Annotated in this window: 60 protein-coding genes (2 of these 60 only partly in view); 25 read left to right on the forward strand and 35 right to left on the reverse strand. The window is 64.0% G+C overall.

All coding sequences use genetic code 11. The features are described 5' to 3' along the window. From Hhyl2_RS08290 to Hhyl2_RS08320, 7 genes are all read left to right on the forward strand, one after another. Positions 1 to 809, forward strand: partial view of an ABC transporter substrate-binding protein gene (locus Hhyl2_RS08290; protein WP_483550271.1) — the 3' portion only. It extends 163 nt beyond the left edge of the window; only the last 809 of its 972 coding nucleotides appear in the window; its start codon lies off the left edge, out of view; it ends in the stop codon at positions 807 to 809. Beyond that, positions 806 to 1,654 carry an ABC transporter permease gene (locus Hhyl2_RS08295; RefSeq protein WP_483550272.1) on the forward strand — a complete coding sequence of 283 codons (849 nt, stop codon included), beginning with the start codon at positions 806 to 808 and terminating at the stop codon, positions 1,652 to 1,654. Before Hhyl2_RS08290 ends, Hhyl2_RS08295 begins: the two co-directional genes overlap by 4 nt. Beyond that, entirely contained in the window at positions 1,645 to 2,433 is a 789-nt protein-coding gene (locus Hhyl2_RS08300) for an ABC transporter ATP-binding protein (RefSeq protein WP_483550273.1), read from the forward strand. Before Hhyl2_RS08295 ends, Hhyl2_RS08300 begins: the two co-directional genes overlap by 10 nt. A 116-nt stretch (positions 2,434 to 2,549) precedes the next feature. Beyond that, positions 2,550 to 3,230, forward strand: a complete 681-nt coding sequence (locus tag Hhyl2_RS08305) for an energy-coupling factor ABC transporter permease (protein WP_483550274.1) — start codon at positions 2,550 to 2,552, stop codon at positions 3,228 to 3,230. Next, positions 3,230 to 3,553 (forward strand): cobalamin transport operon protein, encoded by a 324-nt coding sequence (locus Hhyl2_RS08310; RefSeq protein WP_483550275.1) that lies wholly within the window; start codon positions 3,230 to 3,232, stop codon positions 3,551 to 3,553. The genes Hhyl2_RS08305 and Hhyl2_RS08310 overlap by 1 nt, the downstream gene beginning before the upstream one ends. Positions 3,554 to 3,555: 2 nt before the next feature. Then, complete coding sequence (locus Hhyl2_RS08315) at positions 3,556 to 4,368, forward strand: energy-coupling factor transporter transmembrane component T family protein (protein WP_483550276.1); 813 nt, start codon at positions 3,556 to 3,558, stop codon at positions 4,366 to 4,368. A 68-nt stretch (positions 4,369 to 4,436) separates the two neighbouring features. Continuing rightward, positions 4,437 to 5,240, forward strand: coding sequence for an energy-coupling factor ABC transporter ATP-binding protein (locus Hhyl2_RS08320; RefSeq protein WP_483550565.1), 804 nt, complete (start codon positions 4,437 to 4,439; stop codon positions 5,238 to 5,240). 597 nt (positions 5,241 to 5,837) lie between these two features. On the opposite strand, the gene Hhyl2_RS08325 is transcribed toward Hhyl2_RS08320, so the two are convergent. The 6 genes from Hhyl2_RS08325 to Hhyl2_RS08350 form a co-directional block, all read right to left on the reverse strand. After that, complete coding sequence (locus Hhyl2_RS08325; RefSeq protein WP_483550566.1) at positions 5,838 to 6,536, reverse strand: ABC transporter ATP-binding protein; 699 nt, start codon at positions 6,534 to 6,536, stop codon at positions 5,838 to 5,840. A gap of 8 nt (positions 6,537 to 6,544) precedes the next feature. Further along, the gene (locus tag Hhyl2_RS08330; protein ID WP_483550277.1) at positions 6,545 to 7,339 is read right to left on the reverse strand and encodes an ABC transporter ATP-binding protein; all 795 of its coding nucleotides are present in this window, start codon (positions 7,337 to 7,339) and stop codon (positions 6,545 to 6,547) included. Beyond that, on the reverse strand, positions 7,339 to 8,457 hold the full coding sequence (locus Hhyl2_RS08335) for an ABC transporter permease subunit (protein ID WP_483550278.1): 1,119 nt from the start codon (positions 8,455 to 8,457) through the stop codon (positions 7,339 to 7,341). The genes Hhyl2_RS08330 and Hhyl2_RS08335 overlap by 1 nt, the downstream gene beginning before the upstream one ends. Beyond that, positions 8,458 to 9,396 (reverse strand): urea ABC transporter, permease protein UrtB, encoded by a 939-nt coding sequence (gene urtB / locus Hhyl2_RS08340; RefSeq protein WP_483550279.1) that lies wholly within the window; start codon positions 9,394 to 9,396, stop codon positions 8,458 to 8,460. Between the two features lie 2 nt (positions 9,397 to 9,398). Next, on the reverse strand, positions 9,399 to 10,676 hold the full coding sequence (locus Hhyl2_RS08345) for an urea ABC transporter substrate-binding protein (protein ID WP_483550280.1): 1,278 nt from the start codon (positions 10,674 to 10,676) through the stop codon (positions 9,399 to 9,401). A 326-nt stretch (positions 10,677 to 11,002) separates the two neighbouring features. Then, complete coding sequence (locus Hhyl2_RS08350) at positions 11,003 to 11,722, reverse strand: HoxN/HupN/NixA family nickel/cobalt transporter (RefSeq protein WP_483550281.1); 720 nt, start codon at positions 11,720 to 11,722, stop codon at positions 11,003 to 11,005. A 226-nt stretch (positions 11,723 to 11,948) separates the two neighbouring features. On the opposite strand from Hhyl2_RS08350, the gene Hhyl2_RS08355 reads away from it, so the two are divergent. The 8 genes from Hhyl2_RS08355 to Hhyl2_RS08390 all read left to right on the forward strand — a co-directional run bounded on the left by Hhyl2_RS08355 (position 11,949) and on the right by Hhyl2_RS08390 (position 17,823). Continuing rightward, a complete protein-coding gene (locus Hhyl2_RS08355) occupies positions 11,949 to 12,353 on the forward strand; it encodes an urease subunit beta (RefSeq protein ID WP_483550282.1) in 405 nt (134 codons plus the stop codon). Beyond that, positions 12,350 to 14,056 (forward strand): urease subunit alpha, encoded by a 1,707-nt coding sequence (ureC, locus tag Hhyl2_RS08360; protein ID WP_483550283.1) that lies wholly within the window; start codon positions 12,350 to 12,352, stop codon positions 14,054 to 14,056. Before Hhyl2_RS08355 ends, ureC begins: the two co-directional genes overlap by 4 nt. Then, complete coding sequence (locus Hhyl2_RS08365; RefSeq protein WP_483550284.1) at positions 14,053 to 14,424, forward strand: urease subunit gamma; 372 nt, start codon at positions 14,053 to 14,055, stop codon at positions 14,422 to 14,424. The genes ureC and Hhyl2_RS08365 overlap by 4 nt, the downstream gene beginning before the upstream one ends. Next, entirely contained in the window at positions 14,421 to 15,044 is a 624-nt protein-coding gene (gene ureG, locus Hhyl2_RS08370) for an urease accessory protein UreG (RefSeq protein ID WP_483550285.1), read from the forward strand. Before Hhyl2_RS08365 ends, ureG begins: the two co-directional genes overlap by 4 nt. After that, entirely contained in the window at positions 15,044 to 15,976 is a 933-nt protein-coding gene (gene ureD, locus Hhyl2_RS08375) for an urease accessory protein UreD (protein ID WP_483550286.1), read from the forward strand. Before ureG ends, ureD begins: the two co-directional genes overlap by 1 nt. Next, positions 15,976 to 16,578, forward strand: coding sequence for an urease accessory protein UreE (locus tag Hhyl2_RS08380; protein WP_483550287.1), 603 nt, complete (start codon positions 15,976 to 15,978; stop codon positions 16,576 to 16,578). The genes ureD and Hhyl2_RS08380 overlap by 1 nt, the downstream gene beginning before the upstream one ends. After that, positions 16,575 to 17,264 (forward strand): urease accessory protein UreF, encoded by a 690-nt coding sequence (locus Hhyl2_RS08385; RefSeq protein WP_483550288.1) that lies wholly within the window; start codon positions 16,575 to 16,577, stop codon positions 17,262 to 17,264. Before Hhyl2_RS08380 ends, Hhyl2_RS08385 begins: the two co-directional genes overlap by 4 nt. Positions 17,265 to 17,364: 100 nt before the next feature. After that, positions 17,365 to 17,823, forward strand: a complete 459-nt coding sequence (locus Hhyl2_RS08390) for a histidine kinase (protein WP_483550289.1) — start codon at positions 17,365 to 17,367, stop codon at positions 17,821 to 17,823. Positions 17,824 to 17,842: 19 nt separating this feature from the next. Here Hhyl2_RS08390 and Hhyl2_RS08395 read toward each other — a convergent pair whose 3' ends face one another. Then, positions 17,843 to 18,445, reverse strand: a complete 603-nt coding sequence (locus Hhyl2_RS08395; RefSeq protein WP_483550290.1) for a class I SAM-dependent methyltransferase — start codon at positions 18,443 to 18,445, stop codon at positions 17,843 to 17,845. Positions 18,446 to 18,695: 250 nt separating this feature from the next. Here Hhyl2_RS08395 and Hhyl2_RS08400 point away from each other — a divergent pair, with 250 nt between their 5' ends. Next, complete coding sequence (locus Hhyl2_RS08400; protein WP_483550291.1) at positions 18,696 to 18,890, forward strand: cold-shock protein; 195 nt, start codon at positions 18,696 to 18,698, stop codon at positions 18,888 to 18,890. A gap of 69 nt (positions 18,891 to 18,959) precedes the next feature. Beyond that, positions 18,960 to 19,280: a HalOD1 output domain-containing protein gene (locus Hhyl2_RS08405; RefSeq protein WP_483550292.1), complete on the forward strand. Its 321-nt coding sequence runs from the start codon at positions 18,960 to 18,962 to the stop codon at positions 19,278 to 19,280. A gap of 173 nt (positions 19,281 to 19,453) precedes the next feature. On the opposite strand, the gene Hhyl2_RS08410 is transcribed toward Hhyl2_RS08405, so the two are convergent. From Hhyl2_RS08410 to Hhyl2_RS08455, 10 genes are all read right to left on the reverse strand, one after another. Continuing rightward, a complete protein-coding gene (locus Hhyl2_RS08410) occupies positions 19,454 to 20,176 on the reverse strand; it encodes a profilin-fold protein (protein WP_483550293.1) in 723 nt (240 codons plus the stop codon). A gap of 81 nt (positions 20,177 to 20,257) precedes the next feature. Continuing rightward, entirely contained in the window at positions 20,258 to 20,713 is a 456-nt protein-coding gene (locus tag Hhyl2_RS08415) for a helical membrane plugin domain-containing protein (RefSeq protein ID WP_483550294.1), read from the reverse strand. Positions 20,714 to 20,722: 9 nt separating this feature from the next. Beyond that, entirely contained in the window at positions 20,723 to 21,862 is a 1,140-nt protein-coding gene (locus tag Hhyl2_RS08420; RefSeq protein ID WP_483550295.1) for an NAD(P)/FAD-dependent oxidoreductase, read from the reverse strand. Positions 21,863 to 21,868: 6 nt separating this feature from the next. Next, complete coding sequence (locus Hhyl2_RS08425) at positions 21,869 to 22,111, reverse strand: sulfurtransferase TusA family protein (protein ID WP_483550296.1); 243 nt, start codon at positions 22,109 to 22,111, stop codon at positions 21,869 to 21,871. Between the two features lie 10 nt (positions 22,112 to 22,121). After that, a complete protein-coding gene (locus tag Hhyl2_RS08430; protein WP_483550297.1) occupies positions 22,122 to 22,520 on the reverse strand; it encodes a DsrE/DsrF/DrsH-like family protein in 399 nt (132 codons plus the stop codon). Between the two features lie 458 nt (positions 22,521 to 22,978). Then, positions 22,979 to 24,226, reverse strand: coding sequence for a Glu/Leu/Phe/Val family dehydrogenase (locus Hhyl2_RS08435; protein ID WP_483550298.1), 1,248 nt, complete (start codon positions 24,224 to 24,226; stop codon positions 22,979 to 22,981). A gap of 122 nt (positions 24,227 to 24,348) precedes the next feature. After that, complete coding sequence (locus Hhyl2_RS08440) at positions 24,349 to 24,627, reverse strand: hypothetical protein (RefSeq protein WP_483550299.1); 279 nt, start codon at positions 24,625 to 24,627, stop codon at positions 24,349 to 24,351. 139 nt (positions 24,628 to 24,766) lie between these two features. After that, positions 24,767 to 24,910 (reverse strand): rubrerythrin-like domain-containing protein, encoded by a 144-nt coding sequence (locus Hhyl2_RS08445; protein WP_483550300.1) that lies wholly within the window; start codon positions 24,908 to 24,910, stop codon positions 24,767 to 24,769. A gap of 112 nt (positions 24,911 to 25,022) precedes the next feature. Next, positions 25,023 to 27,905: a bacterio-opsin activator domain-containing protein gene (locus Hhyl2_RS08450; protein ID WP_483550301.1), complete on the reverse strand. Its 2,883-nt coding sequence runs from the start codon at positions 27,903 to 27,905 to the stop codon at positions 25,023 to 25,025. Between the two features lie 459 nt (positions 27,906 to 28,364). Continuing rightward, on the reverse strand, positions 28,365 to 28,853 hold the full coding sequence (locus Hhyl2_RS08455) for a hypothetical protein (RefSeq protein WP_483550302.1): 489 nt from the start codon (positions 28,851 to 28,853) through the stop codon (positions 28,365 to 28,367). Between the two features lie 171 nt (positions 28,854 to 29,024). Between Hhyl2_RS08455 and Hhyl2_RS08460 the strand changes: the two genes are divergently transcribed. Beyond that, complete coding sequence (locus tag Hhyl2_RS08460; protein ID WP_483550303.1) at positions 29,025 to 29,354, forward strand: hypothetical protein; 330 nt, start codon at positions 29,025 to 29,027, stop codon at positions 29,352 to 29,354. A gap of 9 nt (positions 29,355 to 29,363) precedes the next feature. Here the strand turns inward: Hhyl2_RS08460 and Hhyl2_RS08465 are convergent, their stop codons facing one another. After that, complete coding sequence (locus Hhyl2_RS08465; RefSeq protein ID WP_483550304.1) at positions 29,364 to 30,284, reverse strand: hypothetical protein; 921 nt, start codon at positions 30,282 to 30,284, stop codon at positions 29,364 to 29,366. 196 nt (positions 30,285 to 30,480) lie between these two features. Beyond that, complete coding sequence (locus tag Hhyl2_RS08470; protein ID WP_483550305.1) at positions 30,481 to 31,410, reverse strand: CPBP family intramembrane glutamic endopeptidase; 930 nt, start codon at positions 31,408 to 31,410, stop codon at positions 30,481 to 30,483. 140 nt (positions 31,411 to 31,550) lie between these two features. Between Hhyl2_RS08470 and Hhyl2_RS08475 the strand changes: the two genes are divergently transcribed. Together Hhyl2_RS08475 and Hhyl2_RS08480 are read left to right on the forward strand one after the other, a co-directional pair. Next, complete coding sequence (locus Hhyl2_RS08475) at positions 31,551 to 32,204, forward strand: hypothetical protein (RefSeq protein WP_483550306.1); 654 nt, start codon at positions 31,551 to 31,553, stop codon at positions 32,202 to 32,204. A gap of 81 nt (positions 32,205 to 32,285) precedes the next feature. Further along, entirely contained in the window at positions 32,286 to 33,077 is a 792-nt protein-coding gene (locus Hhyl2_RS08480; RefSeq protein WP_483550307.1) for a 2-oxo acid dehydrogenase subunit E2, read from the forward strand. A 98-nt stretch (positions 33,078 to 33,175) separates the two neighbouring features. Here Hhyl2_RS08480 and Hhyl2_RS08485 read toward each other — a convergent pair whose 3' ends face one another. The 4 genes from Hhyl2_RS08485 to Hhyl2_RS08500 are packed head-to-tail and all read right to left on the reverse strand — an operon-like array spanning position 33,176 to position 37,108. Beyond that, complete coding sequence (locus Hhyl2_RS08485) at positions 33,176 to 34,042, reverse strand: DUF8173 domain-containing protein (RefSeq protein WP_483550308.1); 867 nt, start codon at positions 34,040 to 34,042, stop codon at positions 33,176 to 33,178. Further along, positions 34,039 to 35,340 (reverse strand): MFS transporter, encoded by a 1,302-nt coding sequence (locus tag Hhyl2_RS08490; RefSeq protein ID WP_483550309.1) that lies wholly within the window; start codon positions 35,338 to 35,340, stop codon positions 34,039 to 34,041. Before Hhyl2_RS08490 ends, Hhyl2_RS08485 begins: the two co-directional genes overlap by 4 nt. A 53-nt stretch (positions 35,341 to 35,393) precedes the next feature. Further along, complete coding sequence (locus tag Hhyl2_RS08495) at positions 35,394 to 36,038, reverse strand: hypothetical protein (RefSeq protein WP_483550310.1); 645 nt, start codon at positions 36,036 to 36,038, stop codon at positions 35,394 to 35,396. A gap of 47 nt (positions 36,039 to 36,085) precedes the next feature. Continuing rightward, a complete protein-coding gene (locus tag Hhyl2_RS08500; protein ID WP_483550311.1) occupies positions 36,086 to 37,108 on the reverse strand; it encodes a DUF7544 domain-containing protein in 1,023 nt (340 codons plus the stop codon). Positions 37,109 to 37,306: 198 nt separating this feature from the next. On the opposite strand from Hhyl2_RS08500, the gene Hhyl2_RS08505 reads away from it, so the two are divergent. Then, entirely contained in the window at positions 37,307 to 37,666 is a 360-nt protein-coding gene (locus Hhyl2_RS08505; protein ID WP_483550312.1) for an Ig-like domain-containing protein, read from the forward strand. Positions 37,667 to 37,729: 63 nt separating this feature from the next. On the opposite strand, the gene Hhyl2_RS08510 is transcribed toward Hhyl2_RS08505, so the two are convergent. From Hhyl2_RS08510 to Hhyl2_RS08545, 8 genes are all read right to left on the reverse strand, one after another. Continuing rightward, entirely contained in the window at positions 37,730 to 38,416 is a 687-nt protein-coding gene (locus Hhyl2_RS08510) for a helix-turn-helix domain-containing protein (RefSeq protein WP_483550313.1), read from the reverse strand. 265 nt (positions 38,417 to 38,681) lie between these two features. Continuing rightward, positions 38,682 to 38,990: a hypothetical protein gene (locus Hhyl2_RS08515; protein WP_483550314.1), complete on the reverse strand. Its 309-nt coding sequence runs from the start codon at positions 38,988 to 38,990 to the stop codon at positions 38,682 to 38,684. A gap of 113 nt (positions 38,991 to 39,103) precedes the next feature. Continuing rightward, entirely contained in the window at positions 39,104 to 39,625 is a 522-nt protein-coding gene (locus tag Hhyl2_RS08520) for a DUF6653 family protein (RefSeq protein WP_483550315.1), read from the reverse strand. A gap of 149 nt (positions 39,626 to 39,774) precedes the next feature. After that, positions 39,775 to 39,966 (reverse strand): helix-turn-helix transcriptional regulator, encoded by a 192-nt coding sequence (locus Hhyl2_RS08525; protein WP_483550316.1) that lies wholly within the window; start codon positions 39,964 to 39,966, stop codon positions 39,775 to 39,777. Next, positions 39,963 to 40,361, reverse strand: a complete 399-nt coding sequence (locus Hhyl2_RS08530; protein WP_483550317.1) for a DUF2178 domain-containing protein — start codon at positions 40,359 to 40,361, stop codon at positions 39,963 to 39,965. Before Hhyl2_RS08530 ends, Hhyl2_RS08525 begins: the two co-directional genes overlap by 4 nt. 186 nt (positions 40,362 to 40,547) lie before the next feature. Further along, positions 40,548 to 40,748 (reverse strand): hypothetical protein, encoded by a 201-nt coding sequence (locus Hhyl2_RS08535; RefSeq protein ID WP_483550318.1) that lies wholly within the window; start codon positions 40,746 to 40,748, stop codon positions 40,548 to 40,550. 720 nt (positions 40,749 to 41,468) lie between these two features. After that, entirely contained in the window at positions 41,469 to 42,284 is an 816-nt protein-coding gene (locus tag Hhyl2_RS08540) for an IclR family transcriptional regulator (RefSeq protein ID WP_483550319.1), read from the reverse strand. 275 nt (positions 42,285 to 42,559) lie between these two features. Next, positions 42,560 to 43,807, reverse strand: coding sequence for an allantoate amidohydrolase (locus Hhyl2_RS08545; protein WP_483550320.1), 1,248 nt, complete (start codon positions 43,805 to 43,807; stop codon positions 42,560 to 42,562). Positions 43,808 to 43,935: 128 nt separating this feature from the next. Here Hhyl2_RS08545 and Hhyl2_RS08550 point away from each other — a divergent pair, with 128 nt between their 5' ends. Genes Hhyl2_RS08550 through Hhyl2_RS08565 form a run of 4 tightly spaced genes read left to right on the forward strand, consistent with a single transcriptional unit; the run spans position 43,936 to position 49,609 of the window. Continuing rightward, positions 43,936 to 45,615 carry an ABC transporter substrate-binding protein gene (locus Hhyl2_RS08550; protein ID WP_483550321.1) on the forward strand — a complete coding sequence of 560 codons (1,680 nt, stop codon included), beginning with the start codon at positions 43,936 to 43,938 and terminating at the stop codon, positions 45,613 to 45,615. A 15-nt stretch (positions 45,616 to 45,630) separates the two neighbouring features. Continuing rightward, positions 45,631 to 46,584 carry an ABC transporter permease gene (locus Hhyl2_RS08555; protein WP_483550322.1) on the forward strand — a complete coding sequence of 318 codons (954 nt, stop codon included), beginning with the start codon at positions 45,631 to 45,633 and terminating at the stop codon, positions 46,582 to 46,584. Next, positions 46,584 to 47,492: an ABC transporter permease gene (locus Hhyl2_RS08560; RefSeq protein ID WP_483550323.1), complete on the forward strand. Its 909-nt coding sequence runs from the start codon at positions 46,584 to 46,586 to the stop codon at positions 47,490 to 47,492. Before Hhyl2_RS08555 ends, Hhyl2_RS08560 begins: the two co-directional genes overlap by 1 nt. Then, a complete protein-coding gene (locus tag Hhyl2_RS08565; RefSeq protein WP_483550324.1) occupies positions 47,489 to 49,609 on the forward strand; it encodes an ABC transporter ATP-binding protein in 2,121 nt (706 codons plus the stop codon). The genes Hhyl2_RS08560 and Hhyl2_RS08565 overlap by 4 nt, the downstream gene beginning before the upstream one ends. Before the next feature lie 38 nt (positions 49,610 to 49,647). On the opposite strand, the gene Hhyl2_RS08570 is transcribed toward Hhyl2_RS08565, so the two are convergent. From Hhyl2_RS08570 to Hhyl2_RS08585, 4 genes are all read right to left on the reverse strand, one after another. Next, positions 49,648 to 50,337 (reverse strand): DUF1028 domain-containing protein, encoded by a 690-nt coding sequence (locus Hhyl2_RS08570; RefSeq protein ID WP_483550325.1) that lies wholly within the window; start codon positions 50,335 to 50,337, stop codon positions 49,648 to 49,650. Between the two features lie 98 nt (positions 50,338 to 50,435). Next, on the reverse strand, positions 50,436 to 51,749 hold the full coding sequence (locus Hhyl2_RS08575) for an RNA-guided endonuclease InsQ/TnpB family protein (RefSeq protein ID WP_483550567.1): 1,314 nt from the start codon (positions 51,747 to 51,749) through the stop codon (positions 50,436 to 50,438). Positions 51,750 to 52,135: 386 nt separating this feature from the next. Continuing rightward, a complete protein-coding gene (locus Hhyl2_RS08580; RefSeq protein WP_483550326.1) occupies positions 52,136 to 52,813 on the reverse strand; it encodes a DUF7344 domain-containing protein in 678 nt (225 codons plus the stop codon). Between the two features lie 109 nt (positions 52,814 to 52,922). Next, positions 52,923 to 55,037, reverse strand: the 3' portion of a protein-coding gene (locus Hhyl2_RS08585; protein ID WP_483550327.1) for a PAS domain S-box protein. The gene runs 288 nt beyond the window's last position; only the last 2,115 of its 2,403 coding nucleotides appear in the window; its start codon lies off the right edge, out of view; its stop codon occupies positions 52,923 to 52,925.

The following is a 55,037-nucleotide window of genomic DNA, read 5'->3' on the forward strand; positions in this document are numbered from 1 at the left end:
GCCCCAGCATCGTTACGGCGTTTGCCAGCGGAGACATCGACATTGCACTCTTCGGGATCACTCCTGCGATGGTTCTCGTTGAGAAGGGTACCGACGCCGGTATCCTCGCCGCGAGTTCGAGAAACGGCTTCAAGATCGTGGGAACGACAGAACTCGTCGATCGCTACGAACAGGAAGGGCCAACCGTATTCGAGCGTTTCGAACAGGAGCATGGTCGCAAGGTACGGTTCGGTGCCCCACCGGACGGAAGCGTCCCCGACATCGTCCTCCGATACTGGATTCAGGAGGACCTCGACATCGGTGAGATAGAGTCCGTCATCGACAAGTCGAAAGTTCCACCAGCGAAGGCAGTTCGGACGATCCAGTCGGGCGACATCGACGCGACGATCGTCCAGGAGCCGTTCGCGACGATCATCGGCCAGGACGAGGGTTTCGGCGAACTCGCCTGGTCCGGAAATATTCTAGAGAACCACCCGGTCACGGTGCTGTTCGCGAACCAGCAAGTGCTCGACGACAGCGGAGTCGCGCAATCGCTGGTCGAACAGCACGTGGCAGCGACCGAGTTCACGGCAGACTCACCGGATGCAGCCGCCGCCCACGCCGCCTCGGTCATCGGCTCCGGCGTGAGCGAGGACCTCGCGACGGCGGCCATGGACTCTCAGGCCTCAGAGTTCTTCTCGAACCCGCACGCGATCACCGACCAGGCCGCGACGATGGGCGAGTTCGTCGCCAACGCTGGGAACATTGAAGACCCGGTCGCGACTGAACAGCTGTTCGCGTTCGAACCCTACGACGCAATCCAGTCATGAACCATCGACATCGAACCGATACCAGTTCCGACACGGTGGTCGCCGGTCGCTTCGAAGGGGACTCACGGCGGTACCTGCGCGGCCTGGGCGGTCTCCTCGCGTTCCTCCTGGTCTGGTGGGTCGGCGCGACAGTGACCCAGCCGTCGTATCTGGTTCCGGCTCCCCTCGAATCGGCGCGTGCGTTCATCGACCTGTTCGCGACCTCGACTACGATCGTGGTCCCAGTCCTGGGATCGAGTCTGGTACTACCAACCGGGCTCGCACACCTCGCACAGACGCTGTTCCACTACGTGCCTGGCCTCCTCGTCGGTGCGAGCTGTGGTATCAGTCTCGGACTGGCGATGGGCTGGAACGGTGCGCTCGACGACTGGCTGCGACCGCTCGTCCGGGTGCTCCGCCCGATTCCGCCACTGGCGTGGGTCGTCTTCGCTATCGTCTGGTTCGGCATCCACCACACCGGCGCCGCGTTCATCGTCTTCGTCGGTGCGTTCTGGATCAACTTTTACAGCGCGTACGGTGGCGCCGAGGGCGTTTCGACCGAGCTCACCGATGCCGCGTCGACGCTCGGTGTAGAGCGCGACCGCTCGATGCTGAAACTCGTCGCGCTCCCGAGCGCTGCTCCCCAGGTGTTGACCGGGTTCCGGACGAGCATCGGTCGCTGCTGGATGATCGTCGTCGGCGCCGAGTTGTTCGGCGCGCCCGGTGTCGGTTACGAGATCATCACTGCCTCGAACAACCTCGCAATGGCGACCAGCGTCGCCTACATGTTCCTGATCAGTCTGGCGTTCCTCTGTATGGACGTCGGGTTCCGAGTGCTCGAACGGAGGGTCCTCGCATGGCGCTGAGCCCGGACTCACCCACTGATCAGGAGTCCAGCGAGAAGATCACGATCCAGAACGTCAGCCGGTCCTACGAGTCGACGGAGGCACTCGTGGACGTCTCGTTCTCGGTCGCGGAGGGTGAGTTCTGCTGTGTCGTCGGCCCATCGGGATGTGGGAAGACCACACTGTTGCGAGCAATCGCCGGGCTCGACAGTCCCGATAGTGGGTCGATACTGGTCGGTGGAGACCCGGTCACCGATCCCGGCCAGGATAGGGGGATGGTCTTTCAGGGATACGCACTGTTCCCCTGGCGAACCGTCCACGGGAACATCCGGTTCGGCCTCGACCGGCCTGCATGTGACTGTTCCGACTGGGAGGCACGGGTGCGTAGGTTGATCGATCTGGTGGGACTCGACGGGTTCGAGGACGCCTACCCGAAGGAGCTATCCGGCGGCATGAGACAGCGCGTTGGGATCGCTCGCGCGCTCGCCCCCGATCCGGAGATCCTTCTGATGGACGAGCCCTTCGGTAGTGTCGACGCTCGGACGCGCGACCGCTTGCACGCCGAATTGCTCGACATCTGGACCCAAACCGAACAGACCGTCGTGTTCGTCACGCACGACATCGACGAGGCCGTGACACTGGCCGATCGCGTGGTCGTCATGGACGCCGACCCTGGAACTGTACACTCGATAGTCACTGTCGATATCGAGCGCCCGCGCCAGCGGACAGCGCACGAGTTCGTCGAACATGTGGCTCGAATCAGGAACGAACTCGGCGACCCGTACGATGCCTGTCGTTGATTGTCGCTGGGCAACCGTTGGTGCTAAATCAACACTTTCTTGAGATATTTATTATTACTTTAGACGATTCAGTAAGGCAAAGTTATTATAACTGGTGCCAGATTTGTTAAACACGCATGGCGCACATTCACCTCGGCGAAGGGTCGTTCCCGCTGTGGGCACTGATCCTCTGGACCTTGCTCGGCACAGTACTGATTAGCGCGGTCGTCCGACGGGTTCGGAAGGGCGGAATCGAGACCCACCAGATCGCGCTGGCAGGCATCGGTGCGGCCGCGAGTTTCGCGATCTTCCAGTTGAACATCCCCGTCTGGGGTGGCATCCACATGAACCTCACTGGCCTCGTGGGGATCCTTGCTGGGCCGCTGCTCGGAGCGCTCATCGCACTGGTCGTCAATATCTTCTCGGCAGCGCTCGGCCACGGTGCAGTCGGCCTCCTCGGGGCGAATACGCTCGTCAACGCGAGCGAAGCTATCGTCGCCTACTACGCGTTCAAGACCCTGCTGGGGATGGACTGGGACGTCTTCCCCGCCAGCGCGAGTGCCGCGACGCTCGGCCTTTCCGCAGGCGCGTTCCTGATGGGAGCGATCATCGTCATCAGCGGCGTGAACGGGAGCGCGCTGCCGCGTGGTGACCTGACGATCGCGGTCGCTGGTCTCGTTGGGCTCAACCTCGGTGTCGCAGTCATCGAGGGTATCCTGACGGGATTCATCGTCCAGTTCCTCGCCTCCGTCCGCCCCGACCTCGTCGGCCTCGCCGACCGTGACACCCAGGAGGAGCCGACTGGGGTGACCGCCTGATGCAGCGCTGGAAGCAGTACGGTGGCCTCCTCGGACTGTTCGCCGCCTTCCTCGCCGCTGGGTACTGGGGCTTCACCGCGACCGGCGGTGCCCTGCCGTGGGCCAAACGCTCAGCGAAAGCCCTCCAGCGTGGTGTGCAGGAGGGCGGCGGTTCGCTTGTCGACTTCGGCCGCGGCATCGTCGTCGCTGGCCCCATCCGCAAAGGGGGACTGATGCTCGAATTCGGCGCGCTCGTCCTTCTCATGGTCGTTCTCGGTGTCGGTATGTACGTCTACGTCGACCGCTACGGCGGCTTCGAGGACGGAGAACGCCCGGCTCGCTAATCGTGACGACACTCTCGAACCACGTTCCCGACCCGCGGCTCATCACGGCGTTCGCCGAACGGCGAGACGGACCGTTACACCGCGTCAATCCCTGGACGAAGGTCGGCGTCGTCGGCGTACTCGTCCTCGCCGTCACGGTGTTCGACCGCCTTGCGCTCTTGGCCGGACTATACGGAGCCGTACTGGTGGTCTATGGACTCGCGGGACTGCCATACCGGCGGCTCGCTGGCTGGTACACGCTCCCGATGCTGTTCATCGTCTCGGTTGCCGGGCCGCTGGCGTTTCTCGAACCGGGGACGCCGATCGGTGGCGCGCTCTCGACACCGCTCGGTGAACTGTCTGTCACGTGGGCAGGGCTCGTGCTCTTCGGGGAGCTCAGCTGTCGATCACTCACGGTCGCCACGTTCGCCCTGACCGGGTCGATGACGACCAGATACACGGACGTCGCGTACATGCTCGGACGACTACTCCCACGGCCGATCGATCAGATCGCGCTGCTCACCTATCGGTTCACGTTCGTCATGATCGAGACGCTCGAGGATCTCGTAAAAGCCGCGCTCTCTCGGGGTGCGAACTTCTCGGAGTTCTGGTCGAACAAACGGCTGTACGCGAGAATCCTCGGCATGACGATGCTGTCGGCGATCGAGCAGTCAGAACGACTCGTCAAGTCGATGGAAGCCCGCGGCTACAACGGCGACATCACGCTGTACGGTGACGTCTCGCGGCCACCGATCCACGAACTGTTCGTCGTGGTGGGTTCGTATGTTGCCGTCGTCGGCTACGCTGCGGTCGCGGTCTACGGGGTGAGACTGTGAGTCGAGACGATTCACCGCTCGTCGATCTGCAGTGTGAGGCCCACACCTACCCCGACGGGACGGTCGGCATGCACGACGTCGACTTCTCGGTGTACCCCGACGAGGTCGTCGCACTCGTCGGCGGCAACGGTGCCGGCAAGTCGACGCTCCTCGAACACCTGAACGCCACGCTCGTTCCCGACGACGGCGAACTCGTCGTCGACGGTACGCCGATCACCAAAGACAACAGGGCACACGCACGGAGGGAAGTCGGCTTCGTCTTCCAGGACGCCGATACCCAACTCGTCGCGCCCACGGTCCTCGATGACGTGATGTTCGGCCTCCAGAACTACGGCGTTCCCGGTGACGAAGCGAGAGCGCGCGCTCGTGAGGCGCTCGCAACGGTCGACGCGAGTCACCTCGAAGACCGAATCCCACACTACCTGAGCGGTGGCGAGAAACGCCTCGTCGGCCTCGCTGGCGTGCTCGTCCTCGAACCGAGCGTGGTCGTGCTGGACGAACCACTCGCGGGGCTGGACCCCGAGCGGTCCCAACTGGTCGCCGACCGGATCGAGGAGATTCACGAAGATGGAATCAGCGTCGTCCTCTCGACCCACGACCTCGAATTTGCCGCTGAAGTCGCAGACAGAGTCTGTGTGATGGTCGACGGCAACGTCGCTGGAAGCGGAACGCCCCGAGCGGTGTTCTACGACGACGCGCTGTTGGCGGACGCGAACCTCTACCCACCGAGTGCGGTTCGTGTAGCCCGCGAGGCCGGACTCGACGCGACGGCACAGCCAGTGACCGAAGCGGATCTCGTGTCCCACCTCGCCGAGGCTGGCGAGTCGACCACTGTCGGGACCCCGTCTGTCGACAGTGGTGGCCAGGACTGATGGTGTTCGGGGCACCCCGTCAGGCGGTTCGATATAGCGACACGGAGTGTATCGCGCCGGACCGGCATGGTCGACCGGCCGGCGTTTGAAACGGGTGGGATGGCCCGCAGCGCCATCCAGGAGGGCCGACGCGGCGAGGGCAAGAGAGCAGTCGGCGTGGCCCGTACGGAAAACGTACTCGGTCGGGTGTCAGTCGTCGCCGGGCGTCTCGGCCTCGTCGGTGAGTCCGAGCGGTTCCTTCGGTTTGATCGGCGACCCCTCTTCGAGACCCTTGCTGGCCAGCGCCATGCTCCCCATCACTTCGATTATCAGCCGGTTGGCGAAGCCGCTGGTGATACCGCCGTTGTAGGAGTTGGAGTCGCTGACGTCGTAGGCGGGACGTGGTCGGTCGCGAACAGCCGATTGTCCCGTCGCGCGCAGGCGAGATATCCGCCGGCCTCGTGGGGTGGTTCGCCGCGATATTGGCCGCGATCGAGTCCCGTAGCTCCTCGGGAATCGCCAGTGACCGGGGGCGGCGGGCGAACAGCACGATGCCCGTGATAGGCAGTGCGGCATCGAATTGTTTCGACCGAGACGGCTCGCGAACGCGGGTCCGGATCAGACCGCCAGGTACTCCGCGATGGCGTCTTCGTCGGCCAGCGTCGTGGGACCGACCTCGTCGACGATCTCGCCACGCTCCATGGCGTAACAGCGGTCGGCCATCTCGCGGATGACACCGAGGTTCTGCTCGACGAAGAGGATCGTCGTCCCGAGTTCCTCGTTGATCGTCTGCATATCCTGGCTGATCTGGTCGACGATGGAGGGCTGGATGCCCTCGCTGGGTTCGTCGAGCAACAGCAGGTCCGGGTTCGAGACCAGCGCCCGCGCGATGGCGAGCATCTGCTGTTGGCCACCCGAGAGCGTGCCGGCCTGCTGGCTGGCCCGTTCGTCGAGGATGGGGAAGTAGTCGTAGATCTCGTCGTACAGCGTCTCGGAACTGCCGGCGTTGACCGTCTCGCCCATCCTGATGTTCTGTTCGACGGTGAGTTTCGGGAAGACGTCCCGGCCCTGCGGAATGTACCCCATCCCGGCGCGGGCCCGTTCGTCCGCCTCGTCGTGAGTCACATCGATACCTTCGTAGGATACAGCTCCGGAGACGGGTTCGAGCAGACCGATGACCGTCTTCATCAGTGTCGTCTTGCCGACGCCGTTCTTGCCCATGACGCCGACGATCTCGCCAGCCTCGACCGAGAGGTCGACCGACCGGAGGATCGGCGTCGAGTCGTAGGCCGCGGTCACCGAATCGAGTTCCAGCACGGGGTCGCTCACTGCGATCCCTCCCCCAGGTAGATCCGCTGGACCGCAGGGTCCGATTCGATCTCTTCGATGGGTCCCTCGCGGAAGACGTCGCCGTTGTGCAACACGGTCACCTCGTCGGCAATGTCGGCGACGAAATCGGTGTCGTGTTCGATGACGACGAAGGCGATCCCTTCCGTCTCGTTGAGTCGCGTGATCCGTTCGGCGATGGCCTCGCGCTCGGCGACGTCGAGGCCGGCGACGGGTTCGTCCAGCAGGAGGAGATCCGGTTCCAGCGACGCGGCCATCCCGATCTCCAGTTGCTGTTGCTGGCCGTGCGAGAGCGTGCTCGCGTCGACATCCTCGTAGCCGGCGAGTCCGGCCGCCTGGATCGCTTCGTCGACCCGTCGACGGCGTTCGTCGCCGTCGGCGAACCGCTGGATCGGGAGCCGGGCGTTCTCCCGGACCGTGAGGTCGCCGTAGACCGACGGGACCTGGAACTTCATGCTGATACCACGTTTCACGCGGTCCTGGGGTTCCAGGTCGGTGACGTCGTGGCCGTCGTAGTAGAGGCTCCCAGTTGTCGGTTCGTACGTCCCGGTGATCAGTTTCAGCAGCGTCGACTTGCCGGCCCCGTTGGGCCCGATCAGACAGCGGAGTTCGCCGGCCTCGACGCTGAAGTCGACCTCGTCGATAGCCGTGAACCCGCCGAAGGACTTCTCCAGTCCGTCGGTCGCGAGCAGCGTGTCCGTTCGGTCGCCCGTCGCCAGTTCCGCGGCCGTCTGGCGGACGTTCGGGTTGCCCGCCGCGTCGTTCGTACTCATCAGTCAGACACCTCCGTGGCGGCCTCGGGCGCCTCCGAGGTCGCCGTCGCACCGCGACGCTTCAGGTAGGTCTCGTGGACCCACGGGACGATACCGCCTGGCAGTCCGAGGATGAAGATCAGCAACAGCGCGCCGACGATGACGAAGGCGAGTTCGCCACCCAGCGAGTTCCGGAAGAACTCGATGCCGACCGTCGCAACGACGGCCCCAAGTAGCGTCTTCCGGCCGCCGACGCTCACCCAGATGACCGGCAGGGAGGCGAAGGTCAACTCGAAGACGCCGGGGCTCATGTAGTTGCCCCAGGCGGCGTAGAGCACGCCCGAGAGGCCGGCCAGCGCCCCACCCAGCGTGAACACGGCGAGTTTCACGCGCTTGACGTCGTACCCGAACATCCGCGTCCGGTCTTCGTCCTCGCGCACGGCGACCATCACGCGGCCGTAGTCGGAGTTGACCAACGCCCGCAGACCGAGGTAGGTCACGACCAGCAGAGCCAGCACGAAGTAGTAGAACGTCATGCTGTCGAACGTGATCGCCGCGCCGCCGACGCCGAAGGCGAGGTTCGGGATGGTCGGCATCCCGTTGAACCCGCCCAGCGCCGCCTCGCCGATTGTCCAGGCGTCACCAGCGGTCTGGGCCATGAAGGTGTGCAACACGAGCGTCGACACCAGCGTGATGATAGTGACGTAGACGTTCCGGACACCCCCGTAGAACATGAAGTACCCGAGGGTCGCGGCCACGAGCGCGCCGCCGGCGACGGCGACGACGAACGCGGCCGTGATACCGGCCGGCGTCGCGAAGTTGACCGAGACGACGCCGAACGTGTAGCCGGCGAAACCGAAGAACACGACCTGGCCGAACGAGAGGATACCGGCGTAGCCCCAGACTACGGACAGCGAGAGCCCGAGGAAGGCGTACACCAGGAACAGCGAGAACCGCGAGGCCTGGTAGGAGCCGACGGCCAGCGGGTACGCCGCGAGCGCCAGGACGGCGACGGCGAACCCGACCCAGAACCCGCGGGAGTTCCCGACGGTGTTAGGCCCCTCGAAGCGGCCGACGAGGCGGTCGAGTAGTCCCTCGGCAGCGCTCGAATCCGCGCCACCGGAGTGAGAGGTCGCCATCTACGCGGCCTCCTTGCGCCGTTCACGCAGGCGCTCGACGAAGCCGGTGATGCCGTCGGGCAGGAACCGGATCATCACGATGGCGGTCACCAGCAGCGCGATGCGGCCGAAGAACGTCCCGATGAGATTCGAGAACAGGGCGTTGATCGCACCCAGCAGGCCACCGGCGAGCGTCGTCCCCAGCACCACGCCGGGGCCGCCGACGACGACCGCGACGAACGCCTCGACGAGGAACGAACTCCCCAGACCGGGCACCATCGTGATCGTCGGGGCGTACAGTGCGCCGGTCAGCCCGGCCAGGGCAGAGCCGAGCGCGAACGTGGTCATGTACGTGCGCTCGGTGTCGACACCCATCGCACGGGCGGTGTCCTCGTCCTGGATGGTCGCTCGGGCACGCATCCCGTACTCCGTCCGGGTGAACACGTAGTAGGTCACCGCGAGGAGAGCCAGCGCGACACCGGCCAGCAGCACGCGGTAGGTCGAGTACGAGAAGCCGCTGTAGGCGATGTTGCCAAGCGGCGTCCCGATCTGGTCCAGGGAGTTCCCCAGGGTGAGGCGCACGCCCTGGACCATGATGAGGCTCAGACCCCACGTGGCGACCATCGAGTCGGCCAGGCGGTCGTACAGCGGTTCGATGACGTCCCGGCCCAGGAACCGCTGGGAGAGGGCGTTCGGGACCGACCCCGAGATGACCACGCGTTCGACGACCAGGCCGAAGACCGCCGAGACGACGACGCCGGCGAGCATCGCGGCGGGCAGTGGTAGCCCGAGTCGGATATTCGCGAGCGTCGTCGCGTACGCCCCGACCATGATGAACTCGCCGTGTGCGAGATTGATGACGCCCATGATGCCGAAGATGATGGCCAACCCCGCGGCTGCCAGCACGATAAAGGCGAAGCTATCGAGGAACTGGAACAGGAGGTTCAGGCCGTTGACCATCCCTATCCGGCCTCCTCGTAGAAGTCCTGGGGCGTGTACTGCGTCTCCTCGTCCTCCTGGGTGAGGTCACAGCCGACCGTCTCCGAGAGGAACGTCTCGGGGATGACACGGTCGTCGACCGCCTCGACGTTGTGCTGGTCGTCGGCCCGCATGACCCACATGTGGTGGTCGACGTGGTGGGTCGCACCGTCCAGTGCGATCTCCTCCTCGCCGGGCGCTTCCGGCGCGCCGAAGGTGATACCGGATTCGAGCGCGTCTCTGACCTCCGGCTGTTCGGTCGTTCCGGCCTGCTCGACGGCCTGCTTGTACATGTAGATCGAGAAGTAGTTGTTCTCGGCCTCCTCGTTGAGGTAGGGGGCGTCGGGGAACTTCTCGTAGTAGCGGTCGACGAAGCCGCCCTCGCGGGTGTTTCGCTCGGTCGGGATCTCCTCCATGTAGTTGACCCCCGCGTAGATGTTGGCCATCGCGGGCGGGTCCAGGCGCAGGTGTTCGTAGCCCTGGGCCATCGCCGTCGAGGTCCCGATGGGTACCTCCAGGCCGGCAGAGGCCTTCTGTTCGTAGAAGGAGGTGTGGTTGGCGCCGACGAGCATCGACATCACGAAGTCCGGGTCGGCCTCCTGGATGCGGTTGATCGTCGAACCGAACTGGGAGTTCGACAGCGGGATGAACTCCTCGCCGATGACCTCGGCGTCGTTCTCGTCTGCCAGGACCTTCACCCAGTCGGCCGAGAGCTGGCCGAAGTTGTAGTCGGCCGCGATGGTGTAGATCTTCGGGCCGTACTCCTCGACCAGATACGGGAGGACACTCCCGAGCTGCTGGCGGGCGGTCGGCCCGACAGCGAAGACGTTCTTGTCACAGACCCCACCCTCGTACTGGGTCGTGTAGAAGTAGAGCTGGTCCTCGCGGTCGATGATCGGCCTGATGGCCTCGCGGGTCGCCGAGGAGTAGCCGGCCCACAGCGCGTCGACGTCGTGCTTGTTGATCATCCGGCGGGTGAGTTCCTGATAGCGCTGGTTGTCCGACTGCGGGTCGGGATCGAACACCTCGATCTCTTTCCCGTCGATCCCGCCGTCGTTGTTGATCTCCTCGATGGCCAGCAGCGACGCCTTGTGCTTGGGATCGCCGACGAGCGCGAAGTTGCCGGAGCGGTCCTCCAGAACACCGATCTTGATCGTGTCACTCCCCGAGGCCGACCCGCCCGAACACCCCGCGAGTGCCGTCCCAGCGAGGACTGCGGAGGAGCCGAGGAACCCACGGCGACTGACGAGCCGGTCGCTCATAGTTCACCCTCCGGGAATTCGGCGGCATCTTCAACCTTATACACGCAACTACTGAACGTATTGGACGATTTATCGCCCAGAGCAGTACATCCGTCCATCGTATCGTTCACATCGTTGGACATCAACAGGACGTAAATAAGGGTTACTGATCGAATCTTATACTCCCCTTCAGAACCTGGTGAGTGTATAAGGATATAGAAGGAATAGCACCGAATGCTGGATGTTCAGATAATACTTCCCAAAATTGGTGGACATCTACAGAAATTCGATCCGCCGGGCGAGGAAGCGGCGACAGTTGCGGCTTCCGCGAGAATCGGTAGATCTACCTACAGGATCGCGCTGCCGGCCTCGGCGAGCAGCGACGCGGCGAGGACGGCCACGCCGAGACCGGCGACGACCTGCGCGGCACCGTGGAGTGTCCGCCCGCGTTCGGTCGTGAGGCCGAACAGTGCCCCGGCTCCCGCACCGATGGCACCCATCGTGGCGGTGATGGTCACCGCGTAGGCGACGACGGCCAGTGCGACGACGCCGGTCCCGTAGTCGGGAAGCAGCGTCGAGGAGAAGACGATCATCGACACGGGTGGCGAGAGCGTAAAGAGCGCGCCGACGAGCCCCGTCTTGAGATAGGAGACGGTGTCGTGACCGTGGTCGTGGGCGTCGAATCCCGGCAACGGGAGGTGGACGTGCGCGTGGCTGTGTGTCTGCCCGTCGTGGTCGTGTTCGTCCGTTCGGATCGACCGTCGGAGCCCGCCGACGGTCATGCTCGCGGCGAGGACACCGAGGAGGAGACCGACGCCGAGGGTGCCGACAGTGTCGTAGACGGCCGGGAACTCCGTCCGTCCCAGCAGGAGGTACGCGCCGCCGAGCCACACGACGACGAGCGCGACGTGCCCGAGACTGAAACAGACACCGACCAACGCCGACAGTCGGGAATCACCGTACTCGCTCGTCAGCGACGAGATGCCGGCGACGTGGTCCGGTTCGATAGCGTGTGTGATACCGAGGACGCCCGCGGTGGCGAGTGCCGTCACCACCGTCGAACTCATGGTTGTGCTCCGATGCGGTGGCGATACCGGCCAGTTCCGACCCCGCCTGTGAGATCCACGTACATCACACCTCGGTAGACATACGAACGAAAAGCGCCTTTCTAACTGTGCAAGTATTGTGTCTTCGGGCCGTACTTAAGATGTTTCTCTCGATAGGCACCAGTAGAATGAGCATTTCCATAGTGCCCATATCCACATCGACGGTCGACGGTGGTGAGTCCGGCGTATGAGCGACGACCTCGTGCCGGGCGAGATCCGCCCCGGCGACGGCACGGTGACACTGAACGAGGGCCGCGAGACGGCCGAGGCCACCGTCGGCAACACCGGTGACAGGCCCGTCCAGGTCGGCTCGCACTTCCACTTCTTCGAGGCCAACGCGGCCCTGGAATTCGACCGCGAGGCGGCCTTCGGGATGCGGTTGAACATCCCCGCCGGCACTGCGGTCCGGTTCGAACCGGGCGACGAGCAGACCGTCGAGCTCGTCGCCATCGGCGGGAAGCGCGCCGCTCGCGGCATGAACGGGATGGTCGACGGGAGCGTCGACGGCGATCCGAGCGCGGCGCTGGAACGGGTGCGAGCGGCGGGCTTTGCCGACACAGGAGTCGAGCAGGACGAGGGGGCCGAGAAATGACACGCGACATCGACCGCGACAACTACGCCGAACTGTACGGCCCGACCGAGGGCGACAAGGTACGTCTGGGCGACACCGAACTGTTCGCCGAGGTCGAGACGGATCTCCGGACCCACGGCGACGAGGCAGTCTTCGGCGGCGGGAAGACCCTCCGGGACGGTCTCGGACAGGCCCCCGGCGTCACCCAGGAGGAGGGCGCGCTGGACTGGGTCATCACGAACGCGACGATCATCGATCCGAAACTGGGCGTCGTCGCGGGCGACATCGGCATCCGGAACGGCGAGATCGCCGGCATCGGGAAGGCCGGCAACCCCGACACGATGGACGGCGTCGACATGGTCGTCGGCCCCTCGACGGACGCCTACCCCGCCGAGGGGAAGATCGCCACCACAGGCGGGCTGGACATCCACATCCACTGGAACTCCGCGCAACTACACGAGCATGCGCTGTCTTCCGGTATCACGACGATGCTTGGCGGCGGTTACGGCGGCGGCGCGACCACCTGTACGACCGGCCCGGAGAACATCAAGCGGTTCCTCCAGGCCGCCGAGGCCTGGCCGGTCAACGTCGGCTTCTACGGGAAGGGCAACGCCTCCGATCCCGGCCCGCTCCGGGAACAGGTCGAGGCCGGCGCCTGCGCCCTGAAACTCCACGAGGACTGGGGGTCGATGCCCCGGGCCATCGACACCGCGCTGGACGTCGCCGAGGAGGAGGACGTCCAGGTCTGTATGCACACCGACACGCTCAACGAGGCCGGCTTCGTCGAGAACACGTTCGGCGCCGTCGACGGCCGGACGATGCACCTGTTCCACATCGAGGGCGCGGGTGGGGGCCACGCGCCGGACATCATGGAGATGGTCGGCCAGCCCAACATGCTCCCCTCCTCGACGAACCCCTCGATGCCCTACACCGACAACACGTTCGACGAGCACCTCGACATGGTGATGGTCTGTCACCACCTCAACCCCGACGTCCCCGAGGACGTCGCCTTCGCCGAGTCCCGCGTGCGTGCCGAGACCATCGCCGCCGAGGACGTCCTCCACGACATGGGTGCCATCTCGATGATGACCTCCGACTCCCAGGCGATGGGGCGGATGGCCGAGGTCATCTCCCGGACCTGGCAGACCGCCTCGAAGATGAAGTCCCAGCGCGGGCCACTGCCCGAAGACGAGGGCACCGGCGCCGACAACTTCCGGATCAAGCGCTACATCTCGAAGTACACGATCAACCCGGCTATCTCGGCGGGCATCGACCAGTACGTCGGGACGCTGGAACCGGGCAAGATCGCCGACATCTGCCTGTGGGACCCCGCCTTCTTCGGGGTCAAGCCGGCGATGACGTTCAAGGGCGGCTTCCCGGTCCACTCCGAGATGGGCGAGGCAAACGGCTCCTTGATGACCTGTGAACCGATCCTCCAGCGCGAGCGGGCCGGCGCGGTCGGGAAGGCCAAACACGCCCTCTCGCTGTCGTTCGTCTCGCCGGCCGCCGCCGAACGCGGCGTCGGCGAGGAGTACGGCCTCGACTCGCGGGTCGTCCCCATCGAGGGCGCCCGCACGCCCGGGAAAGGCGACATGGTGTACAACGACTACTGTCCGGACGACATCGACGTCGATCCCGAGACCTTCGAGGTCGAGGTCGACGGCGAACACGTGACCTGTGAACCGTCCGCCGAACTGCCACTCGCACAGCGGTACCTGCTATGAAACTCACAGCCAAAGAGCAAGAACGACTCACCGTCTTCACCGCCGCAGAGGTCGCGCGACGCCGCAAGGAACGGGGCGTCCCGCTGAACCACCCCGAGGCCGTCGCCTACATCAGCGACTGGTGTATCGAACGGGGTCGCGATGGGCAGTCCGTCGCCGAGATCCGTGCCGGCGCCTCACAGTTGCTCGGCCGCGAGGACGTCATGGAGGGCGTCCCCGAGATGATCCCCATGATCCAGGTCGAACCGGTCTTCCCCGACGGGACGAAACTCGTGACCGTCCACGACCCCATCCGGTCGGACAGCGTCGGGACCGCGGACGAGGGTGACGACGAAGGCGGAGACGAGAGCGAGGCCGAGGACACATGAGCAAGACACACCGTGACGTGGCGACGGTCGGCGTCGGGGGCCCCGTCGGATCTGGCAAGACGGCACTGCTGTCGGAACTCGTCCCCATGCTCCGCGATGCAGGGCTTGACGTCGGCGTCATCGCCAACGACATCCTCACCCAGGAGGACGCCGACCGCCTGCGCGAGCGATTCGCCGACGTCGTCCCGGCGGACCTCGTCGCCGGCGTCGAGACGGGGGCCTGCCCGCACACGGGCATCCGCGAGGACCCCTCGATGAACCTCCAGCAGATCGACGCGTTCCTCGAAGAACACCCCGAACTCGACGTCGTGGTCGTCGAGAGCGGCGGCGACAACCTCGCCGCGACGTTCAACCCCGAACTCGCGGACTTCTCGCTGTACGTCATCTCGGTGGCCGAGGGCGAGGACATCCCCCGCAAGCGCGGCCCCGGTGTCGTCGACTGTGACCTGCTGGTCATCAACAAGACCGACCTGGCGCCCCACGTCGGCGTCGACGTCGACGTGCTCGAACGGGATGCCCACGAGGTCCGCGAGGGGCCGACGGTGTTTACGAACTGCAAGGCCGGCGAGGGCGTCGACGAGGTGATGGCCCACATCGACGAAGGGGTGCTGTTCGCCTGATGGCCACCGACGGAGAGCCCCCCGCCGACAGCGGCGAGACGGACGCACCCCATCCGTCGTTCGCGGCCTACGCTGCGGAACCAGTCCCGCAGGCCGCCGTCGGCGCGCCGGGGAAAGACGGCCGGCTGAAGTTGGCCTTCGCGGCGACCGAGGGCGGCACCGCACTCGTCGAGGACTACGCCACGGTGCCGTTCCACATCTCGGGGACGCTGGGCCACGACCCCCATCCCGACGCCGAGACGGTGTTCGTCCAGTCGCCGACCGGCGGCATCGCACAGGGCGACCGCCACGACATCACCGTCACCGTCGGCGCGGACGCCGTCGCCAGCGTCTCGACCCAGAGTTCGACGAAGGTCCAGTCGATGACGTGCAACTACGCGGCCGCCGAGGCGACCCTATCAGTGGCCGAGGGCGGGCATCTAGACTACGTCCCGGAACCGACCATCCTCCACGAGGACTCGCGGTACTGCCAGGTGCTGCGACTGGACCTGGAACCGGGTGCGACGGCCGTCGTCAGCGACGTCGTCGTCCCCGGTCGGCTGGCCCGCGGCGAGCGGTTCGACTTCGAACGCTACCGCTCGGCGGTCGAGGCGTCCGGTCCCGACGGCCTCCTGTTCGCGGACACGACACACCTCGCGCCCGACGAGGCCGACCCGACGGCGCCCGGGATGCTCGGGGAGTTCGCGGTCTATGGGACCACCTTCGTCGTCGCACCGGACGCCGACACCGGGGGACTGAGCGACGCGCTCCACGACGTTGTCACCGACTGCGAGGCCCGCGCCGGCGCGTCCGCACTGCCGAACGACGCGGGGGTTGCCATCCGCGCGCTCGGTGACCGGGCAGAGGTCGTGACGGAGACGCTACAGGCCGCCTGGGACCACGCCCGGCGGGAACTGCTGGGTGTGCCGGCACCCAGCGGGAGGAAGTACTGATGCGCATCGCCGACAACTACGTCGGGCACCGCTCGGAGGCCGCCGTCGCCGACCGACTCGCCGACGCCGACCCCGTGACGGTCGTGCTCTCGGACACCGACCGACAGCGCTCGCGCGTCCGGACCGAGACCGACGACGGGCGCGACCTCGGCATCGTCGTCCCGCATGACCTGGGCGACGGCGACGTCCTCGAAGCCAACGACGGGACACTGGTCGTCGTGGAACTGGCCCCCATCGACGCGCTCGTCCTGGACCTCGACGGGAGCACCATCTCGCCGATGGCCGCGCTGGAACTGGGCCACGCGCTGGGGAACCGCCACTGGAACCTCGCGCTCCGGGACGGCGAGGCCCTCTTTCCGGTCCCGGACAGCCGCGAGCGGATGGACGCTATCGTCGAGCACGAACTCCCAGCCGACGTGGCCCACCGGTACGAGGCCGTCCCGCCGACGCTGTTCGACGACGGCGACGGGCCGGCCGACCACGACCACTCGCACGGGCACGATCACAGCCACGGTGCCGGGCACGACCACAGCCACAGCGATGGCCACAGCCACGATTCCAGCCACGGCGTCCGCTCTATCGACACGGAGGGCGACGGATGACCGACGGGGGGACACTGAGCGCGCTGCGGCTCGCCGACTCGTTCCTCCCGGTCGGGACCTACACGGTCTCGTACGGCCTCGAACAGTTCGCACAGGACGACCGCATCGACGGCGCCGACGACCTCCGAGACCTGCTGGCGACGTACCTCCGCCGGCAGGTCGGCCCGGCGGAACTGGTCGCGCTGCGGGCCGCCCACACGGCCGCACAGGACGGCGATCTCGACGCTGTCCAGCGGACGGACCGGCGACTCAGTGCGGTGACGCTGGCCGCGGAGTTCCGCGAGAGCGCCCAGCAGTCCGGCGACCGCCTGCTCTCACTCCAGCGGGACCTGGGTGAGACAGACCTGCTGGAGCGGTACGCCGACCGGGTCGACGCAGGCGACGCACCGGGCAACTTCGCCGTCGTTCTGGGCGTCGTGGCTGCCCTCGAAGGGATCGACGACCGGACGGCCTGCCTGGTGTGCTGTCACGGCTTCGTTACCGGACTACTGGGGGCCGCCCAGCGGTTGCTGTCGCTGGGCCACACCGACGCCCAGCGTGTGCTGGACGACCTGCAGTCGGTCATCGACACGGTCGTCGAGGACAGCGCCGACCACGGAATCGAGGAGATGGACCCGTTCGCGCCGCTGGTCGGCGTCCTCGCGGCCGAACACGAACGGGCCGAGCGGCGGCTGTTCGCCAGCTGACAGGCGACTCGGCGCTGGAACTTCACTCTTCGGGGGCAGTGCGCCCCTCGTGCGGTCGCCAGTCGACTTCTTGACCCAGCCACGGGCAGTTCCGGATGCAATGGCGACGAACACGCAGACTGCGACCGACACCGGCGTCCTCCTGGAGGACTGGCAGGCCGGTGTCGTCGGTGGTATCGCCGGGGCGGCCGTCATGGCCGTCCTGATCTCCGTCATGAACGCAGCCGTCCTGAAAGGGGCGATTCCGGGGCTCTACACCCTCTCCGGCGGTGTCGCCGGCTGGGTGATCCACCTCTCCCACGGGGCCGTCCTGGGGGTCGTCTTCGCGGCGATCATCAGGTCGGGCATCGTCGGCCGCTCGCCGGCTGCTATCCTCGGCCTGGGGGTCCTCTGGGGAGTCGTCACCTGGGTCGGCCTCGCCGCGCTGGTGATGCCCGTCTGGTTGAGCGCGGTCGGCTTCCCGGCGGCCCCGCCGTTCCCCAACTTCGCGATCCCGAGTCTCCTCTGGCACGTCGTCTACGGCGGCGTCCTGGGTGTGACCTACGCTGTGACGCGGTGACGAAACGAACAGATCGGCGTCACTCCGGCGGTCGGAATACCCGCGCGATATCTCGTTTTCCGGGCGTCGACTCCACCTCGACCAGCCCTCGTTCCGTGAACACGCGGCGCCAGTCGCGGTAGTACAGCGGCAGGTCCTCGTCGACGTAGTTGACCGTCCCCGCCTCGCCGCTCTCGTTCTCGACCGTCACGAGGAGGTCACCGGCGATCCGCGCCAGGTCGTCGAACACCCACTCGGAGTCCGGATGGATGTGCTGGAGCGTCTCGACGCTGAAGACGACGTCGAACGCGTCGTCTGACAGATCCGTGACGTATTCCTCGATTGGCTCGGCGTGGAAGGTCCCGTCGGCTGCCAGCTCCGGGTAGGTGTCGGCCAGAATCTCCAGTGCCTCCCCGTTGACGTCGATACCAGTGAGGTTCGAGAAGCCGGCGTCGGCCAGTCCGGCGAGGTGTCTGCCGACGCTGCATCCGACCTCCAGGACGCGCGCGTCGTGTTCGACGTGTCCCTCCAGCAGGGAGCGGACCAGCTCTGTCGTCGCGTCCGACCCGTAGTGGGCGTAGTACGTCGGCGAGTACTCGCCGGAGCGGTCCGCCCACTGTCGTCGGACCTCGTGAGAATCCACGTTCGGTTCCCGGGGCCACGACTGATAACCCTGCCGACACTCGTCCGTCTCGACCAGCTCCCGAATGTTCCGACATCGTCGGTTATCCCGCCCGTAGTGTCCGTTCCTGAACGACGGTGACCACATAGCTGCCGGAGGAGACATTCGGCGCCACATAACCACCTATTCTGGACATTCGTCTATTATTCTCGCGACATCGTAGACGAATACCGGACTTCTTATCAGTGATGGTCGTCAAGTGCTAGTTGCAATGGTAAACGGTACTGTGGATTTCTTCCACGACGACGGCGGCTACGGTTTCATCTCGACTGAGGACGCGGACGATGACGTCTTCTTCCACATGGCGGACGTCGGCGGTTCGGACCTCGAAGAGGGAACAGACATCGAATTCGACATCGAGGACGCCCCCAAGGGTCCTCGCGCGACGAACGTCGTCCGCGCGTAAGCAGGCTTCGTACCTGACTTCTCAGACGGCTACTCGTCCAGAGCGATAGCTCTGCCCGGCGAGCGTATAGTGAGTGGCGAGTGCTCTATAGAGCGACTGGTCCACTCGGTTGAGTCCCCAAATATTGGGTATTCTGTTTATATTCCAACATGGAATATATACTCCATGGGTGTTATAAATACGATTATTAAACGGGTCAGTGACTATGAGGGGACTGCTGCAAGCGAACTCCCACCTCTAGACAGTACGATCGACCCGGCTGTCATCGAGACGTTTATCGAATCAGTGGATAACGATGAGGATCTGATCAATTTCGCCTATTGTGGATACTATGTTTCTGTATTCGGCTCGGGGGACGTGGAGATTGATGGGGAACAGAAGCTCGAGTAGCTCGATCTGGTGTACGAAGGGAGTGCTGTGGCTCACACCCTATTTTTCCCTCGAAAGAATAGATTCGGCCTGAGAGATTCGAGCACATCTGGCGTCGTGCGGTACTCGAAAAAGTTCACACACCAATTACGCTGCTGTAATGGAGTCTGCTCTGCGCTGGTCGTGGCTGGCTGTTATAGCTCGACGGTCGCGAGATCCGACTCTAGCTCCGCGACGTGGTCGTTGTACGCCTGGACGAATCCACGGAATCTGGGGGCGTACTCCCGGATATCCGCCGCCGAGGGCTGTTCGTATTGTGAGAGGAGGTAGAGTCCGCCGGTGCCGCCGACCCGCAGGTACGATGCACGACCCGCTTCCCACTTCAGTTCCCAGCGGGTCCCCTCGACCCGGGCGGTGTAGGTCCCGTAGTCCCCGCCCTCGTAGCGGTGGAGTTCGCCGGCGATGCGATCACAGACCTCCCGCACGCGGTCGAGGACGCGGTCGCGCTGGGCGACGACGCCGTCCGTCGTCGCCACCTCCGGGAACTCCGTCGAGACGTCGTCCAGCACGCCGTCGAGCGAGGCGACGTAGTCGTTGAACCCCGCAATGAAGGCGTCGTAATCCGCCAGGGCGTCGGCGAGTGATTCGGGTTCGGGCGGTTGCTTCGTCGAGATCACGTACACCTCCGAGCCCCGACTGGGGTCGAACCGGAGATACTCCAGGTCGCCGCCCTCGTACTTGACCGTCCACTCGCCGCGGTCGGTCTCGACCGTCGCCTGCCCGTAGTCGCCACCCTCCAGTCGCGCCAGTTGGTAGGCGACGCGGCCAGCGTGGTCCCGAACCGCGGCGACCAGTTCGTCCCGTCTGTCGGCGACCGCCGTCGCGTCGGCGGGGTCGACCGGTGGCCACTCAGTCACACCAGTTCCTGCACCGGGACGAACATAACCGGTGCGGTCCGGGGCCGAAAATCGCGGCCTCGACCGGGCCGGGACAGTCGGCTACCGAAGCCGTGACCGTCGGGTCAGGTCACGGCCGAGGTGCTTCGCGACGGTGACGAGATACCCGAGACCAGCCTGGACTTCGGGGTCCCACAGCGCCCGAAGCAGGCCGAGCACGCCGACCCGCTCGGGAGGTTCGTCGAGATCACCGGTCGCGTCGCCGACGGCGTGCAACAGTGACTCGACCCCACGGACCGTCTCCGGTTCCGCGGCGGCGTCCGCGAGGACACCGAGGTTGCCGCCAGTCGCGGCGAGTTTGGTGACCATCTCGTCGTCCAGCGCGTTGGTCCCCAGTGCGAGGACGTCGAGCAGTTCGTTTACGTCGTCGAGGCGGTCCAGCAGTTCTGCTAGGTCCGCCTCGTTGCCCTCGATGGCTGCGGCGAGTTCGGCGAGCTGTTCGTCCGACACCGCGTCGGCCGCACCGTCGGTCTCGGTGTCTGTCTGTTGTTCACTCATGGTATCACCTCACAGCAGTCCCCTGGCGGTCAGCCAATACGACTCGTTGTAGGCCAGCTTCCCCCAGTGGACGAACTGGTTGGGGTCTTTCGGCGTCGGGTCCCGCTCGTAGCTGAACTCGACGAAGGTGGCCTCGTCGGTCCCGGACTCGACGAAACACATCGTCTTGCCGTCGTACTCCGCAGTCGGGCGCTGTCCCCGAACCCGGCTCGCGAGCCGGTCCGCGACCGTCCCGGCCTGGTAGTGGGCGACGCTGCCGGCCTTGCTCGTCGGGACGTCCGCGACGTCGCCGATGGCGTAGACGTCCGAGACCCGCGTGGATTCGAGTGTCCTGTTGTCGACGTCGACCCAGCCGCCGTCGCCGAGGCCGGCGTCGGTCACCAGATCCAGCCCGGTGTGGGGCGGGATGGCGACCAGCAGGTCGTACTCCATCTCAGATCCCTCCATCGTGTGAATGACCTGTTCGTCGGGGTCGATCTCGTCGGGATTGAAGAACGTCTCGGCGTGGATATCCCGTTCGTCGAACAGCGGCTGAGCCCACTCGGCGACCGATTCGAGCCCGTGAATCCGCTGGATCGGGTAGGTGTACGTGATCTCGATGTCGTCACGGCGCCCCCGCTCCCGGAGCCACTGATCGGCCATGAACACGAACTCGACGGGCGCGGCAGGGCACATGTGCGGGACGCCGATCACCGACAGGACGAGGTGACCCTCCTCGAACTCCGCCAGCGCGTCACGGAGCCGCTCGGCGCCGTCGGGCCCGTAGAAGTGGTGGCCCCCCTCGACCAGTCCCGGTACCTCGTCGGGGACGAGGGTCGCACCGGTAGCCAGCACCAGCGAGTCGTAGGCCAGTGATCCGCCGCCGCCGAGGGCGAGCCGTTTCGTGTCGGTGTCGATGCCGGTCACGCGGTCGATGACGAACTCGACCTTGCGGTCGAGCAGGTCGACGATCGGAGAGCGGGCGTCCTCGACTGTCGCCTCGCCGAACGGGACGTAGAGGAAGGTCGGCTTGTACACCTGGTCGGGCCCGTCGTTGACGACGGTCACCGAGACCTCCTCGCGCTTCAGCTCCGGCGAGAGCTTGTCGGCCAGACGGTTGGCGAGGACCGTCCCGCCCGTGCCACCGCCGACGATGACGATTCTGTGCATTCGTACTCACTCCGTGGTCTCGACGTAGATGCTCCAGTAGTCGTCGTGCTCGACGACGTCCAGCAGGTCGTGGCCGGCCTTCTCGATCCACTCCGGGACGTCGTGACTGGACGAGCTATCGTTGGTCTGCAGTTCGAAGACGGTGCCCGGATCGGACTGTTTGATCTTGCCGATGAGGTCCATCAGCGGACCGGGGCAGGTGGCACCGCGCGAGTCGACGGTCACGTCGGGGGAGATTGATTCACTCATTTTGCTCACCTCAGATGAACAGCACCTGTTTGTCTTCGGCCAGCGTGAGGAACCCGGAGACGCCCAGGACGTCGTCGAACATGGCCGCGTAGTCGTCCAGGTCCTTCCCCAGCAGGTCCATCGACAGTTCACAGGCGTAGAGGCTGACCGGCCCGATCTCCTGTGCCTGGGCGATGGACTCGTAGAACAGCGGCATCTCCGCGTCCTCGGACTCCATCATGGTTTGCGCGACCGCGCCCATCTCGAAGTCGTTGTTCTCGATGGTCTCGACGTCGAACGCCTCCAGTCCGTCCATCGTCGCGAAGATGTCGATGGGGATGTCCGAGGCGCCCGCGACGGACGCGATGTTCGATACTGCCTGTAGCCGCTCTAGCTTGCCCGAGGCAAGGACGATTGCGTATCCTGACATTGGTACTCTCCTCGACGTGGAGATACGGTCGACCAGTATATAATATTGTACGCCAATTCCAAAATTCTGAGAAACCCATCGAGTCACAGGCGCAGATATTTGAAAACCAGGCTGACGAGATGGGTGCTAATCCGGTCCTTGAATGTATCAAAACCTCCATCAGTATTTCTACTATCCTACAATATTCGAGTGGCCGCCCGAGTAGTAGTGCGTCCACGCCGCCTCGAAGACCGACTGCGATACCCCCTACAGCACGTCGGCGATCCCACAGACGGCCCCAACGGTGCAACGTCCGCGGTCGATGGCATCTCCCACGACCGGATCGGCGGTCCACTCACTGCGGTTTCCATGGCCGATGACCCGGAACGAGATATCCTTGCGGTCGACAGCCGGTCACCGACGAGTCTGCGACATGTTGCGTTCGCTGTGACGCTACTACGAGAGGAGCGGGACCGTCGTCAGGGCCAGGTGCCGCGCTGTTCGCTTGCCTCGATGACGCGTTCGAGTGCGACGACGTAAGCGGCCGTCCGGAGCGACGGCACGTCCCGATCCTCGTAGGCGTCGACCAGGTTCCAGAACTGCTCGACGATCGTCTCGTCCAGTTCCTCGTTGACGCGGTCCTCGGACCAGTAGAACCGCTGGCGGTTCTGCACCCACTCGAAGTACGAGACGATGACGCCACCGGCGTTCGCGAGGATGTCCGGAATGACGACGACGTCGTCGAGGATCTCGTCGGCTGCGGGCGTGATCGGACCGTTCGCGGCCTCGGAGATAACGTCGGCGGAGATGTCCTGTGCGAGCGACTCGTCGATGGCGTTCTCGAGTGCGGCCGGGATCAACAGATCCACGTCGAGCGTGAGTAGTTCGTCGTTGGTGAGTTCCGACTCGGCGTCGGGATAGCCGACGACGCTGCCGGTCTCGCGTTTGAACTCCTTGACCGCCACCGGGTCGAACGACTCCTCGGCGTAGATAGCACCACTGGAGTCCGAGACCGCGACGACGTCGGCACCCATCTCGTAGATGAGTTTCGCCGCGATCCACCCTGCGTTGCCGTACCCCTGGACCGCGACCGTGGCGCCTTCGAGGTCCTTGTCGAGGTAGTCGAACGCCTCGCGTGCGGCGACGACCGTCGAGCGACCGGTCGCCTCGACACGGCCCTCGCTCCCACCGCTGGAGAGGTCCTTGCCGGTGATAACTCCCGGCTCAGTCGTGTCTTCGAGCGTCTCGTAGGTATCCTTGATCCAGTTCATCTCGCGCTGTCCCGTGTTGACGTCGGGAGCAGGGACGTCGCGATCGACGCCGATGAGCGGGGTCAGTTCCTTCGCGAACGCACGCGTGATCCGTTCGAGTTCGCTCTCGGAGTAGTCGGTCGGATCGAGGACGATGCCGCCCTTCCCGCCACCGAGTGGGATATCGCTCGTCGCGGTCTTGTAGACCATCCACCCGGAGAGCGCTTTGACCTCGTCCCGACTCACCTGTGGGTGGTAGCGGATCCCGCCCTTGTAGGGACCGCGGTCCCCGTTGAACTGCGACCGGTAGGCACGGAACACCTCGATGGAGCCGTCGTCCATCTCGACCGAGAGGTTCGTCTCGAGAACGCGCTCCGGATTCTTCAGGCGTTCGATCTGTCCGTCCGACACGTCCAGGTATTGGGCTGCCTCTTCGATCTGCGTCCGCAAGCTCTGGTACGGATTGACCTCCGACATACCTCACCCAGAGCAATCGAGATACCAAAAGCTATCCATTTAAATCAGGTATAGTACCTGTTTTCTGGGTTTAGTTGCCACTCATTCTGGGGCTTCCCAGCACTCTTCTCGCCAATCAATCGTTAGAGCGTCATCTTAGTATCAAATTCTGATAGTACAATTTTTCCTGACTTTTCTGTCGCGTGGACGGCGGTGTCCGTTTCGAGTGCCACAGCATCGCCGACCTGTTCGTACTCCGTTACCGGAACGTCGATCCGGTCGACGGTCGGCAACAGACAGTCGCGACTCGTCGTACGTTCGAGGAGGACGTCGCCGCTGGGGAACTGCCAGATCTTCGTGACACCCCGGAACAGCGGTACCGAGGTCGGTTCCGCGACGACCCTGAGAGTGCGCCCGGACACGACACGGCTTCGACCGTCTGTCACAGCCGATCAACCCCCGGCGACCGTCGCTGCGAACTCGCGGACGGTGAACATAGCTCGTGGGAGGCACTCCGGTCGGTAGTTCCAGCGGTTGTCGGTATCGAGTCGACCCACATCGTCACTCGATCGGCGTGTGTCTGTTGCGCATCTCGCCTCCACAGCTCGGACAGGGAGCCGGATTGTCGGCTGCAACGACGACGGCCCCACACTCGAAGCACTCGTACGGCGTTTCCTCGTCGGGAGTTTGCGTGACATCTCTCATAGAGCGTTCACGAGTGCCGGCCGTCGACCTGCGGCACCCGGATAGGACAAACGCCGGCGGAGGCGAGTATTCAGTTGTTTAGCAACGAAGTACGTCTCGAAAGGAGTGTTTACTATTGAACCCCACCGCTCGACGTGGCGACCGAGCGACCGCGTTCCTCGAAGAGTGCCGTGAACAGCTTCCGCTGTACCGTTCGGATGTGCTGGTAGAACGCCGGGGGAGAGATGTCCAGCATCGTCGCGACGTCCTCGCCGGTACTGTCACGAGGCGACTCGAAGAACCCGCTGTAGTAGGCCGTCTGGACGACCTCCAGTTGACGGTCGGTGAGCGCCGCGAGCAGGCGTGCGTAGACGTCCTCGGTGGCGGCCTGGTCCATCGTCTGTTTGCTACGGAGTTCGATCTCGGAGAACGCGTCGTCGACCAACCGGGAGATAGTTCTGACGTCGATGCTGTCGGGAACGTCGACAGTGAGCGTCGTCGAGGTCGGGTCGGCAGTGGCCTCCCGGAAGACGGCACCGTGGTCGGCCAGTTCGAGTGCCAGAAACGGCCGCGTGAGTCCGAGTCGCAGGACACCGCCGTCGGTCTCGTCACTGATCCGTCGGACGTCGTCGATCCCGACCAGGTCGGCCGCTGCGGCTTCGGCGACGTCGAGCGGTACGCCGTCGACGGTGACGAACACGTAGTTGCCGTCCGTCGTCTGCTGGACACCGCCCCGATAGGAGACGGTACACTCGGCAGCCTCGGCGAGACGCGAGAGGATGAACGTCCGGTCCTCGACCGCGAAAGTGACACGGGCGATAGAGGTCGTCAACAGCGCGTTCTTGCGCTCGATTGCGCTGAGTGCCGAGGCGATCGTCTCCCCGAGTTCCGCCAGCACCGCACGAGCCGTCTCGTCGAACGCGTCCCGGGTATCCGCATACACCGTCAGGACGCCGTGTGTGAGCTCGTTGTACACCAGTGGGATACTCAGTACGGACATGAAGTCGCGTGTGAGTGCCGCGCCACGCCAGGCGTCCTCCCGGAGATCGGTCGCGACGTTCGCCACCATCGTCACGTCGCCCGTCGCGGCGGTCTTGCCGGCCGGTTCGGTACCCGCCGCGTCGACAGTGAACGTCTCGCTGTTCAGATAGCCCTGTTCTGCACCCGCCCACGCCCGCGGTTCGATCGTCTCAGTGGTCGGATCGACGCTCCCGATCCAGGCGAAGCTGAACCGGTCGTCTTCCGTCAGTAACTCGCTGACGGCGTGGTCGATCTCCTCGCGCGTCTCCGCCTGGACGATCGCCCTGTCGATCGCCCTGATCGTCTCGTTGATGCGGTTCAGGGCGGTGAGCTGTTCGTTCTGCCGCTGTAACTGTCTGTCCTGGGACCGGAGCTGTGACTCCCGCCTGACGCGGTCCAGCGCGGCCTCTGCGGTCGCCGCGAGCAGATCGGTGAGTTCGCGGGTCACGTCGTCGAAAGCCCCGACCGCCGTGGTGCCGGCGACGAGGACCCCGTGATCACCCAGCGGGACGTAGCCCGCGCTTCTGAGCTCTGTGGCCTGATTGTCGAGCCGATCGTCCTCGTGGACGTCGTCGAAGAACATCGACTGTCCCTCGATGAACCCACAGCCAGGGAGCGTCTCGCCGTCGGCGTGGAGCCGCGGCAGCGGTCCGTGTCGGTCCCGCATCGCCTGGGAGTGGCTGGCCGGCCTGAGCTCGTTCGTCTCGCTGTCGAACAGGTAGACCGCCGTCGCGTCCAGATCGAGGACGTTCGGCGAGCCCTCGACGACTTGCTGTGCGATCTCGTCGTGTGTCCCCGCGTAGAGGAACTCCCGTGCCAGTTCCTGCAGTGTCGCGAGCGCCTCCTCGCGCTGTTTCCGTTTCGTGATATCGCGACAGCTATAGAGCAACGTCCCTCCCTGGATGTCGACCGCCCGAACGTTGACCAGGAGTGTGTGTTCACGGCCGGCCTTGTCCGTGGCCGTACACTCGATGTTCTTGAGGCTCCCCGTCTCGGCGAGTTCGGCCCGGTCGAAGAGGTCCGCGCCGAGCAGGTCTTCGATCGTCCCCTGGCTGCGGATCTCGTCTGCCGTGTAGCCGAAGATGAAGTGGACGTTCGGACAGACGTACGTGTATTCGCCGTCCTCGTCCGTCATCAGGACGGTGTCGGTCATGTTGTTGAGTGTGACCCGGTGGAGCTCCTCCGACTGGCGCAGATCCCGTTCGAGAGCGACGCGCTCGGTGCTGTCGACGCCCCGGATCACGATCGACGTGAGCGTGCCCGATGCATCCTCGACTGGACGAACGGAGAGGTCGATGACCCGCGCGGACTCGCTGCTCGACGGCTCGGAGATAGTCCCACTGGCGGGTGTCCCGTCCTGTGCCGCCTCGACGAGCTGTCGAACGTCGTTCCGGGCCGAGTCCGTCGCTTCCCACCACGGGAGCGTCCAGAAGGGGTCCCCCAGCACCGACGCGGTCTCGACGTCCATCATCTCGGCGGCCGTCTGGTTCGCACGGGCGAGTCCGCCGTCCGGGTCGAGCACCCACGTCGCTGTCTGTGTATCGTGGAACACTGCATCGAACTGTCGTGCCCGGCCACGGTGGACGCTCGCCCGCTGGACGGTCCCGAGCGTGTTCTGTATCCGGGACAATACGGTGTCGACCATCTGCTCGACCGGGGGCTCGAGCGCGACGTAGTCGCTCGCCCCGGCCGCAGTGGCGTCGCTGGCCAGCCGTTCGGACCCGTCGGCGGTGCCAAAGAGCACCGGCACCGTCGTGTCCTCGTCTCGGACCGCCTCGACGAGGTCGATCCCGGTCGCCCCAGCGACCGACCGTGCCGTGACGATACAGTCGATGACCTCATCGTGGATAGCATCGACAGCGGCGGCGACCGTCTCGACTCTCCGTGCCGTCCCATCCGTCTCCGCGTCGATCCTGTCGGCGAGGTCGTCGAGCCAGTCGGCCCGCCCGGCCAGCAGGATACCCGTAGATTCGAGGGGACCGTCGAACCCGGACATCAGCGGCCCACGGACTGGACGGTCGTTCGAGACAGCCCCCAGAGCCAACAGCCGAGCCGTGTCGGTCCAACCAGTCGTGTTGCCGGAATCGAGCGCATGTATGGTTTATAATCTAACCCACCCTGGAACATAGACGTTTGGTAGTCAATCACTGCAGCGAACTGAGACACCAGCGTCCGCTCGCCCCGTGTGGGCACACGTCCCCACGATCAGTTGCGCGGACCAGAAACTCGGCCCGGATATCGCCCGGTTCGAGTGCAGAGTCGCCCGAGGGGCGCCCGTGAGCAACCGGCACATCGCGTCCGGGAACGCGGTGGACCCAGAGGTTGTGCGACAGCGCCATGCGGAACCGAGCAGACATCACACTGGCTCCTCCTGACGGAGCCACCGGAACGTACCCATCGTCATCCTGTGTCAGGCTTCGGTCTGACCCGGAAAAAGTCGGTACGGCCCGCTCGGTCAGCGGCCAGCGCTACGGTCGGTGCTGGATGGCCCGCTATTTCGGTACCACAGCCGGAGGCCGTAGAGCGACCCGACGACGACCGAGCCGATGAGCGCGAGCACGATACCGAACGCGAGCGAGCCGACCACCGGATTCGCGTACGGTACCATCACGTCCTGTGGCGGTTCGACCGCCCAGGGGCTGACGTGGAAATACGCGAGCATCCCGGCACTGAAGGCGAAGAACCCGGCCCAGTACCCGGCCTCGACACGGCGCGTCAGACTCAGGTAGAGGCTGATCGCGAGCAGCGGGTAGATGGCGAGGCTGTACGTGAACGGGTTCACCTCGGGCGTGAGGGGCCAGCCGACGTGGTTGCCGCGGATGATGTGGTCGATGTGATGGGCGGCCCCCAGCACCGTCGGTATCAGGACGAACAGGTAGAACCCCCTGGTCAGACTGGTACGTTCGGTCGGAAGTTCGATCGGGAGGGTGTCTTCGCTGGCCATACATAGGAGTGGACGCGATCGGCGGTCAGAGTTTGTCCAAGATGTTGGGTACATAGCGGCTCCCCGCCACACTCAGCCGAGTGGTTCGAACGACACCGCGACGTGTCCCGTGACTGCCTCGTAGGAAGCGAGGCACGTCGACCGCTATATCGGTCCAGCGGGTTCAAACACGTGACCTACGTCGTTGCCGACGGTACCTGTACCGAGATTCCCAACTCGGGCACGACCGCGAGTGGCATCGACACGAGTTCGCTCGTCAGCACGAACCAGACCACCACGAACGTCCAGCAGTACAGTTCGATCGTCGCACGCGGCCGAACGACGATCGACGGGGAAGCGATGTACGTCTTCGAACTCCCGCAGGGAGCGGGCGGCTCGGGTGGATCGACGACGTACTACGTGAGCGTCGCGACCAACCGGCTCCGGCGGGTGGAGTCCCAGGGCACCGTCATCGACTACTTCGACTGGGGCGAGGTGGCCCCGATCACCGCCCCCTGCTGAGCACGTAGTTCAGAGCGCGACGATGTTGTACGAGAGGTTCAAGAGCGTTCCGTTGCCCGAGTACTGGACGACGAACCGCGATTCGCCCGTCGACGTGCTGAACCCCCGCGGGACAGTGGGCCCGTCCAGATACCACCGGTTGTCACTTCGCCACATGACGAAGTCGTCGTCGTCGTTCGCGCCCTTGTCGGCCTCCCGGAACGTTCCGGTCACTTCGATGTACGCATCGTCGGGGTCCAGCGCGGCCGCATCGGGAAAGACGAACTCGACGGGACTGACCGCGTCGGTCAGTACTCGGCCCGTGCCACCGGCGATCTCGCGTGCCGTCGACCGGTCGGTTCGCCACACCAGGTTCTGCCCGGTCGTGGTCCGTACCTCGTTGGTACCGTCACTCGCCGCGACGCTGATCTTCCCGTATATCTCCTCGGTATTCGCGCCATCGAAGACCGCGTCCGAAGCGTGCTCGACGTAGAGGTACGGCCGTTCGAAGAGGTACCGAAGCGGCTCGGCAGTCGGCGTCGGCGTCGGCGTCACCGATTCGACGAGCAGCGGCCGTGGTTCGACGGTCAGGACCTCGATACGTGGCTCTGGACTCGGTGTCGGCGTCGCTGTCGCGGTTGCAGTCGGTGTGTCTGTCGGTGTCGCGGTGGGGGTGTCTGTCGGCGTCGCGGTGGGGGTGTCTGTCGACGACGCGGTGGGGGTGTCTGTCGGCGTCGCAGTTGCAGTCGGTGTGGGGACAGGTGTTCGGGTCGCCGTCCGTGGGGAAGGGGTTGTGTCTCCGTCGCCGAATTGAAAGTTGAACGTACAGCCGGACAGTGCCGTCATCGCAGCGCCCGTGCCAGCGAGGAACGCCCGTCGCCCGAGCCACCCTGCACGGTCCGTGTTCGGCGCCTCCGAGCCACCCTCAGTTTCGTCTCGGCCGGAATTCATGAGAGATATCAGTGGTGTATAGTAATCAACGTATCCCCCGTCTTCCGGCCCTTCAGTTCCGGAGCAGCCAGTTCTCGTCACAGATACGACGATCCTGCTCCGGTATCCCGACTGGCGATCAGTCGGTCGTCCGCAGACGAATCGATACGGCACCGGCACTGTCGGCGTCGAGAGTCAGAGCCACGCGTCCCACCCCCTATCGGTTCTGGACGCGTTCCTGTATTCTATCAGACGTGCCGTCGGAACGCGAGTCGCCACCCGCCAGTCCGAGGACGCTGGTGTCGGGGACCTCGTGGTTCGAGAGGCGCTCGGTCCCGAAGACGAGGACGACGAGGAGCGCGACCCCGATCAGGACGACGGCCGAAGAGATTTCGGCGAGGAAGTTCAGCCACGGGTCCGGTATCCCGCCCGGGACGAGTGCTGCCCTGTCGGCTGGGTGGAAGACGCCGATGCTGTTCATCCCGGCGTGGAACACCGCGGCCGCGAGGACGCTGCCCGTGTTGTTGTACATCCACGTCCAGAGCACCGACCCCGCGAGGATCGTCCCGCCCCAGACGAGTTGCTGGGAGACGGGCCAGCTAGCGTGGGTCGTGTTGGCGTTCAGGAACAGCGGGAGGTGCCACCCCGCCCACGCCGCCCCGACCAACAGGCTCGTGACGAGCGCGCTGTAGCGCTCCTGGAGGATCGGGACCATGAACCCGCGCCAGCCGAGTTCCTCCTGGCCGCCGCCCCAGACCGTTCCCCAGGCCATCACGAACAGATAGATGCCGGGGAAGGGCAACCCCGAGAGGTCGATCGGTCCACCGAGTGCCACGTAGACAGCACTCCCGAGCGCGAGGACGACGAGCGGGAGTGCGAGCGCGGCCGCCCACCACGACGGCCCGATACGCCAGCGGAAGAACTGCCCGAGCCACGAGCGGAGACGGCCACCCGACGCCCAGACGACGACGGCGGCACCGACCGGCGGCCCGAACCCACCGAAGCCCACGAGGATCGACAGCGTCCACGACGCGCCCATCCCCGAGAGGGCGAGCACGCCCTGTATCGTCCACGTGAACCCGTAGGTGACCGCCAGAAAGCTCGCGATCCGGTGCCGGTCGATCCAGGCTCGAACAGCGAGAGACATGTGACAAGCATTCTGAACGAGCTGTCTAATATCTAGTGTCGCCGCTCCCAGGCTGGCGGAACCGTGAACGAGCAATTGGGTTACAGAGTGCCCGCAACACTGCTCGGAACGTTTAAGCTCGAATGGAATATCAGTACAGCATGGCTTTCTCACGCCGTGCCGTTCTCGGGTTACTGACAATGGGTGCAGTCGCGGGCTGTTCGGGGAGCGGTCCCGGCGAAGATGCTGGCGACAGTCCCGGTGAAACCCCCACAGCATCTGGACAGGAACCCGGCGGTGGCCCTCCCGACGGTGGCTCCGATAGCAGCGGCGATACGGCGCCCGCGGGATCCTGTGCGAGTCACTTCGGCGACACGCTGGCGCGGTACGATACCAGCGGCCGGGGGATGGTCGCTTCCTTCGGCTATCCGATGGGCGGCGAGATAACCTTCGAGCAGAGCGACGGCGTCGACCACCTGACGTCGTTCGGCTACGGGCGGGGAGAAACGTCGCCGTTACACGACCTCACCGTCTCCGAGCGGGGGCCGCTGAGCACGACGGGCGACGCCACCGAGGCCTACTCGTTCAGCGACGAGTACGAGAGCGGGACGGTGACGACGTACGGTGGCCAGACCCGCCCCGCGGCGATCCGCCGGACCGGCGATACGTCGGTGACCTACATCGTCCGTGTCGAGGAGGCGGATGACTTCTACGAGTTCTCCGTCCAGACCGCCGTCGGTGAGGGCGAGCCGTGTCCGGCGACCTACGAATCGGTTACAAGGTGGGTCGTGGAGTCGTTCGAGCCGGTGGCCTGAGCGCCGTAGCGATCGACGCTGGGCCGGCACCCACGGTCGAGCGGCGTCAAGATGTATGGTCCAGTCCGACGAAGAGCTCGTATGAGCGACAGTGGTGACCGAGTCGAACGGTTCCCCGTCCGTCGCCGGGGAACAGTCGACTACATGCGAACGGCGGGCCGGCGAAGTAACGTCCACGGACTCGTCGAGGTCGACGTGACCGAGGCGCGGCGCCGCATCGAGGCCATCGAAACCGAGACGGGCGATTCCCTGTCGTTCACCGCGTTTCTCGTGGGCTGTCTCGCCCGCGCTATCGAGGCCCACCCGCACGTCAACGCCTATCGTGACTGGCGTGGTCGCGTACACGTGTTCGAGGACGTCGACGTGAACGTGCTCGTCGAGACGACGGTCGAGGGTGAGCGACTGGGCGTCCCGCACGTCCTCAGGCGTGCGAACGACCGGTCCGTCCGCTCGATCCACGACGAGATACGGGCGGCACAGGAGTCACAGAACCCGGCCGAACTCTCACGGTGGGCCGAACTGGCACTCCGACTCCCCGGATTCGTTCGCCGACTCGTCTGGCGACTTCCGCAGTGGTCCCCCGAGCGCTGGAAGGCCGTGGCCGGGACGGTCACCGTGACAGCCGTCGGGATGTTCGGCGAGGGCGGGGGCTGGGCGGTCAGTCCCACGAACTACACGCTGCAGCTGACCGTCGGCGGCATCAGCGAGCAGCCGAAACTGGTCGACGGAACGGTCACGAATCGCGAGGTCCTCAACCTCACGGTGACCGTCGACCACGACATCGTCGACGGCGCAGCCGCCGCCCGCTTCGTCCAGCGACTGTGCGAACTCGTCGAGGACGCACACGGACTGGAACCGCAGGTCGACGAGTGATACATGTCCCCGAGACACTCCGTCGCCTTTGAGACGACAGGTTCTGGAGGAACGGAACACCGTCCGAAGACTGTCGGGCTACCCTGCCAGCAGCGATCTCAGCCGGGAATCTGTGCCGGTTCGAACCGTCGAACACCGAGGTACGTGAGTAGGACCGCCCCCAGGCCGACGACCACCACCAGGACCTGCACGAGCGCCCCGAGGTACGGGACACGGGCGAGCAGTTCGACCACGAGCAGGAACCCGGCAGTACCGAGAGCGGTGGCGACGTCCACACGCTCGACCGGAAGCTGTTGCCCGACCAGATAGCCGAAGGTGAGATAGCCGTAGAGGACGAGCAGGGCCTCCACGACCAGGCCGACGATGCTCACCGGGAGCAACACGAGCGTGAACGCCATGTAGACGAACAGGACGAGCATCGTGGTGCCTGCGATCGATCCCACCACGCCGCTTACGACCGGGTGGTGCGTGACGGCGTCGCCGACGGTAGCGAGGAGCGACGGGTCTCGTCGGGCCAGCAGGGCGGCCGCGCTACCCAGAACGAGCAGTTGCACGGCCAGGACCCCCACCGACGCGAACGGCGACCGTGGCTGGGGGTCGACAGGCAGCGTCGTCCGCTGGCCGATGGTCGCCCCTGGTGCCAGCGAGAGCGTGCCTGAAACGGTCTGTAACTCCCCGGTGACGGTCGCCGTCCGCGCGACCGAGAGATTGCCAGCGAACAGGTGGACGTCACCGACGACCCGTCCTGCGAGTCGCGCGTCGCCCCCAACGACGAACACCGTCCCCTGTACCGTCGTGTCGGCCGGGATGGTCACGTTCCCGCCGGCGACGACATAGGCGTCGGGCACGTCCTCGGCGGTCCGGTCACCCGAATAGACGATCTCCATGGACGACGGATCGGCACCGCTTCCCGCGAGAACGAGCAGCACGACGATGATAAGCGGGAGTGTCTCGGCGAGGCTCATCGTGACCGGCCCTCCCGAGCGTATCGTTGCACGCGGGTGCCATAGAGGCCGACGACCAGTGCAGTGAACAACAGCAGTGCGAGCGCGTTCACGAGGTTCAGGTGGGAGAGCAGACCGACATCGGTCTCCGCTAAGTACAGCGAGACGGCGGTACTCAGGAACGTGGCGAGCCAGCCACCCATCCCGATGCCGATGGCGGCGTGTGTACCGATCGTCTCCGCAGTCGAGAGGTCCGGCCAGAGTGCGAAGTTCAGCGTCGTGTAGAAACTCACCGTCAGCGAGTACACCAGCGGGTTCAGGATCGACGTCCCCCCGCCGGCGAGTCCCGGAAACAGCGATGCAATACGGAGATCTGTCGTGTAGAGAACGTACGTCAGCGAGAAGAGCGCGAACACCCACAGAAACAGGCCGTTACGGTCGAAGTTCACGTACAGGACGCCCGCCATGAGCGCGCCGACGACGTGGACGACGGCGATAGCCAGGCGTGTCGAGAGATCGGGCGACTGCCAGGAGCTCAGGACGAGCGCCGGCGTCTCGATGATGCGGAGGAACCCGAGGCTATCGACGAAGAAGACGCCGAACATCAACACCACCGGCGACCAGAACGCCAGGGTCGTCGTTCCGACGGGGGTTGGACGACAGAACCGTCCCGTCCCGAACTGTTCGTGCTGGGTGGCCAACCGATCGACGAGCGCGTTCAGGACTCGGACCCGGCCCGACACGAGAGCACCGAGAACGACCACCCCGGGGACCATCGCAGCCGTCAACACCTGGCTGAAGACGTCGATAGACCAGTCGAGCGGATAGGCGTTGGCCACGAAGTAGGTGACTGCGGTGATCAGTGCGGCGACGTGGCCTCTATCGGGGACGGGAATCAGGTCGATAGCGAGGCTGAACGAGACCGGAAACCCGACGCCGAGCGAGAGCGAGCCGACGACGATCCACGCACCGAACACCGGCACCGACCGTATCTCCGGCGCCGCCACCGTAAGCACAAACTGGACGACGACGACGCCGAAAAGCAGACGGAACTTCAGCCAGAGGTCGGTCCCCCAGCCACGGCGGTCGATCAGGACACCGACGGCGATGGCGACCACGAACGTCAGGAGCGCGAGTGTGGCCATCCAGCCCGACACCTGTGCCCGGGTCATCCCGACCAGTCGCACGCCCAGGTCGAGCAGCCCCAACTGGACGAACGTGATGTTGTAGTAGTAGCCGGCGGTCATCAGGACGACGAAGAGGACGTACCCGACGACCGTAGCCCAGTTGCCCCGGCGGACGTACGCGACGAATCGCACGTGTACTCGTCTCGACAGTCGCTGCCCACGGGATTAAATCATCGGCCCACCGGTCACCCGGCGACTTGGGCGATGGCGACCGCTTCCCAGTAGTTCGCCACCGCGAGCAACAGGTACCCGGCTGCGAGGAGCGTCCACTCCCGACGGGAGAGCGACCAGTCACGCGGTGATCGGACGCGCTCGAACTCCTCGCGCCAGCGCGGGCCGGACTGCTGGTGCCAGATCACGAGTCCACGGGTCGCGACGACGACCGCGACGATGCCGGTAACCTCCATCGGCCCACTCCGGGAGAGGAGGACCGACAGCGACGGGACGATTCGTTCGCCGCTCCCGACCGCTAGCGACCCGGTCCCCCAGACGAGACCGTACTGGATAGCCTGGACGACCAGTACTAGATAGCCCAGCGGCGTCTCTACCGACCGGAACGTGTTCGCGCCGACCGCGACGAGTGAGACCGCGACGTTCCAGACGAACAGGCTCAGGAACTCCCGTGGGACACTGCCGGCGTAGGGGATCGACGCACCGGGGTTCGAACCTCGGAGCAGGCCGACCGGGAGCAGCGAGTACCCCACGACCCAGGCGGTAGTGAACACCAGGGCGACCACGGCCCAGAACGAGGCGAATCTGACGAACGGGTCATCGTGGGTGACATAGTACCCGAATCGGCGGCGAGCGCCACGTCCTGAGTGGGGAGTCACGGTGTCGGGATTCGACAGCCGGGGCTGTAAAGGCAGATGCTCATCGGTCAGTCGGTCGCCGGTTGCTCACGTATTTTCGCCCGACGTTCAGGAATCAGATCGAGGTCGGTTTCGATGTCACCGAGGACGAGCAACGCGTAGTAGCGGAGATACGTTACGACGGGTACCTGCGCCAGCGCGGCGGCGGCGAGTACCGAGACGAGGAACAACAGACCGACCAGCGCCAGGACACCGATACCGAACGGCGGTGCGACCGCCAGCAAGGCCGCACCGATGGCGCCCAGAATCCCGAAGGGAATGAGAAGAACGAGGAGAGCGATTCCAGTCACGATGGCAGCGAGGATTCCCCCGACGATATTGAGGACGAACCCGGCGACGGCGTAGGCGAGATATTGCCAGATATTGTCGGTTATCGTCGGCCAAAGCCGCCGCCATCCTGCAATCACGCCACAGTCTTCGAGTATCATGACCGGGACGACGAACACCGTCGTGAAGCCGTTGACCAGACCCACCACGATCGCGAGGACGACGACGACAGGGAGCAGCAACAGGAACCCGAGAGCCGAGAGGCCGACCAACCTGGGGCTGGGGCCCGGTCCTGCCCCGACGAACACCGGGAGGAGGACCAGCGCAGCCAGGACGGCCCCGGCACCGAAGACGAGGAGCCCGACGACCAGGCGAAACGAGAACAGACGAACGCCCTGCCGCCAGCGCGTCCCCCAGTACTGGCGGATGGCCACCGTCTCCTGCCGCAGTGATTCGACGAGCACGAACTCCATGACCGACCCGACGAGCAAGAACAGGAGGCCGATCAGGAGACCGAGTGCGACGATCGCGGCGACGACGAGCAGGATGTTCGTGCCGATATCCGGCGGCATCGGTACCTCGCCGGGCGGTCCCTCACCGTCGGCCGGAACGTTGTACTGGAAGGCATTGAGATTCGCGCCTGGCCCGCCGACGAAGAACACGATGACCGCGAGCTTGACCCACAGGGTGCGGTCGATTGGCCACAACAGCGACCGGGTCGCGTCGAGTGCGTCGTCGATGTCTTCGAGCGCGTGTAAGGTCATACGTCGTGCTGTCAGCTCCGTTATGCATAGTTACTCGATAGTTACTCCTCGCTGCGAACTGCCAGTACCCACGAGCAGTAGCGTAACGGTGGATTACCCACGACGGAGCAGTAGACGGGTTCCCTCGGCCAGCGCCGGACTCAAAGCAGTATCGAACCATTAGCTGGGTATAAGAACTCACTGTCCGACCAGCCACGTATGCCCGACTTGCCCTCCATTCGCGTCCCGGGCTGTCGCTCCGTTCTCGGGTCGACGACACGGTGGCGCCGCCGGCGCGAAGACCTCTACGTCCACAACGCGAGTCGAGAGACGACCCACGAAGTCCGGATCACGGTTGCCAAGGACGGACGTCGCTGTCACGAGAAGACCTACCGACTCGGAGCCGGACAGACAGGCTGTTCGTTCCACCTGGCGCCCGCCGGTCGGTACGTCGTCACGGCGACAGTCGACGGCGGCCAGACAGCCACTGGCGAGGTGCGAATCGGCGACACACCGGAGCGAACCATCGTCGTCGAACTCGGTGACGAATCCGTTACTGTCGGAGAAGGACACGGCTGACCGCTGGCTATCTTTCTGCGAGGAGAGAATCCCGCCCCCCAGGGCGGGAGTGAAATTGCAGTTTCATTGGCGGTTGGAGCGCCGCTGCTCCACGAAGAACTGCTCCAGCACTCGCGCGGTTCCGCGCCGGATCGTCTCACTGACCGTCGACGTGTCCACGCCGAGGGCGTCAGCCACCTCGGCGAGCGTGCAGTCGCGTGGGACCTCGAAGTAGCCCATCCGTTCGGCGGTGCTGAGACACTCCAGTTGTCGGTCGGTGAGCGGGTCGTCCGACCGGTCGCGGTGAGTGACCGACAGGAGATCGTACCGCAGCCCACTGGTGTCCAGTCGATCACCGAAGTCGTCGAAGCCCTCCTGGCTAGTGGTTATCGCGAACGTCATCACACCGGCCTCGACGGTGAGCGGGAACTCGGGGAGGAGGGAACTCGCGCCGAGGAATTCGAACAGCGCCTGGTCTCGCGTCTCGTACTTCGAGAGCGCACGCTCGGCGTCGCAGTGGAGCAGTTCGTGTTCGAGGACATCGGGGTGGTCGTCGATCGTGTCGACGACCGCGTTCGGATCGTCGGCCTGTGTCTCTCCGAGTTCGAGCGTCCGGTCACCCAGAGGAACACCCGTCAGCAGTCGGAGGGTGGCATCCGGGAACGCCCGGGACACCTCGGAAATCCAGAGTCCGTCGCGAAGCCACAGGCGGAACCGAGCGTGGATCATCGGTGGATCCCCGTGGTCGTGGTGTGGACGCACGTCACACATCGTCAGTCGAGGCGGTCGAGTATAGCATTTGTCCAATTGTTTGTCCCGGCAGTTTCTCGCCCACTCGCGGCACAAGTGACCGACCAAATCGAGTCCCCCTGGCCCGCGCGTCATGCTACCGGTCCAGTACCACCTCGGACCCGATTACAGCGAGTGCCGTCACGACGACAAGCGCCGCCGACACCACATCGAAGCGTGACACGCGCCGTGACAGCATCTCTGAGCACGCCCGTCCCGGTCAGTTTCGATGCACTCGACGACCGCGTCACGGAGCACGGTCCTCGCCAGCACCGGGCGCGCCGACGGCTGCCGGGCTCCCGAAGCGAAATCCATCGAACGGTTTCCAGAATCCCTGCGAGTACGCCGTCTCGGTCTTCAGCACCACGTCTCGCGACCCACCGGGAAGTGTCTCCGGCGCTGTGAGTGCATCGGACGTAGACCCGTCGAGGTCGATTCGCTCACCGCCCATCGCGAGGTCGCGAACCTGTCCGATGCCGTTGCCCGCAGGGATCTCGAATTCCCGCCACTCGGAGTTGTTCAGTGCTGCTGGCGTCGATATCGCGAAGGGACTCATCGCCCGTGACGCAGTCGACCAGGAAATCGCGAAGATCTGAGCCGAAATTGGGACCAATACGCCGGGCGAGCAACCAGCCGATCGCTCCACGGGACCCAAGAGAAGATACGACTTCAGCCGCGAGTGGAATCCGGCTCGATCCAGGATCGAACGTCGTCCAGATGGCGCATATCCTCGAAGAGCCACACCATCCGATCGAAGAACCACGTCTTGGCGAGGAAGGCGACGGACATCCCCGTCATGGCCATCCAGAAGTTCAGCGTGTACATCCCCCAGATAAACGGTACGAGACCGACAACCTGGATAACGTTCAACAGGTGGGTCTGTATGGCGAAGAGACGGGGGATTTCGTACGCTTCCCGCTGTTGCCAGACCCGCTCACCGAGGACGCCTTTCGAGGCCCAGTTCTCCAGCGATGCCGGTCTCTCGAAGAGACGTGGATTGAAGAACGTCCAGAGCAGCGTCAGCCCCAGTGGGACCACGAAGTAGTCCCCGATCCAGATACGGGACCACGCAGACGCGACGATGAGTGGTAGCACGGTGAATCGCGAGTAGACGCTCCGTGGATTGGCATGTCGGAGCCACTCGTCGCCCTCGAGCCCGAACAGTTTCGCAAGCGATTTTTCGACGTTCATCGGGTTTCTCTGCTGTATAGGTTCATCTGCGAATACAAAAATATTTTGTTTTTATATTCTCATACCACGTCGATGGCTGTAACGTGACTGTCCCGCCGCTCCTCGAATCACCACGACCAGAAAACGCCGCCCGTACCTCCCCCGGCGACTCAGTCGAGCCAGAACGGCTCTTCGACTCGACAGTCGAACCCCGTGGCGAGTTTGAACGCGAGGTCGCGGCTCGGATCGTATCGGCCCCGGTCGATTGCGTTGATGCTCTGTCGAGTGACGCCGACGTTCGAGGCCGGTTCTCGCTGTGTCAGGGTGCGTGCCTCCCGACGCTCGTAGACCGCGTTGTTCATGCTGTCCGTGCCGACTCGTACATCGTGCTACCCACGTGGACGAACGCGAGCGCTGCGACGAAGAACGCGATGGGAGTGAGCCAGAGCGGCCACTCGACGACGCCCAGCGCCCAGAGGGCGGTCGTCCCGGGAAAGACGAGAGCCGAAGTGAGACCCATCACACGTAGCGTGCGCTTACTCGCTGCGGCTTGCTGACGTTCGTCACGTTCGTCGAACAGTGGACCGTCGTATCGTCGGTACACGAGGAGTGCGGTCAGTGCGAGCGCGACAAACGCGCCGACGCCGACGAGTGGGTATCCAGCGACGATGCCACTGCCGAGGGAGACACCGGAGAGGGCCCACAGGCCGATGTACAGGAATCGATACGTCCGTTCGGGATTGTCGTTCGGGGACATAGGTTGGTCCAGTTTCGGTTTGGTGTAAAGCTTCCTTTACAGTAAAGCGTACTTTACATCCAATAATCAATCTACCGATTCTACGGGCTCCCTCGGGCGCTGGCTGCATACCGCTCATTTCCCACCACTAGTCGAGTGCTATCTTTCGAGATGCGGGTTCCGGTTCCCGCTGATACTCGTGCTCTCTCATCGACCGAGTCGTCTCCGTATCGTGTGTCCCTTCCACATCAACAGGCCCGAGAGCGCGAGTGCGGGGAAGACCAGTACCTGCACCGCGAGCGCGACGACTGCGACGTCCCCGAACGGCGAGTAGAGGTACACCCCGAGAATCGTCGCGAAGACGACGTGTACAAGTCGCTGATTGTCGCGTGACCAGAGGCTATTCATTCAATATTCCCTACCAATCGGCCGGGGCGTCCCGCTACCATACACGTCAATCGGCGGAGCGGGTGGGTATGGTTTCACCCAAGCTGTTGGGCAGCCCCGCTCTCGACGACCGTGTGGTGGAAGCGGGAAGTCCGTGCTCGGTTCTCGGTCCAGAAGTCGACGAGTCGGTCGGGCCGTTCGTTGGATGCGAACCCGGCAGCCGCACTCGGTGTGATGACGCTTGTGTGTGACTGGAGCGGATTGCACCGTCTCTGAGACGGTGAGTCGCGTAATCTACACCTCGAACACCGCGTTCACGGTACAAACTCACTCATCGCCGTTCATCAGCTGAGCCCATCAGATCATGCTACAGACGCTGCCGGACACACACTCGTCGAAGACAAGTATAGTTCTCTAGCCCAACTCTAGACCCATATTTCCTATTTCACCCCCGTATATTTCGTTATTCTACATTTTGATGTCTTTCTGAACCGATTTATTTTTGTAATTGCTAATTTACTCGCATAAACTACTATTATGAATATATAAGGTCCAATTCTGTCACTTTTATTTTTAGATATCACCAATACACTCCAAGATTCGAATTGAGCGAGCTCGAAGCGGCGATAGCTATCGGCATATTCGTTGCCACGACTTACTCTGGAAACTCCGCAACGTGGAACTGGTGGATAACAGATGTACGTTTGATATTCCTTCCGCCCGACAGACCGTCTCGCTCGCTCAACTGAACGTCGGGAACTCGTCGTCGGTCTCTTCCATATTGATCTTCACTTCGATGATGTTTGCAGTGTTGACCACGTCGTCGATGAGCTGTTCGTGATAGCCGGACTGCTGTATCCGCCGGACTGGGCCCGAGACGCTTATCGAGCCGAGTACTCGACCGTGTTGATTCTGCACAGGCGCACCGATGGCGTGTAACCCGGTGATCTCCTCCTCCTCGTTGAAGGCGTAGCCGCGTTCACGTATCGTTTCCAGTTCGTCGAACAGGGAATCCGCATCAGTTATCGTCGACTCGGTCTTCGCCGGGAGGCCGTAGGTGTCGACGATCCACTCGACCCGTTCACGCGGAAGGTGTGCGAGTATCGCCTTCCCCGTCGCCGAGTAGTGCATGAAGTCGGCACGCTGGAGTTTGCTCACCTGATACTCACTCCCGACGGCTTTCTCCCCACTCGTCTTGTAGAGGTTGACGCCGAGGCCGTGCTCTTCGGCCGAGAGATGCGCGAATTCGCCGGTTTTCTCCGCGAGATCGTCGAGTGCGGGCTTGCCAACCTGAAAGAGGATATTCTGGTACCGTACGTACTCGCCGACGAGCAGGAACTGCAACGAGAGTTGGTACGTATCACCCCGCTTGATCACGAATTTCTCCTCGCGCAGCGTGCTGAGGTAGTTGTAGACGACGCTCTTCGAAAGCCCGAGATGCTCGGTTAGTTCGGTGACGCCAGCGCCGTCTAACTCCTCGAGTGCACGGATGATCTCGAACGCACGTGAGACCGTCTTGAGGGTTCGCGGCGAACCGTTCGTATGGCCGGTCGTCATACTGTATCACGGACCTGCACGCACATAGCTGTTTGTATTTCACAAACTCACTATTTCGATAGCACTGCTCTCAGATGGGATTTAGCCCAGGTAGATCAGATATCAATTCACAATTCGGGCAGGGAAGGGAGTGAGCCGGGATTATTCGCCGTTTCACGTGGTCTACGTATCGCGTTCTCATTTGCTGGAAAACGTCGAGGATGTGGGCGATCGAGAGACGACTGTCAGGGGTGGGGATCAGCGCTGCCAGGGAGGATCGGAGCGTCTGCGGAGCGTTACGACCGTGCGAGATCGGCGAGCGCACCGGCGAGAACACGTGTCGCGTCAGCACAGTCGTCCCAGTCGGTCCACTCGAGTGGGTTGTGCGAGATTCCGTCTCGGGAGGGAGCAAAGAGAAGTGCGGCGTCGGTCACGTCGGCGATGTGCATCGTATCGTGGCCGGCCCCGGAGTGGAGATCGAGGGTCTCGATGCCGGCATCTCGGCCGGCCGCGTGGAGTGCCTCACGACAGCGTTCGCTCATCCCGATGGGTGGCCGGTCCCACGGGCGTGCCATCGTCGTCTCGACGGGTCGCCCCGTCTCGATCGTCCGTCGGTGCTCGTCGGCCTCGTCGATGATTCGCTCGATCGAATCGTACTCGACGTCACGGACGTCGACGGTGAGCGTGACCTGCCCGGGGATCACGTTCGGGGCGTTCGGGGAGACGTCGAGTTTCCCGACAGTCGCGACGGCTGTCTCGGAGTCCGTCTGGCGCTCGGTCGCGACCGCTTCGACGTCGAGGACAAACTCACTCGCTGCCGTCAGGGCGTCGGCGCGTTCGTCCATCAGCGTCGCGCCGGCGTGGTCCGTCTCGCCGACGAACTCGACGTGACATCGGACGAGTCCGACGATCGACGTGACCACGCCCGCTGTAACGTTCTCGTCTTCCAGTCGCTCGGCCTGTTCGATGTGGAGTTCGATCCAGGCGTCCCACTCGGTGGCGTCGACGCGGTCCCGGCCGCGGTAGCCGATGTCTGCGAGAGCGTCGCCGAGGGGAATCCCGTTGGCGTCCTCGATATCCAGTGCCTCGTCGACGCTCATGTCGCCGGCGGCGACCGCAGAGCCGATGAGGCCGCCGCCGAAGCGCTGGCCCTCCTCCTCGGTGAACGAGACGACTTCGATGGGACGGACGGGTTCGACACCCGCGTCTTGCATCGCGCGAACGCTCTCCAGGCCCGCGTAGACGCCGAGCGGCCCGTCGAAGATGCCACCCTCCGGAACGGAGTCGAGGTGGCTCCCAGTCGCGACGGCGGGGGCGTCCGGGTCGGCACTGTCGGGCGTCCACCGGCCGACGACGTTGCCCACCTCGTCGATCGTGGTCGCGAGTCCGGCGTCGCGGAGCCGTTCACAGAGGAACTCTCGGGCCCGCCTGTCGGCTTCGGTCCCGGTGAGGACTGTCCGTCCGCGACCCTCGTCCGTGGGGACAGCCCCGAATTCCGCGTTCCGTTCGAGATCGCTCCTGAGTCGGCGTTGGTTGATCTCCATGAGACGTGCCTATCGCTTCGAAGTTTCGTGTATATTATTGTTTGGGTAAGGTTGATATCGTCTTCCGATCGGTATCGGCGTTGCACTGACCCAAATATTTATATTTGGGGGTTTCCTCGGTGTGAGACATGCCAGAGGATACCGAAGAGGCAGAACCGACTTCCAACAGCGGGACCCCCCGACTCCAGGACCGGGTCGGGCGGCGAACGTTCCTCAGTGCCGCACTGTCGACGGGGACGGTAGCGCTCGCCGGCTGTTCCGGTGGCGGCGATGGCGGCAGCGGCGGGGGCGACGGCGGTAGTGGTGGCGGTAGCGATGGCGGCAGTGGCGGCGGTGACACGACCGAAGCGAGTGGCAGTCCCAAGATGGGTGGCACGCTCCAGTGGGGCGGCGCGGTCCCGGTCCAGGGGCTAGACCCACACATCGACACCTCGGCGGCGTCCAAGCGGGTCCTCGAGAACATCTACGAGGAGGTCGTCGCACTGCAGGACGACTACTCCATCGAGCCCCACCTCGCGACATCCTTCGAGCAGTCGGACGACAACACGCTGTTGACCTTCGAGTTGCGCGAGGACGTCACGTTCCACAACGGCAAGGAGATGACCTCGGCAGACGTCCTCGCGAGCTACGAGCGGGTCGCGAACGGTGATTTCCTCGCGACCGGCTTCTTCGACTTCGTCGAGGAGATGCGGGCCCCCGACGACTACACCTTCGAGATCCAGCTCACCCAGCCGTTCGCCCCCTTCCTCGCGAAGATGGCGACCGCGGAGCTGTCGGTGATGCCGGCCGAGAAGACCGAGCAGGACATGGTCGAGGAGCCGATCGGCACCGGCCCGTACAAGTTCGAGAGCCGGGAGATCGAAACCTCGTTCACGATGGTCCGCAACGAGGACTACTGGGGCGCCTCCGAGGAGGACGGGCCCTTCATCGACACCATCGCGAAACAGGAGGTTCCCGACCCGAGCGTCCGCCTGCAGTCGTTCCTCTCGAACGAGTACGACTTCATCAACGGCATCGCGCCACGCGACGTCTCGCGGGTCGAGCAGGCCTCGGGCGTCCGCCTCGAGACGCAGTTCCCCAAGTCGCTCGTCTACCTGGGGATGAACTGCGACCGGGAGCCGTTCGACAACAAGGACGCCCGACTCGCGCTGGACTTCGCCATCGACAAGGAGGAAGTCACCGAGGCCGCGCTGTACGGGACCGGACAGACGACCGCCTCGCCGGCCGCACCCGGCAGTCCGTGGGTGAACCCGGACATCGAACCCCGAGGGCGGGATCTCGACCGTGTCCAGGAACATCTGGACGCCGCGGGGATGTCCGACGGCTTCTCGGCGACGTTCAAGATCCCGCAGTCGTACCCGACGCAGGTCCAGGCAGCGGAGGTCATCGCGAACAACGCCGCCGAGGCCGGCATCGACCTCGAGATCCAGCAGATCACGTGGAATACCTGGCTCTCTGACGTCTACAGTGACCAGAACTTCCAGGCGACGACCAGTTCGTACCTCGCGCTGTGGTACCCCGACGTGTCGTTCTACAAGTTCCTGCACCCCGACGGTGCCTTCTTCTTCACGAACTGGGTCAACGAGGAGTACAACTCGCTGGTCGAGGAGGCACGGACGATCTACGACGAGGACGAACGCGCCGACCTCTACCACCAGGCTACCGAGATCCTCCACGAAGAGCGGGCTGGCCATCTGATGCTGTGGTGGCAACCCAGCCTCTACGGGGCGGCCTCCCAGTACAAAGGCGACATCGGCGCGCCGGACGGCTCGACGCTCCAGTTCGCCGACAACTACCTCGACCGCTGACCGCCTCCGAGATCGATGTACAACTACGTCCTTCGCCGCATCGGGTTCATGACGGTGACGTTGTTCCTGGTGACGCTGATCGCCTTTGCGGTCACCAACATCCTGCCGGGCAACGTCGCGCTCGTCATCCTGGGCCCGAACGCGGACGCGGAGTCGATCCGGGCACTCGAAGCACAGTTGGGACTCAATCGCCCGCTGTACGTCCAGTACTTCGACTGGGTACTCGGACTCCTGCAGGGGGACATGGGCGAGTCGCTCCGGTTCGGTGACCCGGTCGCGGGCCTCATCGCCGAACGGCTCCCCCGCTCGCTGCTGCTGGCGGTCAGTGCGACGCTCGTCGCGGTCGCACTCTCGATCCCGCTGGGCGTCTACGCCGCCGTCAACCAGAACGAGGCCCCAGACGTGACTGCGTCGATGTTCGCGTTCGTGGGCATCTCCCTGCCGATCTTCCTGTGGGGGCTCGTGTTCATCCTGGTCTTCGCGGTGTGGTTGAACCTCTTCCCGACGAGCGGCTACGTCGCGCCGACGGAGGACCCGGTCGGAGCACTCCAGCGGCTCGTGTTGCCTGCCGGCGCGATGGGCTTTGCGCTCACCGCCTATATCATGCGGATGACCCGTTCGTCGATGCTGGAGGTCCTGAGCGAGGAGTACATCAACCTCGCACGGGCCAAAGGGATGAGCCAGCGCGTCGTCGTGCTCAGACACGCGCTCCGGAACGCGGTCATCCCGGTCATCACCGTCATCGCGTTCCAGTTCAGTTACGCCTTCGGCGGCGTCGTCGTGCTCGAAGAGGTGTTCCTCTGGCCGGGGATCGGCCGGTTGACCCTGACCGCCATCCAGAGTCGCGACATCCCGCTCATCCAGGGCTGTATCATCGTGGTCGCGATGATATACATGCTGTCGAACTTCGCGGCGGACCTGCTGTACGCCTACTTCGACCCGCGGATCCGGTACGGAGGTGACAACTGATGGCGACCGAACAGCAGACCGAGCGGTCCGTCGTCGACCGGGTCAGGCCGTCGGAGTCACAGCGAGAGCGCCTCCGCTCGTTCGCCCGGCAGTTCCGGCGCAACACGAAGGCGATGATCGGGCTGTCGATCGTCCTGGCGCTGTTCCTCGTCGCGGCGTTCGCCCCGTTCATCGCACCATACGGGATGAACGAGACGAACATCCAGGACCGGACTCAGGGGCCGTCGGTCGACCACCCGTTCGGCACCGACGACCTCGGCCGTGACATCTTCAGCCGCGTCGTCCTGGGGAGTCGAATCTCGCTGTACGTCGGACTCGGGTCCATCGGGGCCGCGCTGGTCGTCGGTGCCGTCACCGGAGTCGTCGCCGGCTACGCTGGCGGCCTCGTCGACGAGATCCTGATGCGGATCATGGACGCCGCGATGGCGTTCCCCCCAGTGTTGCTGGCGCTGACGCTGCTGGTCGTGCTTGGGCCGGAACTGCGAAACGTCATCATCGCGCTGGCGTTCGTCTACACGCCCTACATCGCCCGTGTCTCACGGAGCGCAGCGCTCTCGGAGCGCAACGAGGCGTACGTCGAATCCGCAGTCGCCCGCGGCGAGAGCAGCAGTCGGATCGTCTTCAGCGAGGTGTTCCCGAACTGCATGGCCCCGATCCTGGTCCAGGGGTCGCTGAACGTCTCGTTCGCGATTCTGGCGGAGGCGAGTCTCTCGTTCCTCGGCCTGGGCGCACAGCCGCCCCGTCCGTCGTGGGGGCTGATGATCGACACCGGGCGTGGGTTCATGCAGACCGCGCCGTGGATGTTGCTCTTCCCCGCGCTGGCGATCGGTATCGCCGTCGTCGGGTTCAACATGCTCGGTGACGGGCTCAGGGACGTGCTCGACCCGAAGGTGGAGGCGATAGAATGAACCCGAACACCCCACTGCTGGACGTTCGGGACCTCCGAACCGAGTTCCGGACGGAGTCGGGTTCGGTCGTCGCCACGAACGACGTGTCGTTCTCCCTGGACCGCGGCGAGACGCTCGGCATCGTCGGCGAGTCCGGCGCGGGCAAATCCGTCACGGCCCGGTCGATCATGCGGCTCATCGACTCTCCCGGCGAGATCACCGGCGGCGAGGTCGTCTTCGACGGCGAGGACCTCCTGAAGAAGTCTGAGCAGGAGATGCGCGACGTGCGCGGGAACCGCATCGCGATGATCCCCCAGGACCCGATGTCCGCGCTGAACCCCGTGATGACCGTCGGCGAGCAGATCGTCGAGACGGTCCGACGCCATCAGGACGTCTCCAAGTCCGAGGCCCGTCGCATCGCCATCGAGTCGATGGACGACGTCGGCATCCCGGACGCGGGCGAGCGCATCGACGACTACCCACACGAGTTCTCCGGCGGGATGCGCCAGCGAGTCCTCGTGGCGATCGGCTTCTCCTGTGAGCCCGACCTCATCATCGCGGACGAGCCCACGACCGCGCTCGACGTGACGACGCAGGCGAAGATCCTGGACCTGCTCAACGAGCTCCAGGAACGGGAGGGGACGGCCGTCCTGATGATCACGCACAACCTCGGCGTCGTCGCACAGACCTGTGACGACGTCGGCGTGATGTACGCCGGCAACCTCGTCGAGACGGCGGCGCTCGGGGACCTGTTCGACCGGCCGCGACATCCCTACACACGGGCACTCATCGACTCGATTCCCGAGGTCGAGACCGAATACGACGACCTCCCGACGCTGGCCGGGTCGATGCCGGACCTCCAGGATTTGCCGAGTGGCTGTAACTTCGCGCCCCGGTGCCCACACGCCACCGAGGCGTGTCGGACCGGCGGCGACCCGTCGCTGGAACCGGTCGGCGAGGGGTCCTCACGTGCCGCATGTATCCACGCCGAGGACCTCGACCTCTCGGAGAGTACGGCCGCGGAGACCGGTCACGGCCGGACCGACATCGATCGGTCGGGCGAGCCGCTGTTCGAGGTCGAGAACCTCAAGAAGCACTTCAGTGCCGGCGAGGGCGTCCTCGGGAACGTCCGGCTCGTCCGGGACGGTGGCGGCCTCCCGACGCTCGAACGCCGGTACGTCAAGGCTGTCGACGGTGTCAGCTTCGATATTTACCCCGGTGAGACCGTCGGCCTCGTCGGTGAGTCCGGCTGTGGGAAATCCACCGTCGCCCGGACCGTACTTCGGCTGCTCGAACCGACCGAGGGAACGGTCTCCTTCGAGGGCGAGCCGATCACCGAACTCGGCTCACGGGAGATGCGGAGTCTGCGCCGTGAGATGCAGATCATCTTCCAGGACCCCCACAGCTCGCTGAACCCCAGAAAGCCCGTCGGGCGGATCATCGGCCGCGCCATGGAGCGCCACGACATCGCGACCGGGGAGGAGAAGCGCGAGCGGGTCAGGGACCTCCTCGAACGGGTCGGCCTCTCGGGGGACGCCGCGGAGAAGTACCCCCACGAGTTCTCCGGCGGCCAGCAACAGCGGGTGGCTATCGCCCACGCGCTGGCCGTCGAGCCGAAACTCATCGTCTGTGACGAGCCGGTGTCGGCACTGGACGTGAGTGTGCAGGCACAGATCCTCAACCTCCTCAACGAGATCCAGGCCGAGGAGAACATCTCGTTCCTGTTCATCTCCCACAACATCGGCGTCGTCCGGCACATCTGTGACCGGGTGGCCGTGATGTACCTCGGGAAGATCGCCGAATTCGGCCGCATCGAGGACGTCTTCTCGGCGCCGTTCCACCCCTACACCGAGAGTCTCCTCTCGGCGGTCCCACACGCGAACCCGGACCGGAAGACCGACCGGATACTGTTGGAAGGGAGCGTCCCCAGCCCCATCGACCCGCCGTCGGGCTGTCCGTTCCAGACTCGCTGTCCGAAGAAGATCGGCGACGTCTGTGAGCAGGACGTACCGGCCCTGGAGCCAGTAGACGGCTCGGACCACCAGATATCGTGTCATCTCTCGACCGAGGAGATGAGCGAACGTGACTCGTTCATCGCTCCGCAACAGCGCGAGCCGGGTCCGACCGGCTCAGACTGATCGTAACCACCGCCGGGGGCACACCGAACCCGGCGGCCTCAGTACTTCACACCGAAGTCGAGGAGTTCCTCGGGATAGTTCTCGAACAGTTCGTCGGTCTCGGCTTCGATCCGGGCTTTCGCTTCCCTGGCTTCTTCGAGCAGCGTTCTGAGATCTGCGACGGGTGTCTCGGAGAGGTCGACCCGGAGATTGTGGTAGAACTCCGGCGCTGGCGCGTGGACGAGGATCGCCGCGCTCATCTCGCCGCGGTCGTCGCCGCCGGCCGCGACGCCGGCCTCCAGCGCCGAGACGAGTCGCTCGGACATGTCGCCGTCTGTCCCGACATACGCCTCCGCGACACTGTCGACGGTGTCGGGGCCCGCGAGAAGGTTCCCGGCGACGGTGTAGTCCGCTCCAGTTCGGTGTCCGGCCCAGCCGCTGCAGTGCTCGCCAGTGAAGGCGAACTCGCTCTCCGCGCCGACGCCGTGGACCTGCCGATAGCCGGCGTGGTCGTCGGCCGCCAGCAGCGCCTCGAAGGCGTCCTCGATGCGGTCACCGCTGTCGACTCGTGCGATCGCGTCCCGGCCGTGTTCGGTCTTCGTGAACGCCTGTGTCAGGGCCGCACCGTTACGGCTCACGTACGGACACGTCGCACCGACGGCGACAGTCCCCGTGGTCACTGCAGCACCGAACGTATCGGTCGCTGGGTCGCGTGCGGCTATCGAGAACGTCCCGGGTGAGTGTCTCATACCGCCCTGTACTTCTGGGGAGGGTGTATATGTTCTCCCTGTGCTGTCGATTGACATCCTCCTCCGCCTGAAGGCGGAGGAATCCCGAGATTGGGATATTAAGGTTTAGAGTCCACCACCTCTCGTTGCGGTTGGAATCCGCAGGAGAGGTCATACAGGTAGACTCCGGGCTGTGCCAACCAGCCGGTACTCCTATCCCCACCCAAACCGGGCGAGGACTCGGAGTTACTTTCGTTGATGTTGAGACGGATGTTCTCCGCCCCGTTCATGTCAGCGTTGAACGCCGCATCACACGCCTCACACACATACAGACCGCGTTCGACACGCTGACTATCGTCTTCCGTACCGCACACGCAACACGTTTTACTTGTGTCTCGTTCGGACACTTCTTCGACTTCGATTCCCTCGACCTTTGCCTTGTATTCGAGGATGTTGGTGAAGCGGTCGAACGCCCAGCCGTGCAGGTCGAGGTTGCCCTGCTTGCCCCAGTTCTTCGAGTCGCCGTTCTTGTCTTCACGGACGCCTTCCAAGTCTCCGACGTTGATACGGCCAACGCCCTTCTCGACACACCGTTGGACGATGTGTTTCGCCAAGGAGTGGAAGAAGTGGGTGCGCCGTTCCGACCACTTCTTGTGCAATCGCGTGGCTCTGTCACCACCGCTGTCGTCGCACTTGGCAATCTCCTTCGGGAAGTAGTACCCATCCTGTTTCAGGCGGTTGCCGGGGTAGAGGTCGGCTTGCTCGGTGCTATACGCGACCGCCGCGAAGTTGCTGATGCCGAGGTCAACACCCGCTGTCTCGTTACCGGGCGCGGTGGAAGTCTCAATTTCGTCTGTGCAGACGAGGTGCAGTTCCCACCGCTCCTTCGCGCTGTCGTAGACCGCCCTGACTTGTTGCAGGTTCTCAACCTCGACGCCGGGTCGTGTCTCGTATTCGACAAGGATGTATTCCCAAGCTTTCGGGTGTTCCTTGTGATTCGCGCCCTTCGAGAGGCGCACACGGTTGTTTTTGGTGTCGTGACGGATGCCGTTCTGCTTCCACGTCACCGTACTGCGTGGGTGTTCTTCGTGGACGCGGCGGCCTTGGTCGTCGTAGTAGTTTTCTTTGCGGTAGCCGGGCGGATTGTCCCTGTCATCGTCACTGGAGTACCACGAGTTGAAGGCTTCAGCGAGTTCCTCCAGAACCCGCTGACTGGACTGACTGTGCAGTCCCTTGTACTTTGGATGAGTCTTCAACTCGTCTTTCAACTCTTCGTGGTCGGGAATCTCACCCGTGTCCTCCCAGACTTCTCGGGAGTGGTAGTTGGCGACGTTCCAGAGTTTGCTGGCTGACCACCCGTGCCGGTTGAGCGACTCCCCCACTTGTGAGTGGTTACGGATTTTCGCTCGATGGGTGCGGTGGAAATCCAGCATCATGAAACGCTGTATAATCGCTTATACTCGCTTCTCTTGTGAATCTTGGGGTTGAGAACGGTGGAATATCCAGCCCTGTCGAAGTCTGTGGAACGTGGCACGAAGTGACGGCGCGTATCCACGGCCTGAAGGCCGTGGTATTGCGCCTGTTCAGCGTATAATCCATACCGTACGTTTACCCCTGGGAGTTTATCGATGTACATTCGAATGCTCTTTACAAACAGAACGAACCATAGATCGGGATTTTAAAACTTTAGAGAGTGTATATATTACCATATTTGCCATATATGATCGCAGTTAGCAAATTTAGAATTTATCTGGCGCTAGTTTTTACCCATATATAGTGATTACGGTACGGGATACGACCACACAGTTTTGGCACCTCCTCATGATTCGTTCGAATAGTAGCCTGTCACGTAGGCGATACCAGCAAGAACAACCAATACAAGCAGCGGCGCTCCGGTAGAGAGACCTGTCAGTCCCACCGTGGTCAGCACGCCAATCCAGCCACCGATCACCAGCGTGTGAGCGTAGCTGGCGGTCTGATTCTCGGACTGCAGTGCCTGCAGATGTTGCAAACAGGCCGTTGTTTTCGGTCCTCGTTGGAGTGTCCCTCGATCACTATTGTAGTCGATCACGTCCATCGCATCTAATTTCGGGAGATGACACTGGTAGAGTCCTACGTAGACACGCTTGCGCTCGGCCGAGGTCAGCGCCTTCTCCGGTTTGTCGTTCTCGATGGCAGCGACGTGTGCCGAGAGCTCTCTGAGTGATATCTCGCCGGAGTGGGACTGGAGATACTCTATCACCAACCGACGGCGTTCGTTCTCCAGTATCTCGCACGCCTCGTCTATCGACATAGATGTGGATGATTCGTCAGTGGTGACCGTGCGGTTGATGGAGTCAGTCACCTTCGAGAGACGACTCTCGACATCTCGGTCTGGCGCAGCCACCTCGTTGCCTCTCTCAGCGCCACCATTTGTCCGAGTGAGCCGCTGACTGGTCTTGATCGAGTGTGGAACGATCGCAGCGACAGTCCTCCGAACGCCGTGTAGGCCGGGCATAATCAATCACCCACAAGTCTCTGTTAGTCCGCATAGAATGGTGCCTCTAGTCGACTAGATATCTCGAATTGGTAGTTCGACTCGTCTCCTAGACATCTAGTCTTCGGGTTCACTCATTCGACACTGATGAGTCAAAGAGACCCATCTCGTCTATCGCGTCGAGAATCCGACGCTGTGCGTTCCGGATGTGGAGATAAAACGTCGGTGAGGAGATATCCAGTGCAGCAGCGAGTTCTTCGCCTGTCGAATGCCGGGGTGATTCGAAGAATCCGCCGAAATACGCCAGTTGGAGACATTCACGTTGCCGGTCTGTGAGTATATTGTCGAGAGCATCGTGAGACAGCGTGATTGCACCCGAGGCCCGTTCACGAGTCTGCTTCGAATCGAACGTCGTGTTCGGGTGTTTGTCCTGGATGTTGGCTACGAGTGCCGGGATATCAGTATCGGGCGATACCTGTGCGACGATGGACTGTTCACCGTCTGTGACTGAACTGGTCGTCACTGTGGCTCCGTATTCAAGCAGTGTCACCACCGGTGTTCCACGAACGCTGTATTCGATAAGTCCGGTACTCGCGACAGAGTGGACGACTCGTGCACGATCGATACGCTCTGTGTCGTCGAGCCACTCGACGACACGCTCGGGATCAGCGTTCTCGACACTGGCGTAAACGAGAGCGTTCTGTTCGGTGGCCGGGAGTATGGTCTCGAACTCCAGGCTGCACCCGAGTTCGGTGGTCACAGGAGCGACCGTCGCGTCTTCGGGTGCGACCGTGAACCGCAGTTCGTCGACGGTATCCGTGTGCAACAGGCGCTTGTTCTCGACGGCATGGATCGCGTGGCCGATGCGTTCTCCTAACTCGCGGAGCAACTCCTGTTCGTAGTCCTCGAATCCATCAGGTCGAGCCGAATAGATGCCAAGGACGCCGTATATTGTCTTACCGAACACGACTGGAACGGCTGCGGCTGATTGATAGCCACGGGCAAGGGCGTCATCCCGCCACGACTCTCGTTCTGAGCTGGAAAGAATATCCTGGACTACGTGGACCGTCCGGTCTTGGATCGCCTGGCGAGCGAGTATCTGGACCGGATCGCGATCTATCTCTTGTGGCCCGCTCCCCTCGAAAAACTGGTCGTCGATACCTGCCCACGCCTCGGGCGTGAATTGCTCTGTCACTGGGCCGTACTCACCATACCACGCACACAGATAAGATTCCGACGTCGACAGCGTATCACAGGTGAGCTGCTGGATCTCCTCGCGTGTGGACGCACGGGTGAGTTTGCGGTGTAGTGGCCGCAGACTCTCGAGGATACGTTTCACTCTGTCGAGGACGAGGCGCTGGTGGTTGAGTTCTCGCTCCCGTTCCACCCGCTCTGTGATATCGTACGCGAACCCGACGACCTGTTCGACGGTCCCGTCGTCGAGGACCGGCTGAAAGCTCACCTCGAACACTCTCCCCTGCAGTTCGACCACATCGTCGGTCTGGTGGCCATCGAGGGCGTCCCGAAAGTCATCGAGAATATTCGGGAAACCGGCGTACATCTCGTAGATCGACTCCCCGACCGCTTCCCCGGGTTCGAGACCGATCGCGTGGAGACTGCGCCCCTCAGACCGCGTGAAGACGCCGTCTTCGTCGAGTGCAAACAGAACGCCCGGTATTTTCGAGACGATTGCCTCGATTGTCTCTTGTTGTTGGCGAAGCTCACGCTTGCGTTGTTTTCTCCCAGTGAGGTCTGTGATCACCCCGTCGATGTAACGCTCACCACGCACCTCGTGTTCGATCGCAGTCACGGAGATCCAGCGCCGCGTCCCATCCTCGGTTTCGATCTCCAGTTCTTCGTCTTCGAGTATCCCATCCGCCCGAATCTGTTGGCGCATCGCGTCCTGATTCCGAGAGTCGGTGTAGAACTCTCGAGGGGTTCGACCGATCAGTGCATCGGGTGAGTCCACCCCAAGTATCTCGGCCAGGGCGGGATTCACCTCCAGGAATCGACCGTCTGACCCCGTCTCGGTCCGATAGATTCCCAGTGGCAGGTTCGTGATGATGTTCTCGTAGCGTTCGAGTTCGTGTGCTCGTCCTCGCTGATCCGATATCTCTTCGACCAGCCCCGTGAAGTAGCGCTGGCCGCCGTAGGTATGCCCGTTGAAGTCGATCGTCACCCAGACCTCGCTGTTCTCGGCATCCGAGAGTGGTACTTCGACAGTGGTGCCGTCCAACTCCGAATC

The organism is Haloarcula sp. H-hyl2 (assembly GCF_056934385.1).

Bases quoted from the DNA above. Each gene is read 5' to 3' on its own strand.
- Hhyl2_RS08295 (WP_483550272.1), top strand. From the start codon at position 806: ATGAACCATCGACATCGAACCGATACCAGTTCCGACACGGTGGTCGCC.
- Hhyl2_RS08300 (WP_483550273.1), top strand. From the start codon at position 1,645: ATGGCGCTGAGCCCGGACTCACCCACTGATCAGGAGTCCAGCGAGAAG.
- Hhyl2_RS08305 (WP_483550274.1), top strand. From the start codon at position 2,550: ATGGCGCACATTCACCTCGGCGAAGGGTCGTTCCCGCTGTGGGCACTG.
- Hhyl2_RS08310 (WP_483550275.1), top strand. From the start codon at position 3,230: ATGCAGCGCTGGAAGCAGTACGGTGGCCTCCTCGGACTGTTCGCCGCC.
- Hhyl2_RS08320 (WP_483550565.1), top strand. From the start codon at position 4,437: ATGCACGACGTCGACTTCTCGGTGTACCCCGACGAGGTCGTCGCACTC.
- Hhyl2_RS08330 (WP_483550277.1), bottom strand. From the start codon at position 7,339: ATGAGTACGAACGACGCGGCGGGCAACCCGAACGTCCGCCAGACGGCC.
- Hhyl2_RS08335 (WP_483550278.1), bottom strand. From the start codon at position 8,457: ATGGCGACCTCTCACTCCGGTGGCGCGGATTCGAGCGCTGCCGAGGGA.
- urtB (WP_483550279.1), bottom strand. From the start codon at position 9,396: ATGGTCAACGGCCTGAACCTCCTGTTCCAGTTCCTCGATAGCTTCGCC.
- Hhyl2_RS08345 (WP_483550280.1), bottom strand. From the start codon at position 10,676: ATGAGCGACCGGCTCGTCAGTCGCCGTGGGTTCCTCGGCTCCTCCGCA.
- Hhyl2_RS08350 (WP_483550281.1), bottom strand. From the start codon at position 11,722: ATGAGTTCGACGGTGGTGACGGCACTCGCCACCGCGGGCGTCCTCGGT.
- Hhyl2_RS08355 (WP_483550282.1), top strand. From the start codon at position 11,949: ATGAGCGACGACCTCGTGCCGGGCGAGATCCGCCCCGGCGACGGCACG.
- ureC (WP_483550283.1), top strand. From the start codon at position 12,350: ATGACACGCGACATCGACCGCGACAACTACGCCGAACTGTACGGCCCG.
- Hhyl2_RS08365 (WP_483550284.1), top strand. From the start codon at position 14,053: ATGAAACTCACAGCCAAAGAGCAAGAACGACTCACCGTCTTCACCGCC.
- ureG (WP_483550285.1), top strand. From the start codon at position 14,421: ATGAGCAAGACACACCGTGACGTGGCGACGGTCGGCGTCGGGGGCCCC.
- ureD (WP_483550286.1), top strand. From the start codon at position 15,044: ATGGCCACCGACGGAGAGCCCCCCGCCGACAGCGGCGAGACGGACGCA.
- Hhyl2_RS08380 (WP_483550287.1), top strand. From the start codon at position 15,976: ATGCGCATCGCCGACAACTACGTCGGGCACCGCTCGGAGGCCGCCGTC.
- Hhyl2_RS08385 (WP_483550288.1), top strand. From the start codon at position 16,575: ATGACCGACGGGGGGACACTGAGCGCGCTGCGGCTCGCCGACTCGTTC.
- Hhyl2_RS08390 (WP_483550289.1), top strand. From the start codon at position 17,365: ATGGCGACGAACACGCAGACTGCGACCGACACCGGCGTCCTCCTGGAG.
- Hhyl2_RS08400 (WP_483550291.1), top strand. From the start codon at position 18,696: ATGGTAAACGGTACTGTGGATTTCTTCCACGACGACGGCGGCTACGGT.
- Hhyl2_RS08415 (WP_483550294.1), bottom strand. From the start codon at position 20,713: ATGAGTGAACAACAGACAGACACCGAGACCGACGGTGCGGCCGACGCG.
- Hhyl2_RS08420 (WP_483550295.1), bottom strand. From the start codon at position 21,862: ATGCACAGAATCGTCATCGTCGGCGGTGGCACGGGCGGGACGGTCCTC.
- Hhyl2_RS08425 (WP_483550296.1), bottom strand. From the start codon at position 22,111: ATGAGTGAATCAATCTCCCCCGACGTGACCGTCGACTCGCGCGGTGCC.
- Hhyl2_RS08430 (WP_483550297.1), bottom strand. From the start codon at position 22,520: ATGTCAGGATACGCAATCGTCCTTGCCTCGGGCAAGCTAGAGCGGCTA.
- Hhyl2_RS08435 (WP_483550298.1), bottom strand. From the start codon at position 24,226: ATGTCGGAGGTCAATCCGTACCAGAGCTTGCGGACGCAGATCGAAGAG.
- Hhyl2_RS08445 (WP_483550300.1), bottom strand. From the start codon at position 24,910: ATGAGAGATGTCACGCAAACTCCCGACGAGGAAACGCCGTACGAGTGC.
- Hhyl2_RS08450 (WP_483550301.1), bottom strand. From the start codon at position 27,905: ATGTCCGGGTTCGACGGTCCCCTCGAATCTACGGGTATCCTGCTGGCC.
- Hhyl2_RS08455 (WP_483550302.1), bottom strand. From the start codon at position 28,853: ATGGCCAGCGAAGACACCCTCCCGATCGAACTTCCGACCGAACGTACC.
- Hhyl2_RS08465 (WP_483550304.1), bottom strand. From the start codon at position 30,284: ATGAATTCCGGCCGAGACGAAACTGAGGGTGGCTCGGAGGCGCCGAAC.
- Hhyl2_RS08470 (WP_483550305.1), bottom strand. From the start codon at position 31,410: ATGTCTCTCGCTGTTCGAGCCTGGATCGACCGGCACCGGATCGCGAGC.
- Hhyl2_RS08475 (WP_483550306.1), top strand. From the start codon at position 31,551: ATGGCTTTCTCACGCCGTGCCGTTCTCGGGTTACTGACAATGGGTGCA.
- Hhyl2_RS08480 (WP_483550307.1), top strand. From the start codon at position 32,286: ATGAGCGACAGTGGTGACCGAGTCGAACGGTTCCCCGTCCGTCGCCGG.
- Hhyl2_RS08485 (WP_483550308.1), bottom strand. From the start codon at position 34,042: ATGAGCCTCGCCGAGACACTCCCGCTTATCATCGTCGTGCTGCTCGTT.
- Hhyl2_RS08500 (WP_483550311.1), bottom strand. From the start codon at position 37,108: ATGACCTTACACGCGCTCGAAGACATCGACGACGCACTCGACGCGACC.
- Hhyl2_RS08505 (WP_483550312.1), top strand. From the start codon at position 37,307: ATGCCCGACTTGCCCTCCATTCGCGTCCCGGGCTGTCGCTCCGTTCTC.
- Hhyl2_RS08510 (WP_483550313.1), bottom strand. From the start codon at position 38,416: ATGTGTGACGTGCGTCCACACCACGACCACGGGGATCCACCGATGATC.
- Hhyl2_RS08515 (WP_483550314.1), bottom strand. From the start codon at position 38,990: ATGAGTCCCTTCGCGATATCGACGCCAGCAGCACTGAACAACTCCGAG.
- Hhyl2_RS08520 (WP_483550315.1), bottom strand. From the start codon at position 39,625: ATGAACGTCGAAAAATCGCTTGCGAAACTGTTCGGGCTCGAGGGCGAC.
- Hhyl2_RS08525 (WP_483550316.1), bottom strand. From the start codon at position 39,966: ATGAACAACGCGGTCTACGAGCGTCGGGAGGCACGCACCCTGACACAG.
- Hhyl2_RS08530 (WP_483550317.1), bottom strand. From the start codon at position 40,361: ATGTCCCCGAACGACAATCCCGAACGGACGTATCGATTCCTGTACATC.
- Hhyl2_RS08535 (WP_483550318.1), bottom strand. From the start codon at position 40,748: ATGAATAGCCTCTGGTCACGCGACAATCAGCGACTTGTACACGTCGTC.
- Hhyl2_RS08540 (WP_483550319.1), bottom strand. From the start codon at position 42,284: ATGACGACCGGCCATACGAACGGTTCGCCGCGAACCCTCAAGACGGTC.
- Hhyl2_RS08545 (WP_483550320.1), bottom strand. From the start codon at position 43,807: ATGGAGATCAACCAACGCCGACTCAGGAGCGATCTCGAACGGAACGCG.
- Hhyl2_RS08550 (WP_483550321.1), top strand. From the start codon at position 43,936: ATGCCAGAGGATACCGAAGAGGCAGAACCGACTTCCAACAGCGGGACC.
- Hhyl2_RS08555 (WP_483550322.1), top strand. From the start codon at position 45,631: ATGTACAACTACGTCCTTCGCCGCATCGGGTTCATGACGGTGACGTTG.
- Hhyl2_RS08560 (WP_483550323.1), top strand. From the start codon at position 46,584: ATGGCGACCGAACAGCAGACCGAGCGGTCCGTCGTCGACCGGGTCAGG.
- Hhyl2_RS08565 (WP_483550324.1), top strand. From the start codon at position 47,489: ATGAACCCGAACACCCCACTGCTGGACGTTCGGGACCTCCGAACCGAG.
- Hhyl2_RS08570 (WP_483550325.1), bottom strand. From the start codon at position 50,337: ATGAGACACTCACCCGGGACGTTCTCGATAGCCGCACGCGACCCAGCG.
- Hhyl2_RS08575 (WP_483550567.1), bottom strand. From the start codon at position 51,749: ATGCTGGATTTCCACCGCACCCATCGAGCGAAAATCCGTAACCACTCA.
- Hhyl2_RS08580 (WP_483550326.1), bottom strand. From the start codon at position 52,813: ATGCCCGGCCTACACGGCGTTCGGAGGACTGTCGCTGCGATCGTTCCA.